Annotated in this window: 58 protein-coding genes, 3 tRNA genes and 1 pseudogene (1 of these 62 running past the window's edge); 53 read left to right on the top strand and 9 right to left on the bottom strand. The window is 38.5% G+C overall.

What is annotated here, in order from left to right; all coding sequences use genetic code 11:
- Nucleotides 1-110, bottom strand: partial view of a gluconate 5-dehydrogenase gene (locus Q0K35_RS07705; RefSeq protein ID WP_294562072.1) — the 5' end (the start) only. It extends 685 nt beyond the left edge of the window; the window shows 110 of its 795 coding nt (coding positions 1-110); its start codon is at nt 108-110; its stop codon lies beyond the left edge, outside the window.
- 170 nt (nt 111-280) lie between these two features.
- Between Q0K35_RS07705 and epsC the strand changes: the two genes are divergently transcribed.
- From epsC to Q0K35_RS07660, 9 genes are all read left to right on the top strand, one after another.
- The gene (epsC, locus tag Q0K35_RS07700; protein ID WP_294562071.1) at nt 281-847 is read left to right on the top strand and encodes a serine O-acetyltransferase EpsC; all 567 of its coding nucleotides are present in this window, start codon (nt 281-283) and stop codon (nt 845-847) included.
- Between the two features lie 53 nt (nt 848-900).
- Nucleotides 901-2193 carry a M18 family aminopeptidase gene (locus tag Q0K35_RS07695; protein ID WP_294562070.1) on the top strand — a complete coding sequence of 431 codons (1293 nt, stop codon included), beginning with the start codon at nt 901-903 and terminating at the stop codon, nt 2191-2193.
- Between the two features lie 2 nt (nt 2194-2195).
- Nucleotides 2196-3203 (top strand): aspartate--ammonia ligase, encoded by a 1008-nt coding sequence (asnA, locus tag Q0K35_RS07690; RefSeq protein WP_294562069.1) that lies wholly within the window; start codon nt 2196-2198, stop codon nt 3201-3203.
- A 13-nt stretch (nt 3204-3216) separates the two neighbouring features.
- Nucleotides 3217-4374, top strand: a complete 1158-nt coding sequence (locus Q0K35_RS07685) for an NADP-dependent malic enzyme (RefSeq protein WP_294562068.1) — start codon at nt 3217-3219, stop codon at nt 4372-4374.
- Nucleotides 4371-5219, top strand: coding sequence for a fumarate hydratase (locus tag Q0K35_RS07680; protein ID WP_294562067.1), 849 nt, complete (start codon nt 4371-4373; stop codon nt 5217-5219). Before Q0K35_RS07685 ends, Q0K35_RS07680 begins: the two co-directional genes overlap by 4 nt.
- The gene (locus tag Q0K35_RS07675; protein WP_294562066.1) at nt 5216-5731 is read left to right on the top strand and encodes a FumA C-terminus/TtdB family hydratase beta subunit; all 516 of its coding nucleotides are present in this window, start codon (nt 5216-5218) and stop codon (nt 5729-5731) included. The genes Q0K35_RS07680 and Q0K35_RS07675 overlap by 4 nt, the downstream gene beginning before the upstream one ends.
- Before the next feature lie 78 nt (nt 5732-5809).
- Nucleotides 5810-6496 carry a biosynthetic peptidoglycan transglycosylase gene (locus Q0K35_RS07670; protein WP_294562065.1) on the top strand — a complete coding sequence of 229 codons (687 nt, stop codon included), beginning with the start codon at nt 5810-5812 and terminating at the stop codon, nt 6494-6496.
- Between the two features lie 76 nt (nt 6497-6572).
- Entirely contained in the window at nt 6573-7454 is an 882-nt protein-coding gene (locus tag Q0K35_RS07665) for a phosphatase PAP2 family protein (RefSeq protein WP_294562064.1), read from the top strand.
- Between the two features lie 13 nt (nt 7455-7467).
- On the top strand, nt 7468-8133 hold the full coding sequence (locus Q0K35_RS07660; protein WP_294562063.1) for an N-acetylmuramoyl-L-alanine amidase: 666 nt from the start codon (nt 7468-7470) through the stop codon (nt 8131-8133).
- Nucleotides 8134-8508: 375 nt separating this feature from the next.
- Here the strand turns inward: Q0K35_RS07660 and Q0K35_RS07655 are convergent, their stop codons facing one another.
- The 4 genes from Q0K35_RS07655 to Q0K35_RS07640 form a co-directional block, all read right to left on the bottom strand.
- On the bottom strand, nt 8509-8991 hold the full coding sequence (locus Q0K35_RS07655) for a hypothetical protein (protein ID WP_294562062.1): 483 nt from the start codon (nt 8989-8991) through the stop codon (nt 8509-8511).
- A gap of 167 nt (nt 8992-9158) precedes the next feature.
- Nucleotides 9159-9234: transfer RNA gene (locus tag Q0K35_RS07650), tRNA-Ala, on the bottom strand.
- Nucleotides 9235-9252: 18 nt separating this feature from the next.
- A tRNA-Ile gene (locus Q0K35_RS07645) sits at nt 9253-9329 on the bottom strand.
- 74 nt (nt 9330-9403) lie between these two features.
- Entirely contained in the window at nt 9404-9943 is a 540-nt protein-coding gene (locus Q0K35_RS07640; RefSeq protein WP_294562061.1) for an NUDIX hydrolase, read from the bottom strand.
- 88 nt (nt 9944-10031) lie between these two features.
- On the opposite strand from Q0K35_RS07640, the gene Q0K35_RS07635 reads away from it, so the two are divergent.
- The 11 genes from Q0K35_RS07635 to Q0K35_RS07585 all read left to right on the top strand — a co-directional run bounded on the left by Q0K35_RS07635 (nt 10032) and on the right by Q0K35_RS07585 (nt 20850).
- Nucleotides 10032-11387: an MATE family efflux transporter gene (locus Q0K35_RS07635; protein WP_294562060.1), complete on the top strand. Its 1356-nt coding sequence runs from the start codon at nt 10032-10034 to the stop codon at nt 11385-11387.
- A gap of 168 nt (nt 11388-11555) precedes the next feature.
- Nucleotides 11556-12998, top strand: coding sequence for a 4-alpha-glucanotransferase (malQ, locus tag Q0K35_RS07630; protein WP_294562059.1), 1443 nt, complete (start codon nt 11556-11558; stop codon nt 12996-12998).
- A 58-nt stretch (nt 12999-13056) separates the two neighbouring features.
- The gene (locus Q0K35_RS07625) at nt 13057-13701 is read left to right on the top strand and encodes a lysoplasmalogenase family protein (protein WP_294562058.1); all 645 of its coding nucleotides are present in this window, start codon (nt 13057-13059) and stop codon (nt 13699-13701) included.
- Between the two features lie 101 nt (nt 13702-13802).
- The gene (gene cls / locus Q0K35_RS07620) at nt 13803-15329 is read left to right on the top strand and encodes a cardiolipin synthase (protein WP_294562057.1); all 1527 of its coding nucleotides are present in this window, start codon (nt 13803-13805) and stop codon (nt 15327-15329) included.
- Nucleotides 15330-15339: 10 nt separating this feature from the next.
- Nucleotides 15340-16200, top strand: a complete 861-nt coding sequence (locus tag Q0K35_RS07615; protein ID WP_294562056.1) for a patatin family protein — start codon at nt 15340-15342, stop codon at nt 16198-16200.
- A 150-nt stretch (nt 16201-16350) separates the two neighbouring features.
- The gene (locus tag Q0K35_RS07610) at nt 16351-17208 is read left to right on the top strand and encodes a substrate-binding domain-containing protein (RefSeq protein ID WP_294562055.1); all 858 of its coding nucleotides are present in this window, start codon (nt 16351-16353) and stop codon (nt 17206-17208) included.
- Nucleotide 17209: 1 nt separating this feature from the next.
- Nucleotides 17210-18058, top strand: a complete 849-nt coding sequence (gene pstC / locus Q0K35_RS07605) for a phosphate ABC transporter permease subunit PstC (RefSeq protein ID WP_294562054.1) — start codon at nt 17210-17212, stop codon at nt 18056-18058.
- Complete coding sequence (gene pstA / locus Q0K35_RS07600; protein ID WP_294562053.1) at nt 18058-18942, top strand: phosphate ABC transporter permease PstA; 885 nt, start codon at nt 18058-18060, stop codon at nt 18940-18942. The genes pstC and pstA overlap by 1 nt, the downstream gene beginning before the upstream one ends.
- The gene (pstB, locus tag Q0K35_RS07595; protein WP_294562052.1) at nt 18929-19678 is read left to right on the top strand and encodes a phosphate ABC transporter ATP-binding protein PstB; all 750 of its coding nucleotides are present in this window, start codon (nt 18929-18931) and stop codon (nt 19676-19678) included. The genes pstA and pstB overlap by 14 nt, the downstream gene beginning before the upstream one ends.
- 1 nt (nt 19679) lies before the next feature.
- Nucleotides 19680-20342 carry a phosphate signaling complex protein PhoU gene (gene phoU / locus Q0K35_RS07590; RefSeq protein WP_294562051.1) on the top strand — a complete coding sequence of 221 codons (663 nt, stop codon included), beginning with the start codon at nt 19680-19682 and terminating at the stop codon, nt 20340-20342.
- Nucleotides 20343-20436: 94 nt separating this feature from the next.
- A complete protein-coding gene (locus Q0K35_RS07585) occupies nt 20437-20850 on the top strand; it encodes a helix-turn-helix transcriptional regulator (RefSeq protein ID WP_294562050.1) in 414 nt (137 codons plus the stop codon).
- Nucleotides 20851-20910: 60 nt separating this feature from the next.
- On the opposite strand, the gene Q0K35_RS07580 is transcribed toward Q0K35_RS07585, so the two are convergent.
- The gene (locus tag Q0K35_RS07580) at nt 20911-21786 is read right to left on the bottom strand and encodes a class I SAM-dependent methyltransferase (protein ID WP_294562049.1); all 876 of its coding nucleotides are present in this window, start codon (nt 21784-21786) and stop codon (nt 20911-20913) included.
- A gap of 113 nt (nt 21787-21899) precedes the next feature.
- Here Q0K35_RS07580 and Q0K35_RS07575 point away from each other — a divergent pair, with 113 nt between their 5' ends.
- The 25 genes and pseudogenes from Q0K35_RS07575 to Q0K35_RS07455 all read left to right on the top strand — a co-directional run bounded on the left by Q0K35_RS07575 (nt 21900) and on the right by Q0K35_RS07455 (nt 47776).
- The gene (locus tag Q0K35_RS07575) at nt 21900-22652 is read left to right on the top strand and encodes a hypothetical protein (RefSeq protein WP_294562048.1); all 753 of its coding nucleotides are present in this window, start codon (nt 21900-21902) and stop codon (nt 22650-22652) included.
- A gap of 46 nt (nt 22653-22698) precedes the next feature.
- Nucleotides 22699-23289 (top strand): hypothetical protein, encoded by a 591-nt coding sequence (locus tag Q0K35_RS07570; RefSeq protein ID WP_294562047.1) that lies wholly within the window; start codon nt 22699-22701, stop codon nt 23287-23289.
- Between the two features lies 1 nt (nt 23290).
- Nucleotides 23291-24238: a carbohydrate kinase family protein gene (locus Q0K35_RS07565; protein WP_294562046.1), complete on the top strand. Its 948-nt coding sequence runs from the start codon at nt 23291-23293 to the stop codon at nt 24236-24238.
- Nucleotides 24229-25131: a pseudouridine-5'-phosphate glycosidase gene (locus Q0K35_RS07560; protein WP_294562045.1), complete on the top strand. Its 903-nt coding sequence runs from the start codon at nt 24229-24231 to the stop codon at nt 25129-25131. Before Q0K35_RS07565 ends, Q0K35_RS07560 begins: the two co-directional genes overlap by 10 nt.
- Before the next feature lie 131 nt (nt 25132-25262).
- Complete coding sequence (locus tag Q0K35_RS07555; protein WP_294562044.1) at nt 25263-25760, top strand: helix-turn-helix transcriptional regulator; 498 nt, start codon at nt 25263-25265, stop codon at nt 25758-25760.
- A gap of 388 nt (nt 25761-26148) precedes the next feature.
- Nucleotides 26149-26237 (top strand) — tRNA-Ser (locus Q0K35_RS07550).
- Nucleotides 26238-26424: 187 nt separating this feature from the next.
- On the top strand, nt 26425-26844 hold the full coding sequence (locus tag Q0K35_RS07545; RefSeq protein WP_294562043.1) for an NUDIX domain-containing protein: 420 nt from the start codon (nt 26425-26427) through the stop codon (nt 26842-26844).
- A 47-nt stretch (nt 26845-26891) separates the two neighbouring features.
- Nucleotides 26892-27326: a hypothetical protein gene (locus Q0K35_RS07540; protein ID WP_294562042.1), complete on the top strand. Its 435-nt coding sequence runs from the start codon at nt 26892-26894 to the stop codon at nt 27324-27326.
- A 131-nt stretch (nt 27327-27457) separates the two neighbouring features.
- A complete protein-coding gene (locus Q0K35_RS07535) occupies nt 27458-28612 on the top strand; it encodes an FMN-binding protein (protein ID WP_294562041.1) in 1155 nt (384 codons plus the stop codon).
- A 144-nt stretch (nt 28613-28756) separates the two neighbouring features.
- Nucleotides 28757-30901, top strand: coding sequence for a UvrD-helicase domain-containing protein (locus tag Q0K35_RS07530; RefSeq protein ID WP_294562040.1), 2145 nt, complete (start codon nt 28757-28759; stop codon nt 30899-30901).
- Between the two features lie 8 nt (nt 30902-30909).
- Nucleotides 30910-32904, top strand: coding sequence for an NAD-dependent DNA ligase LigA (gene ligA / locus Q0K35_RS07525; RefSeq protein ID WP_294562039.1), 1995 nt, complete (start codon nt 30910-30912; stop codon nt 32902-32904).
- Nucleotides 32891-34060, top strand: coding sequence for a CamS family sex pheromone protein (locus Q0K35_RS07520; RefSeq protein ID WP_294562038.1), 1170 nt, complete (start codon nt 32891-32893; stop codon nt 34058-34060). Before ligA ends, Q0K35_RS07520 begins: the two co-directional genes overlap by 14 nt.
- Nucleotides 34061-34069: 9 nt before the next feature.
- Entirely contained in the window at nt 34070-34363 is a 294-nt protein-coding gene (gene gatC / locus Q0K35_RS07515; protein WP_294562037.1) for an Asp-tRNA(Asn)/Glu-tRNA(Gln) amidotransferase subunit GatC, read from the top strand.
- On the top strand, nt 34363-35787 hold the full coding sequence (locus Q0K35_RS07510) for an amidase family protein (protein ID WP_294562036.1): 1425 nt from the start codon (nt 34363-34365) through the stop codon (nt 35785-35787). The genes gatC and Q0K35_RS07510 overlap by 1 nt, the downstream gene beginning before the upstream one ends.
- Nucleotides 35777-37201: an Asp-tRNA(Asn)/Glu-tRNA(Gln) amidotransferase subunit GatB gene (gene gatB, locus Q0K35_RS07505; protein ID WP_294562035.1), complete on the top strand. Its 1425-nt coding sequence runs from the start codon at nt 35777-35779 to the stop codon at nt 37199-37201. Before Q0K35_RS07510 ends, gatB begins: the two co-directional genes overlap by 11 nt.
- 34 nt (nt 37202-37235) lie before the next feature.
- Nucleotides 37236-37829 carry a hypothetical protein gene (locus tag Q0K35_RS07500; RefSeq protein WP_294562034.1) on the top strand — a complete coding sequence of 198 codons (594 nt, stop codon included), beginning with the start codon at nt 37236-37238 and terminating at the stop codon, nt 37827-37829.
- Between the two features lie 28 nt (nt 37830-37857).
- Nucleotides 37858-39180, top strand: coding sequence for a 23S rRNA (uracil(1939)-C(5))-methyltransferase RlmD (gene rlmD / locus Q0K35_RS07495; RefSeq protein WP_294562033.1), 1323 nt, complete (start codon nt 37858-37860; stop codon nt 39178-39180).
- 409 nt (nt 39181-39589) lie between these two features.
- Nucleotides 39590-40207, top strand: coding sequence for an Abi family protein (locus tag Q0K35_RS07490; protein ID WP_365936218.1), 618 nt, complete (start codon nt 39590-39592; stop codon nt 40205-40207).
- A 694-nt stretch (nt 40208-40901) separates the two neighbouring features.
- Nucleotides 40902-41672, top strand: a complete 771-nt coding sequence (locus tag Q0K35_RS07485; RefSeq protein ID WP_294562032.1) for a macro domain-containing protein — start codon at nt 40902-40904, stop codon at nt 41670-41672.
- 588 nt (nt 41673-42260) lie between these two features.
- Nucleotides 42261-43520 (top strand): extracellular solute-binding protein, encoded by a 1260-nt coding sequence (locus Q0K35_RS07480; RefSeq protein WP_294562031.1) that lies wholly within the window; start codon nt 42261-42263, stop codon nt 43518-43520.
- A gap of 468 nt (nt 43521-43988) precedes the next feature.
- On the top strand, nt 43989-44276 hold the full coding sequence (locus Q0K35_RS07475) for a metalloregulator ArsR/SmtB family transcription factor (protein WP_294562030.1): 288 nt from the start codon (nt 43989-43991) through the stop codon (nt 44274-44276).
- A gap of 74 nt (nt 44277-44350) precedes the next feature.
- A pseudogene (locus Q0K35_RS07470) lies at nt 44351-45378 on the top strand (permease).
- A gap of 17 nt (nt 45379-45395) precedes the next feature.
- Nucleotides 45396-45731 carry a thioredoxin family protein gene (locus Q0K35_RS07465; protein WP_294562029.1) on the top strand — a complete coding sequence of 112 codons (336 nt, stop codon included), beginning with the start codon at nt 45396-45398 and terminating at the stop codon, nt 45729-45731.
- A gap of 253 nt (nt 45732-45984) precedes the next feature.
- The gene (locus Q0K35_RS07460) at nt 45985-46368 is read left to right on the top strand and encodes a desulfoferrodoxin family protein (protein ID WP_294562028.1); all 384 of its coding nucleotides are present in this window, start codon (nt 45985-45987) and stop codon (nt 46366-46368) included.
- Between the two features lie 997 nt (nt 46369-47365).
- Entirely contained in the window at nt 47366-47776 is a 411-nt protein-coding gene (locus tag Q0K35_RS07455; protein ID WP_294562027.1) for a TIGR04076 family protein, read from the top strand.
- Nucleotides 47777-47876: 100 nt separating this feature from the next.
- Here Q0K35_RS07455 and Q0K35_RS07450 read toward each other — a convergent pair whose 3' ends face one another.
- Genes Q0K35_RS07450 through Q0K35_RS07440 form a run of 3 tightly spaced genes read right to left on the bottom strand, consistent with a single transcriptional unit; the run spans nt 47877 to nt 50145 of the window.
- Entirely contained in the window at nt 47877-48431 is a 555-nt protein-coding gene (locus Q0K35_RS07450) for a chromate transporter (protein ID WP_294562026.1), read from the bottom strand.
- A complete protein-coding gene (locus tag Q0K35_RS07445) occupies nt 48424-48969 on the bottom strand; it encodes a chromate transporter (RefSeq protein ID WP_294562025.1) in 546 nt (181 codons plus the stop codon). The genes Q0K35_RS07450 and Q0K35_RS07445 overlap by 8 nt, the downstream gene beginning before the upstream one ends.
- Nucleotides 48970-48981: 12 nt before the next feature.
- Nucleotides 48982-50145, bottom strand: coding sequence for an NADP-dependent malic enzyme (locus tag Q0K35_RS07440; RefSeq protein ID WP_294562024.1), 1164 nt, complete (start codon nt 50143-50145; stop codon nt 48982-48984).
- 237 nt (nt 50146-50382) lie between these two features.
- On the opposite strand from Q0K35_RS07440, the gene Q0K35_RS07435 reads away from it, so the two are divergent.
- The 8 genes from Q0K35_RS07435 to Q0K35_RS07400 all read left to right on the top strand — a co-directional run.
- Complete coding sequence (locus tag Q0K35_RS07435; protein ID WP_294562023.1) at nt 50383-51126, top strand: MurR/RpiR family transcriptional regulator; 744 nt, start codon at nt 50383-50385, stop codon at nt 51124-51126.
- Nucleotides 51127-51277: 151 nt separating this feature from the next.
- Entirely contained in the window at nt 51278-52834 is a 1557-nt protein-coding gene (locus Q0K35_RS07430) for a PTS transporter subunit EIIC (RefSeq protein WP_294562022.1), read from the top strand.
- Nucleotides 52835-52836: 2 nt separating this feature from the next.
- A complete protein-coding gene (locus Q0K35_RS07425) occupies nt 52837-54171 on the top strand; it encodes a 6-phospho-alpha-glucosidase (RefSeq protein WP_294562021.1) in 1335 nt (444 codons plus the stop codon).
- Nucleotides 54171-55373 carry an N-acetylglucosamine-6-phosphate deacetylase gene (nagA, locus tag Q0K35_RS07420; protein ID WP_294562020.1) on the top strand — a complete coding sequence of 401 codons (1203 nt, stop codon included), beginning with the start codon at nt 54171-54173 and terminating at the stop codon, nt 55371-55373. The genes Q0K35_RS07425 and nagA overlap by 1 nt, the downstream gene beginning before the upstream one ends.
- Before the next feature lie 3 nt (nt 55374-55376).
- A complete protein-coding gene (locus tag Q0K35_RS07415) occupies nt 55377-55853 on the top strand; it encodes a PTS glucose transporter subunit IIA (RefSeq protein WP_294562019.1) in 477 nt (158 codons plus the stop codon).
- Nucleotides 55854-55863: 10 nt separating this feature from the next.
- On the top strand, nt 55864-56646 hold the full coding sequence (locus Q0K35_RS07410) for a hypothetical protein (RefSeq protein ID WP_294562018.1): 783 nt from the start codon (nt 55864-55866) through the stop codon (nt 56644-56646).
- 139 nt (nt 56647-56785) lie between these two features.
- A complete protein-coding gene (locus Q0K35_RS07405) occupies nt 56786-57379 on the top strand; it encodes a helix-turn-helix transcriptional regulator (RefSeq protein WP_294562017.1) in 594 nt (197 codons plus the stop codon).
- Between the two features lie 103 nt (nt 57380-57482).
- Nucleotides 57483-57671 (top strand): hypothetical protein (locus Q0K35_RS07400; protein ID WP_294562016.1); only part of this gene is annotated, 189 nt, incomplete at its 3' end.

The following is a 57671-nucleotide window of genomic DNA, read 5'->3' as shown; positions in this document are numbered from 1 at the left end:
CCTGATTTCGCAAAACCACTGGCAATCGCAAAACCAATTCCATAAGAAGCGCCCGTAACTAAAGCGACCTTGCCGTCTAAACGGAAGCTTTCCGGAGTAAATTCTTTCATTTTATGTACCTTCTTTCTTTATTCCCTTTAAGTATACTTTTGTTTGATTTGAATTTCAACTCTCTTGTTGGGCAGAATAAAAGGGAATTTTTTTATTTTGATGGTTCATAAGTCACACCATTTGCATCTTTTTCTCATATCATATAATATAAATAAAAGGATGTGAGAGTATGAATTGGTTTTCATTATTAAATTACAATTTAAACCGGGTCATGGAAGTTGATCCTGCCGCTAAAAGCAAGCTTGAAGTATTGCTTTTATATCCGCATATCAATGCGTTGATTCATTATCGGATCGGTCATTTCTTCTATACGCATAAATGGTATTTCGTAGCTCGCTTATTCGGACAGATGGGACGGTTTTGGACAAATATCGAAATTCATCCCGGAGCCACGATTGGCAAAGGGTTGATCATTGACCATGGAACCGGTTGTGTGATCGGTGAAACAACAGTGATCGGTGATGACTGCCTCTTGTATCACGGAGTCACCTTGGGTGGTAATGGGAAAGAAAGGGCCAAGCGTCATCCTACCTTGAAAAATCATGTCATGGTCGGCTGCAACGCCAGCGTATTGGGAAATATCACGATCGGAAATAATGTCCAGATCGGAGCAAATAGCGTTGTGGTAAAGGATATCGGGGACGATGAGGTGGCTTATGGATTAGCTGCAAGCATCAAAGAAGTAAAAAAGCAGGAGCATGAAAAATGCCCGATCATAGAAAATGTAAATGAGTGATTTCTTCGCTCATTTTCTTTTGAATTATGATACAATGTTGAGGAGGTGATTTGATGAAACATATAGAAGAATGCTTGACATTTATTCATGACTCATCAAGCATGTTTCATGCGGTAGAGAATGTGAAGAAAAAATGTGTTAATTTTATTGAATTGAGCGAAGGGGAAAGATGGCAGCTTGAAAAAGGGAAAAGCTATATCGTTACACGTAATCATTCATCCGTGATTGCATTTACGATCGGAAAATATATGGATGATCTGGCATTTAATATCTGTGCCTCACATACGGATTCACCGACCTTTAAATTAAAGGTTAATGGAGAAGTAGAGGCCAATCATGTCTTAAAGGGCAATGTTGAAGGCTATGGAGGCATGATCATGAATACGTGGCTTGATCGTCCGTTGCGTCTGGCAGGCAGGGTCTGTATCCGTCGTAATGGAAAGGTTGAAGAGGTTTTATATGATTCTAAAACAGCGGTTTGTACTATTCCTAATGTTGCGATCCATATGAATCGTAAGCTTAATGACGGCTATGTCTATAATCCGCAAAATGATATGATGCCTCTTTTTAGTTCGACCTTAAAAAAGGGTGCGTTGAAGAAGAGGATCTGTGAAGATCTAAATATACGTGAAGAGGATTATATCAGCAGTGATCTTTATTTGGTCATTGATGAAAAGGGAAAGGTATTCGGATTGCAGAATGAATTTTTCTCAAGTCCTAAAATTGATAATCTGGAAAGTGTTTATGCAACTTTAATTGCTTTTTTAAATTCAACGAATGAGCGTCGTGTCAATATCTTTGCGGCTTTTGATAATGAAGAGGTAGGAAGCAATACGAAGCAGGGAGCTGATTCTTCCTTTTTGGAGGATGTAATGAGAAGGATTCAAAAGAGCCTGAATTATACGTATGAAGAATATCTGATGTCCCTTGTTCATTCGATGATGTTAAGTGTCGATAATGCCCATGCTTTGCATTATAATCATCCTGAATTTTATGATGCAAATAATGCAGTGTATATGAATGAGGGCGTGGTGATCAAATCAAATGCCAATCAGCAATATACCAGTGATGCGGTTTCAGTGGCTTTGTTTACAGAAATATGCCGGAAGCATGAAATTCCTTATCAATTTTTCGTCAACCGCAGTGATGTACGTGGGGGATCTACTTTAGGGAATATCTCGACTTCCCATGTATCGATCAAAAGCGTGGATATCGGTTGTGCACAGTTAGCGATGCATTCCAGTGTGGAGTGTGCGGGTGTTGAGGATATTGAACATATGATCCATGCCTGTACGGCTTTCTATGATTCAAATCTGCATGAAAAAGATCATCAGTGGGAGCTTTGATTATGAGTAAACTGATCTTGCCTGAAAATTATGATAATCCGCTTTCTTATTTAGATAGTGAGATTGCGATAAAAATCGTAAAGGACCAGTTTGAAAAACGATTGGCGGACTGCTTGAACCTGGTTCGTGTTTCGGCGCCGCTTTATGTTTCTAAGAAAAGCGGGTTGAATGATGATCTTAATGGTGTTGAGCGGCCGGTCAGCTTTGAGATCAAGGATCTGGATGAGCAGGTAGAGGTGGTACATTCATTGGCCAAATGGAAAAGGGCTGCTTTGAATCGTTATGATCTGAGAGGCTTTCAAGGCCTTTATACGGATATGAATGCGATTCGTCGTGATGAAGAATTAGATAATCTGCATTCGGTATATGTCGATCAGTGGGACTGGGAGAAGGTTATTTCCAGAGAAGACCGTAATCTTGATACATTAAAGGAAACGGTCTTGAAGATCGTGAAGGCGATCGTTCAGACACAGACGATCTTACGCTATGCTTATCCGCAATTAAAACCGATGGTCAGCAACAATGTTTTCTTTATTACCACCCAGCAGTTAGAGGATCTTTATCCGGATCTGGCGCCAAAGGAAAGAGAGGATGCAATCTGCCGCAAACATTCTACCGTCTTTTTGATGAAGATTGGTGATCGTTTGAAAAGCGGTCAAAGACATGATGGGCGTGCTCCTGACTATGATGACTGGCAGCTGAATGGAGATTTGCTCGTTTATTATCCGCTATTGGATCGCTCGTTCGAGCTGAGCAGCATGGGAATTCGTGTTGATGAGAAAAGCCTCGTCAGTCAATGTGAAAAAGCTCATGCCAGTGAGCGATTGCATTATCCGTTTCACCAACAGATTCTTGAAGGAAAATTGCCTTTAACGATCGGCGGCGGCATCGGACAGTCACGTTTATGTATGCTTTTATTGAACAAGGCTCATATCGGTGAGGTCCAGGTATCGATGTGGAGCGAAGAAATGCGTAAAAAATGTAAAGAAAATAAGATCAATTTATTATAAGGAGTGTTTTTTTATGAGCAGCGTGTATGAAGAATCATTAAAGTTACATGAAGAACATAAAGGAAAGCTGGAAGTGGTCAGCAAGGTCAAAGTCAAGAATATGCATGACCTCAGTCTTGCTTATACACCGGGGGTTGCCGAGGCTTGTCGCAAGATCCATGAAAATCGTGAGGATGTTTATAAATATACGACCAAGGGCAATACGGTAGCGGTCGTGAGCGATGGTTCAGCGGTCTTGGGATTAGGAAATATCGGTCCTTGGGCTGCAATGCCGGTCATGGAAGGAAAATCTATCTTATTCAAGGAATTTGCAGGCATCGATGCTTTTCCGATCTGTTTGGATACACAGGATAGCGAAGAGATCATTCGTATCGTAAAAGCCTTGTCGCCGACATTTGGCGGTATTAATCTGGAGGATATTTCTGCACCTCGCTGTTTTGAGATCGAACGACGTTTAAAAGAAGAATGTGATATTCCGGTTTTTCATGATGATCAGCATGGTACGGCCATTGTTGTCAGTGCCGGAATCATCAATGCGTTGAAGCTGGTGAAAAAAGATATAGAAACCGCCCGCTTCGTCATTAATGGTGCCGGTAGTGCGGGAATCAGCATTGCCCGTCTTTTACTGCAGCTAGGTATGAAAAACTGTGTGCTCGTAGATAAGAACGGTGCCTTGTGTGAAGGAGAGCCATGGATGAATGATGCGCAAAAGGAAATGGCTCAGCTTACCAATCAAGAGAAAATACAGGGAGATTTAAAGAAGGTGATCGCCGGTCGTGATGTTTTCATCGGGGTCAGCGCACCGCATGTACTGACAGCAGAGATGGTAAGTACGATGAATCAAGATGCCATTATTTTCGCAATGGCCAACCCGACACCGGAGATCATGCCGGATGAGGCGAAAAAGGGCGGTGCCAGAGTGATTGCGACAGGAAGAAGTGATTTCCCAAATCAGATCAATAATGTGCTCGTATTCCCGGGCATCTTCCGCGGTGCTTTGGATGCACGTGCCAAGGATATCACAGAAGCGATGAAATTAGCGGCCGCAAAAGCCATTGCCGGCATTGTCAGCGATGATGAATTGAATGAAGAGTATATCATTCCTGATGCCTTTAATCCGAAAGTGGCTCAGGTCGTAGCTGAGGCTGTAAAAAAAGAGGCCTTAAAATGAAAGAGATCAGCGTTTTGAAACTTCAAGACAAGATCAGGGAAATGGTCCAGCAGGTTAATTTTCATTATCCACAGGATATTGAAGAACTCTTAAGAGAAGCCGGACAAAAGGAAACGAATCCTTTGGGAAAAGAAATTTTAGAGTTATTAGAAAGAAACAGTCAGATTGCCGCGGAAAAAAGAATCCCGATCTGTCAGGATACAGGGATGGTCATCGTTTTTATTGAGATCGGACAGGAAGTACATCTGGTCGATGGTTCTTTAAATGAAGCCATTCAAAAAGGAGTAGCCTTAGGATATGAAGAAGGCTATTTACGCAAAAGCATCGTTGCCGATCCTCTTTTTCACCGTATCAATACACAAGACAATACCCCTTGTATCATCTATCCGGTGATCGTTGACGGTGATGCTGTGAAACTAACGGTTAGCTGTAAAGGTTTTGGCAGTGAAAATATGTCGGTCATAAGGATGTTGAAACCGGCAGAGGGTGTTGAAGGGGTCAAGAGAACGATCCTTGATGCCATTAAAAATGCCGGACCGAATGCCTGCCCGCCGATGGTCGTAGGTGTCGGTATCGGTGGCAGCTTTGATTATGCGGCTGTTCTTGCGAAAAAAGCAACTTTACGTGACTGCTCGCTTGAAAATCCCGATCCTGAATATGCTCAATTGGAAAGGGAGCTTCTTGAAGAAGCTAATCAGCTGAACATCGGACCTCAGGGACTTGGAGGAAAGACAAGCGTTTTAAAGATCAATATCGAGCAGGCACCGACCCATATTGCCGGCCTGCCGGTAGCTGTCAATATCTCATGTCATATCACACGACATATCAGTGAGGTGATCATATGAAAATAACCTTACCCCTGACCAAAGAAATTTGTGATAAGCTTCATGCAGGTGATTCCTTGCAGCTAAGCGGAGTCATCTATACGGCTCGTGATGCGGCGCATAAGCGTCTTGTCGAGATGATCCATAATAATGAGAAGCTTCCTTTTGAATTGGAAAATGCCTGTATTTATTATGTAGGGCCGACACCTGCACCTCCACATGCAATCGTAGGCAGTGCCGGACCGACAACGAGCATGCGTATGGATGCCTATGCACCCCTTCTTTATGATTTAGGGGTCCGTGCTACGATTGGAAAAGGATATCGTACGCAACAGGTCAAGGATGCTATTGTGCGCAACCATGCCTGCTATCTCATCTGTATCGGCGGTGCAGGTGCTCTTTTGAGCCAATGCATCAAAAAAGCGGAATGTATTGCTTTTGAAGATTTAAAAGCAGAAGCGATCTATCGCTATGAAGTAGAAGACTTTCCTTGCATCGTAGCGATCGATTCTCATGGCAACAGTGTCTATTAACCTTACATTTTGCTTACACTTATGCAAGAAAGCCCCTTTTTAAGTGAAATTTGTGTATAATGAAATCGGGTGATCAAGATGAAGAGGTTAATCAAATGGACACTTTCAATCATTTTACTTATTTTTATCATATTGACGTCCTTAGGATTTGTGGAATATAAAAAGGCACTTAGTGAAATATCGCTGAAGGATAAAATCGCTCAGATTCAGGCGAAAGATGATTATGTCGAGATCGAAGATATCAGTGATTATGTCATCAAGGCAACGATCTCAACCGAGGATCAGCGCTTCTATTCGCATTGCGGTGTAGATTTCATTGCTTATGGAAGGATTGCCTATGTCCTTTTGACAACAGGACAGCTGAGCGGTGGTGGAAGCACGATCACACAGCAATTGGCAAAAAATCTTTATTTTGGTTATGAGCCTTCGATCATAAGAAAATTTGCGGAATTTTTCATGGTTCATGATATCGAAAGTCAATATGACAAAGATACGATATTGGAGATTTATCTAAATATCATTAATTATGGTGATAATCATATCGGTATCTATCAGGCAAGTGAGGGCTATTTCGGGAAAGAACCAAAGGATCTGACCTTTAATGAAGCAACCCTTGTCGTCGGTATCCCGCAGTCACCCAGCAATTACCAGCTCAGTGATCATGCTGAAAATGCCTATAAACGGCAGCAGGCGGTCATTCAGACACTGATTGATACCCAGACCTTTACTGAAGATGAAATACAAGAACTGATGGACTCAAATTGAGTCCTTTTTACTTACAGAATTGAAATAAAAAATGAAATGATTTATGTTAAGATAAATAAAGATAGGAGGATTTGTTTTGAAGTTATATTCCCATAGACAATTATTTATATTCTTGTTTGTGATCATAAGCCTGATGCTTTTAGGATCTTTCTTTGATTATCAGATATCTTTAAAACTTTATGATGCCAAGCATATGTTCGGTATCCTTTTATCGGCGTATGGGCAGCTTCCTGCCATGTTATGTCTGATTGGCGGGGGCGGACTGCTGATGAAAGATGTCTTTGACCGACAAACAAGAAAAGAAACATTTATCATAACGTTCATCTTTGTTTTTATATTAAATCTTTTTGTTTTTGTCATGCTTTCCTTTGATACGCTTAAATATATTCCGCAGATGCCTCTTTCTATCGCTGTCATCATTTCGCTTTTCATCATCATAACTGTAAATATCATCATCTTTCGGTTATGTGAAAATAAGGATCATGATATGCTCCAGAAAATTGCATGGTTTCTTATCTTGACACCGATACTTACTTTACTTGTTGTCAATATCATCAAAATATTCTGGCAGCGTCCACGCATGCGTTTTATTTCAACACATCCGGAAATTTCTTTTCAGCCATGGTGGATGATCGGTAATTCATTGAAAGAACCGTTAAGCATGCAGGGGATACCTGCAGATGAATTTAAATCATTTCCTTCAGCACATACGGCCTGTGCTGCCTGCTGCTTTACGACAGGTGTGCTTTTATTGTTAAATAAACGTTTTGAAGGTAAAGGATATCTTTTATTTTCTATAAGCTTCATCTTTACATTGATGGTCGGATTGTCAAGGATCGTTGCCGGCGCTCATTTTTTAAGCGATATTACATGTGGAATGGCGATTTCTTTTTTCATACAGGCATTGTTGGCTAAAAAAATCTTTCATATAAAAAGTGTCAAGATGAAGGAGCGATGACATATAATGAAATATGAAAAAATTACGATGGGTCTTTATTTTGTTTTTGGCGCTTCTTCTTTTTATTCCTTCTTATGTGAAAACGATCCAGCAGGGGAAGCTTTTAAGTGGTGTGACCGTTGTTTTGGACAGCGGACACGGAGGAAAGGATCTGGGGGCGAGTGATGGAGGGGTCGATGAAGCTCCTTTAAATCTGGCAATTACCAAAAAGCTTGAAGCAAAATTAAAAACCTTAGGATGTCAGGTGATCCTGACACGAAAGGATGAGAATGATCTGGCTTCAATAACTGCCGTTAATCGTAAAAAAGAAGATATGAATAAACGAATCTCAATCATCAATGATGAAAAGAATGATTTATTTATCAGCATTCATATGAATAAATATCAAAGTGAGGATGTCAAAGGGTTTCATGTCTTTTATAAAGATGATGCTTCTAAGATGCTTGCTAGTTATATTCAAGAGAAGGGAAATGTTGTGTTAGAACAGGATAAAACGATTACAAAAGGTAATTTCTTTATTCTAAATGAAAGCAGGATACAGGGTGTTTTGATCGAATGTGGCTTCTTAAGCAATCCTGATGATCGTAAAAAGCTGACATCTGAAAGTTATCAGAATAAGATCGTGGATTGTATTGCTGACAGTCTTGTTGATTATTTTGAAAGCAAGGGAATGAGCTAGCAAACATCATCTATTTTATCTAAAAGAAAGAAACAATTATATAATTATATTTAATAATTTGAATGACTCTCAATATTGATTAATGTGTATCCTTTGGCATAATAAGGTATCTGATAGTGAGTGTTTTGAGGGAATCTTGGAGATATATTGTATTAATCATTGGATTGAAAAAAGAATGATCGAAGCAGTGAAGAAGACAGTAAGCTCATATTTTTGTTGGTTTTTTTCACTGTTTTGGAGTAAACATATTAGGTGAATTTGTAAATGATTATCCAAAATTATTGATTCTTTATTTTTAAGTATTTTATCTGAGTACCTTCATGGGTATTCTTTTCTTTTAATCTAATGTCAAACAATATAAAAAGGGCATCCGCCCTAGTATTTAAATTCTTCTTTCAAAGCATTCTTTACCTGATCCAAAGTTAATCCTTTGCCACTTAAATAATTTTCCATATCTTCTTTCATGGATTCATTGGTAGCATCAGAAAAAGTAACTAATACAGTATCATTATCTACGATATAGGTTTCTGAATCATCACCGTTGACACAATAGATAAGAGTACCGACACCGACACCAAAGGCTTCTACAACCGATGCTTCCTGATCCCCCAGGGTGATATATACTTTGAATTTCACACCGTCATCGTTTTTAGCCAATCCTAAGGTGGAGCCATATGAATTAGTTTCCGTTTCTAATGTAAAGACTTCCTTAACGGCTTCTAAATCACTTTTTTCATTTACTTCTTCCTGCTGTTCGTTTTCGTTGTTTGGCTTATCGGCATTACTGTTATCATTGCCGCAAGCTGTAAGACCTGAACAGAGTCCTAATACAAGTAACATACTTAATAGTTTTTTCATTTTATTTTCCTCCCTGTAATGAAATATGTTTTAATGATTTCTATTGTTTTTCAATAGTTTTTTGTTATTTTTATTATATCATATAAAATATGAATTGAAATTCATTTGTTGATTATAAAAAAACGAGTTATAAGCATTTATGCTTCTAACTCGTTTGTCTGCTTACATGGTGGAGCTTAAGGGACTCGAACCCTTGACCCCCTGCGTGCAAAGCAGGTGCTCTCCCAGCTGAGCTAAAACCCCATGTATATTTTAAATCGATGGTGGGCCTGAATGGACTTGAACCAACGACCTCACCCTTATCAGGGGTGCGCTCTAACCACCTGAGCTACAGGCCCATATCACCGATTGCTTGTATATAATACCATCAACAAATACACTTGTCAACAAAAAATTTAAAAAAATTAAATCTTTAATCAGATATTTTATTATAAGCTTGAATGGCATATTGAATCGCAATGATCGTCTTGCTGTCACGAATCGTTCCGTTCATCACTTGCTGGTATGCTTCATCCAGGTCAAGGAAATAACTGTTGATGCATTCATCTTCATCCATTGCTTTTGGGTGTTCAACTTTCGTTAAGTTTTTTGCTTCATAGATGTGAAGAACCTCACCGCAAAAACCCGGTGTCGGATAGAAAGTGAAACGTCTGATCATTTCTTCTGCTTTATAACCGGTTTCTTCTTCTAGCTCACGGCTGGCACATACGGCCAGATCTTCATTTGGTTCGATCTTACCTGCCGGTATTTCGATCGTTTCTTCAGAAACGACATAACGATATTGTCGGACAAGCAGAATCGCATGATCTTTGATTGCAAGGATAGCAACACCTCCCGGTGCCTTTACACATTCGCGGTAACTGGTCGTTCCATTTTCACATAAGACTTCATCTTTGGTTACTTTAATGACGCGCCCATCATAAATAAGCTGGCTGTTCAGCTGTTTTTCCATATAATCACCCTTTTCTATTATAAACGATTCTTACTGTCTTGACTATCAAAAAAAGAATATGCTATTCTTGATTCATTGGGGGTCACATATGAATAAATATATAGGAAACAGAAAATTTAATCTGCTGGTAATTTCTATTGCCATTCCGATCATGCTTCAAAATCTGGTGACTACTTCAGTTAATTTAGTCGATTCACTGATGGTCGGTCAGTTGGGAGATGCCGCAATAGGAGGGGTGGCAGCTGTCAATCGCTATTTTATGATCATGAACTATGGGGCATTAGGTGTTATCAATGCCGTGGGAATTTTCATCGCACAGTATTTTGGTGCCGAAAATGAACAGAAAATGAAGGAATCTTTCCGTTTTTCTGTCAGTGCTTCCTATCTTATCATATTACCTTTTTTCTTTGCGGCTTTATTTTTTCCTCGGCAGATCCTGCATTTCTTTACAGATGATGTGCTATTGATCAATGTGGGGGTTGAATATCTGCAAGTCGTCTGCCTTACGTATTTGCCGCTGGGGGCTTCTTTGGCGATCAGCAGTGCCATGAGATGTATTGGTGAAACAAAGATTCCTTTGGCGGTCAGTGTGCTGAGCGTATTGACAAATACTTTTTTTAATTATTGTCTGATTTTTGGTAATTTTGGTTTTCCGCGTCTTGGCGTCAGCGGTGCGGCAATTGCCACGTTGATTGCTCGAATCGTCGAACTGACAGTTTTGCTTTATATCATGAAAAGACGTCATTTTCCGTTTGCAAGCAAAGTCAGTGAGCTTCATCATATTCCTTTTTCGCTTATCAAGATCATCGCTTTTAAGGCGGCTCCTTTATGCCTCAATGAGCTTTTATGGTCAGGGGGCAATGCGATGATGCTGAAGCTGTATGGAACACGTGGCAGTCATGTTCTCAGCGGCTATGCGATCACGACAACGATGACAGATATCTTTTATACTCTTTTTGCGGGCATGGCGGTTGCGACAACGGTCATGGTATCTCAGCAGCTGGGGGCGAATCATCTAAAGGAAGCTAAAGAAAACGGCTATCATATGGTCGGCTTTTCCTTCTTTGTTTCGCTGCTCTTTGCAGGGTTCATGTATCTGATCAGCTTTACGGTGCCATTCTTATACGGCTCAGCCAGCACTGAGGTGATCAGCACCGCCCAAAATATGATCCATGTACAATCGATCTGCTTTATTTTATATACTTTGAATACACAAAATTATTTTATCGTCCGTGCCGGTGGTGATACGAAATCGACATTGATCATGGACAGCGGCTTCATGTGGCTGTTTACGATTCCTCTTCTGTCCTTGATCGCTTATCTGACATCGATCGATATCTATATCATGTATCTGGTGGGACAGACCAGCGAACTTCTCAAACTGATGCTTTCCACAAGGCTATTGCATAAAGAAAAATGGGTGGTGAACCTGACCAAGGCCTGAAATATGCATAAGCTTCAAGGAGCAGTTATGTGATGAAAAATGCAGACAGACAAATGCATATGCCTGAGAATGATTTACAAAGGTATTTTCGTGAAGTCAGCCTTGAAAGAATGGATTTCTGGTGATATATTTTAATTATAAAGTGAGTCATATCAAATAGGAGAAAATATGAGAAAAGCAGGTATTTTATTGGCTGTTTCATCACTGCCTTCATCGTATGGCATTGGTGATTTTGGCGAGAATTGTCTACATTTTATTGACGACCTGAAGAAGAGCGGCTGTCGCAGCTGGCAAATTTTGCCGCTGAATCCTTTAGGTTATGGCAATAGTCCCTATCAAGCCTATTCATCGAAGGCAATGGATGAATTGTATATTTCTTTGGATGAATTGAAGCGGATGGGATTGATCAGGAAAACAAAGAAGTTTCATGCACAGAAAAAAAGTGTCAGTTATGATGAAGTGCGGCATTTTAAAAGCGTCTATTATCAGGAGGCTTATCATAATTTCAAGCAGGATAAGGCTTTTAAAGAGTTTGCTTCGCAAAAATGGGTGATCGAGTATGCTGTGTTTATCGTGTTTAAAAAACAAAATGACATGAAGATCTGGCATGAGTGGCCGCAAGAACAGCAGGATTGGATCAAAGACCATGCTTATGATCTCACACCTCTTACTGAGGCCATCAATTATGAAATCTTTCTTCAATATATTCTTTATCAGCAATGGATGAGGGTAAAGGCTTATGCGAATGAAAATGATATTGAAATCATAGGTGATCTGCCGATTTATGTAGGAATTGACAGTGTTGATGTCTGGGCCAATCAGAATTATTTCTTGCTTGATGATCACTCCCATCCGACTTTTATTGCCGGTGTACCCCCTGATTATTTCAGCGTTACCGGACAGCGCTGGGGGAATCCGCTTTACGATTGGGATTATATGAAACAGCATGATTTTGATTTCTGGTGTGATCGACTGGCTTATAATACAAAGCTTTTTGATGTGATCCGAATCGATCATTTCCGTGCCTTTGATACTTATTGGAAGATTCCTGTCAGCTGTCCTACGGCTGTTGAAGGAGAATGGGTAGAGGCTCCGGGTTATGAATTATTCGATGTGTTGTTTGCAAGGATAGAAAATTTGAAGATCATAGCTGAAGATTTAGGTAATCTTCGTCCGGAGGTGCTCAAACTGAGAGATCATTTCCATCTGCCGGGCATGAAGGTGCTGCAGTTTACCTTTAATCCGCAAACACCGTATGCGAATGATGTTGAAAATGTGGTGGCATATACAGGGACTCATGATAATCAGCCGCTGGTAAGCTGGCTGAACTCACAGACCTCTTCTTTCAAAAGAAGGACCAGAGTCTTTTTGGATACGGCCGGCTATCATTATGAAAGTGTGATTGACAACCTGATGGCTTTTTTGATGAACAGCAAAGCCGATAGGGTTATCCTTCCGATGCAGGATATCTTACATTTAAATGCGAAAAGCCGTATGAATATTCCGGGAACGCTGTTGGATACAAACTGGACATGGAAATTGGCTGATTTCAAAGATTTTGAGAAAAAATTGGAGATGCTTTCAGATATGATTCGCTCATCGCAAAGATAGTCATATTTTTCATTGTGATAAGAGGTAAGATATGTCATAATGAAAGAGGGAAGCGATTATGGAAGAAATGTTGCTGATGATCTATATCATTTGCTTTGGACTATTGATGCTGGCAGTCTATGGGAAGGGTTATGCCAAATATTATCTTATGTTTAAATCAATGACAAGTGTTATTTTTGTCATGCTTGCTTGCTGGGTGATGAGAGAAAAGCTGTTTTGGCTATGGCTGATGGCTTTTCTTTTTTGTTTTCTGGGGGATGTGCTGTTAGGGATGGATGAGCGGAAGGAGAAAAACCGTTTCTTTGTGTGGGGGCTTGTAAGCTTTGTGACAGGCCATGTGTTTTTCATCATAAGGATGAGCGGGCTGACTTCTTTTGAATTGTGGGATCTGGTCTTGCCTGCCGGTATTGCTCTTGTGACATTTTTTTTGATCCGTCATCCGAAATTTCATGTAGGGGTTCATAAGCGCGCTGTCATTCTTTATTCATTGATCGTTACGCTGCTTTGTGTCAAAGGATATGATATGTTGCTGCTGGATAGATATTATTGGAATGTTTTTGTTGGCAGCGTGTTGTTTTTCATTTCTGATTTTCTTTTGCTTTTTATTTATTTTTATGAGGATAAGCTGAAGATCATGCGTTTTTTTAACTTGCTGACATATTATGGCGCAGTTTTTTTGCTTGCATGTACGGTATTCAGATAAATGAAATATTAAATTTTTAAGGGATAAATTTTCACATGTGGAAAAGTATCTCTTTTTTTTAAGGTATAATTAGGTTATAATACTCAGTAAAAGGAGAGATTATGAAGAAAAGATTGATCAATATTTTATTTAGTAAAATGATGATTACGGCTTATATCATCTTATTCGAGCTTTTTTTGATCTTTTTGTTCGTATCTTTTCTTTCATCGATATCAAAGCTGATTTCATTGATTCTAAAAGTATTCAGTGTGCTTATGGTAATCTATGTCTATAACCGTAATGACAATCCTTCATATAAGCTGGCATGGACTTCGGTGATCTTGGCACTGCCAACGGTCGGTGGCGTGCTGTATTTGCTTTTCGGGGGTAAAAAGGTATCTAAAGAATTGCGGCGGATCATTGCCCGTTCCAATGATGATACCAAGGGAATCATGCTTCAGGAGGAAAGGCTTCTTGAGAAATTAAGAAGAGAAAATATTGAGGCGGCCAAGCAGGCGAATTATCTGATGAAGTATGCGGGCTATCCTTGTCTGAGTCAAACGGAAACGACTTTTATTGCCAGTGGTCAACAATATTATGAATTGATGATGGAGGAGATCAAGAAGGCCGAGAAATTTATCTTTCTTGAATATTTCATTCTTGAAGAAGGAAAGATGTGGAATGATATTCTTGAGGTTCTTTGTGAGAAGGCAAAAAAGGGTGTGGATGTACGTCTGATCTATGATGATGTTGGCTGTATCGTCAAGCTGGAAGACGGGTATGATGCAAAGATCAACCAGATGGGGATCCGTTGCAAGGTGTTTAATCCGATCAGGGCCCGTTTGGCGATTCAGATGAATAATCGTGATCATCGTAAGATTACGGTCATTGATAACAAAGTGGGCTTTACCGGTGGAATCAATCTGGCTGACGAATATATGAATATCAAAGAGGTTTATGGTCATTGGCGTGATCAGGGAATCATGCTGAAGGGTGATGCGGTCGCTTCTTTAACGTTCATGTTCCTTCAATTCTGGGATTACGGTGAAAGCGTCAAGAGTAATTTTGCTTCGTATATGACGCCTTATCCAGGCAGGGACGACGGCTATGTGATTCCTTTTAGCGATGCTCCGACCGATGATGAGAGCGTGGGTCAGAATGTTCATTTGAATATCATCCATGCAGCAAAAGAATATATCTTCATTCAGACACCTTATCTGATATTGGATAATGTCGTACGGGATGGTTTGGCTCTTGCCAGCAAAAATGGTGTAGATGTTCGTATCATGGTTCCTTATATCCCGGATAAAAAGCTGGTCAATCAGGTAACGAAGTCGAATTATGAATATCTTTTGGAAAGCGGTGTACGTATTTATGAATATACGCCCGGCTTTGTTCATGCGAAGACACTGATCAGCGATGATGAATTTGGTGTGATCGGGAGCATTAATTTTGATTATCGAAGCTATTTTCTGCATTTTGAATGTGGTGTGTGGATGTATAAATCTAAAGCGATCCTGGATTGTCGGGATGATTTTTTGAGGACGCTGGATGAATGTCATGAGATCACTTATCAGGAATATATGAAAACAAATGCTTTGGTACGTATCTTGCGTTCGATTTTGAATTTGTTTTCACCGTTATTATAAGGGGGTACATATGAGTAAGATTGGTTTGATATGTGAAGGAGGAGGAACAAAAGCGGCTTATACAGCAGGTGTTCTGGAATGTTTTTTGGATCAGGATATTGAATTTCCGTATGCTGCGGGAATCAGTGCGGGGGCATTTTGTCTGCTGTCGTATGTTTCCAAGCAGAAGGATCGCTTGCGTGTTACCGGTGTCGATTCGACTGCCCGCAAGGAAGCGGTAGGCTTATATCCGATCCTTCATGAAAGGGCTGTTTTTGGTATCAATTCAACCTATGATTTTGTGGAAGAGAAGGTTCCGCTGGATATCAAGACCTTTCGTGAAAATCCATGCGAATTGGAAATGGGTCTTTATAATATAGAAACAGGAAAGGTCGAATACTTTAATAAGCAGCAGTATTCTGAAGACGGACTGATCGTTAAGGCGGCTTGTGCTCTTTTGATGCTGACCCATCCTGTCAAGATCAATGGCAAAAGATATATGGATGGCGGTTTGGTCGACATGATCCCGATCGAACAGGCTTTGCGGAATGACTGCAAGGGTGTGGTCTTTATTTCGACGAAGGAAGAAAATTATGTGCGTAAGCCGGCACCTAAGTGGCAGATGTGTCTGGCAAGGATCTTGTTTCGTAAGGAGCCTTATATCGCAAAGGATCTGAGCATTCGTCATGAAAATTATCATAAACAATGGAATAAGGTAAAAGAGCTTGAAAAGGAAAACCGGGCACTGATCTTACGTCCGAGCATGGATATGGGGATTACTCGTTATACGACCGATGGTGAGAAGCTGGGCAAGTGGTATGATTTAGGATATAAGGATACGCTGAAAAGAATTGATGAGATTCGCTCTTTTATGAATGAAATAAAGGAATGATGATCAAGCTGTCAAGTGTAAAGAAATGTAAAGAGAGTGGTTAATCACTTTCTTTTCTTTTTACGGTGAATTTACATACGAATGCTGATTCTTTTACATACTATGACTATAATAAAGGACGTAGTTAAAAAAAGGAGAGATTGTAAAACTATGAAAAAACTTTTAAAAGGTATCGTTGCAGCTTTTATGGTCATGAGCGTTGCTGCATGTTCAAATAATGCTTCTGACGATACGATTCATGTATTGACAAGAGAACAGGGAAGTGGAACAAGAGGTGCTTTCATTGAACTGTTTGGAATTGAACAGGAAGATGAAAATGGCGAAAAGGTGGACCATACGACAGAAACAGCAGAAGAAACGAATTCTACTTCGGTCATGCTGACAACTGTACAGGGTGATCCAAATGCGATCGGTTATGTATCACTGGGTTCTTTAAATGATAAAGTGAAGGCAGTAAAGATCGATGGTGCCGTTGCAAGTGTTGATACAGTAAAGGATGGTTCTTATAAGGTATCTCGTCCATTCAATATCGTTACAGGTGAAAATTTAAGCGATTTGGCTTCTGATTTCATTACTTATATCATGAGTGCCCAGGGTCAGGAAGTCATTGAAGAAGAAGGATATATTTCTGAAGGTAATCAGGGTGATTATACTGCTCCACAAGGTTTAAGCGGAACGATCACGGTAGCCGGTTCAAGCTCTGTAACACCGGTAATGGAAAAATTGGCTGAAGCTTATAAGGTTTTAAATCCGGATGTTCAGATTGATGTCCAGCAGTCAGATTCAACAACAGGTGTGAACAATGCGATCGAAGGTTTATGTGATATCGGTATGGCTAGCCGTGAATTAAAGGACAGCGAGCTTGCCAGCGGTGTAAAAGGCACAAAGATCTGTATCGATGGTATTGCTGTTATCGTTAATAATGATAACTCATTGGAAAATTTAACATCTGACCAGGTAATGAAGATCTTTACAGGTGAAATCACTTCCTTCTCAGAAGTGAAGTAAAATGAATTCAATAAAAGAAAAAGGGATGAAGTGGCTGTTTACAGCCGCTGCATCCGCTTCTATTTTATGCGTTTTCCTCATTTGTGCCTTTTTGTTTGTCAATGGTTTTAGCACAATGGGAAAGATCGGCTTTACAGAATTTATCTTTGGTACGGTCTGGAAACCGTTAAACAATATTTTTGGGATACTTCCGATGATATTGGGAAGTGTGGAAGTAACCTTGCTGGCCTTTGTATTCGGTGTTCCGATCGGCCTTCTGTGTGCAATTTTTTTAGTGTATTTCTGTCCTAAGAAGATCTATTCGAAAATGAAAAGCGTGATCGATCTTTTGGCAGGTATTCCTTCCATCGTTTATGGTTTTTTTGGATTGGTATGTATCGTGCCGATTTTTAGAAATTTGTTTGGCGGCAGCGGAAAAAGTATCTTTACCGCTGGTTTTTTACTGGGGATCATGATCTTGCCGACGATCGTCAGCGTATCGGAATCTTCCCTGAAGGCAGTAGATAAGAATTATTATGAAGGTGCCTTGGCTTTAGGAGCTACCCATGAGAGAAGCGTCTTTTTTGCGAGCGTACCGGCAGCCAAATCTGGAATCATTGCAGGGATCATTCTTGGAATGGGCAGGGCGATCGGTGAAACGATGGCGGTCAATTATGTCATTGGGAATCAGGCACTGATGCCATTTGATATTTTTATGGGTGGCCGGACATTGACGACTAATATTGTCTTGGAAATGGGTTATGCGACCGATTTGCATCGTGATGCCTTGATTGCGACAGCTGTGGTATTATTCATTTTCATTTTGATCATCAATCTGTCGTTCGCCTTCTTAAAAAGGAGGATTCGATAATGGTTAAAAAAATAAGTGAGCATCAGCAGGATGCCAATGATCTGCGTATCATTCATAAGGATAAGTTATCGGTCGTGTTAAACGTCTTGGTGAAGATCAGTGCTTTTATAACGATGGCGGTACTGATTATCATGATTGCTTATATTTTGATTACGGGTATTCCAAATATTACCCTTGATCAGTTCTCGCTGGAATACAATACAGAAAATGTATCCATGATGCCGGCCATCATCAATACGCTTTTATATACCGTATTATCTTTGCTGATTGCCCTTCCTTTAGGCATCGGCAGTGCAATCTATCTGGTGGAATATGCGAAAAAAGGAAGTAAATTCGTGGAGATCGTCCGTCTGACAACAGAAACGCTTTCGGGAATTCCTTCCATCATCTTTGGCTTATTCGGATATTTATTCTTGTGTATCTTCTGTGGCTTGGGCTATTCTTTGCTTTCAGGTGTCATTACGCTGTCAATCATCATCCTGCCATTGATCATGAGAACGACTGAAGAGGCGCTTAAGGCAGTGCCTGACAGTTATCGTGAAGGCAGCTATGGTTTGGGTGCCGGAAAGGTAAGAACGATTTTCAAGATCATTTTACCAAGTGCCGTAGGCGGTATCTTAAATGGCATCATCTTAAGTATCGGACGAATCGTCGGGGAAAGTGCAGCATTGATCTATACTGCCGGAACCTTGCCGAATATTGCTTTGAATGTGATGAAATCCGGACGCAGCTTGTCTGTGCATATGTATGCCTTATTAAGTGAAGGGCTTTATACCAATCAGGCTTATGCAACGGCAGTCGTGCTTCTTTTGATGGTGATGCTGATTAATTTCGCATCCAATAAAATCGTAAAGCATATGGGAGGAAAGAATGAGCAAAATTAGTGTTAAGAATCTGGATCTCTGGTATGGGGATTTTCAGGCGTTAAAAAATATCAATATGGATATTGAAGCCAATCAGGTAACAGCATTCATTGGTCCTAGCGGCTGCGGTAAATCTACTTTTTTAAAGTGTTTGAATCGTATGAATGATCTGGTAGAGGGTTGCCGCATCACAGGTGAGATCACTCTGGATGGCGTTGATATCAATTCAAAAATAGATGTGAATCAGTTGCGTAAACGTGTTGGGATGGTTTTCCAAAAACCAAATCCATTCCCGATGAGCGTTTATGATAATATTGCTTTCGGGCCTAAGACACATGGTGTCAAAGATAAGAAGGAATTAGATAAGATCGTTGAAAGAGCTTTGAAGGGTGCTGCCTTATGGGATGAGGTCAAGGATCGCCTGCACAAAAGTGCGTTGGGTCTTTCAGGAGGTCAGCAGCAGCGTTTATGTATTGCCAGAGCGCTGGCCGTTGATCCTGAAGTATTGCTGATGGATGAGCCTACCAGTGCGCTGGATCCGATATCTACTTCAAAGATCGAAGATCTTGTCTTAGAATTGAAAAAGAAATATACGATCATCATCGTGACGCATAACATGCAGCAGGCAGCCCGTATTTCAGATATGACCGCTTTCTTCTTATTGGGTGATCTTATCGAGTACAATAAGACGGATAAGCTGTTCTCGATGCCGGACAACAAGAAAACAGAAGATTACATTACAGGAAGGTTTGGTTAATATGAGAAATCGATATAATGAACAGTTAAAAGAACTCAATGATGAACTGATTTTGATGGGGGATCTATGTAAAGGCGGGATCACCTATGCTGTCAGCTCCCTAAAAAATCCAAGTGATGAAATAAAAGAAAAGGTCACAGAAATTGAAAATGAGATCAATCAGAAAGAACGTACGATCGAACAGTTGTGCATGAAACTGTTGCTTCGTCAGCAGCCGGTTGCCAGTGATTTAAGACAGGTATCAAGTGCCCTGAAGATGATCAGTGATATGGAGAGGATCGGTGATCAGGCATATGATATCTCATTGATGTCACCGGTGGACATTACAAAAGATGAAAAAGTAGAAAAGCATATTATTGCGATGGCTAAGAATACGATCAGCATGGTATCCAAAAGTGTTGAATCATTTGTCAATTCAGATTTAGAGATGGCACTTTCCGTCATGAAAGATGATGATGAAGTCGATAACTATTTTGAAAAAGTAAAAGATGACCTGATCGATGCAGTCAGAGAAGATCCGAAATCAGGAAGAGATTATCTGGATATTCTGATGATCGCCAAGTATCTGGAAAGAATCGGTGATCATGCGACCAATATTGCGGAATGGGTCGAATATTCTATCACCGGGAAACATAAAAAGATTGATATCAAATCTGCAGAATAACTTCGTGGAAACATGAAGTTTTTTTATGTTTATCTGCGTTGCTTGTGCAACGCTCATATTTTGTGTAAAATCACTTCGAAAAGGAGGAAGATTTATGCTGAGTGAAAATTTAAAGACGATCCGTAAACAAAAAGGATTATCTCAAGAGGAATTAGCCATTCGTTTACATGTTGTCCGACAGACGATATCGAAATGGGAGAAAGGACTTTCGGTACCGGATTCGGATATGCTTATTCGATTGGCAGAAATATTCGAAGTAAATGTCAGTGATTTATTAGGTGAAAAAATAGAAGATGAAGAAAAGGGGGATGCATTAACTGAACAGCTTGTACGTATCAATGAACAGATGGCAGTTAGAAACAGACGTTCAAAAATGATTCTTAAAGCTGTTGCAGGTGTTATTGCGGTATTCATCGTTTTGAATTTATTGCTTATTTTGATGAATATGGTTTCTTTTGACAGTTATCATGATAGCCTTGATCAGCAAATCGAAGAAATAATGGAATAAATGAATGAGGGTCAGTTGGAAAACTGGCTTTTTATATAAAAAAATAAGCAGATGTCCTGCTTATTTGGAAACCCATCTTCCATAAATACCACAAGGGAGGATCGTTTGGGTACGGGTGATCGGTAATCCGTTTTCACCTGCTTCGATGAATCCTTTTGGGTATTTCTTTAATAAAGTGGAATGAAGGATATTGTATAACACGGTTGAAGAGAAACCGGTCGTATAAGAATTGACAAGGAAAAAGAGAGGGTCATCATCGAGAATATCCATACATTTGATGATCAAGGGATAGAGCTGGTCTTCAATTTTCCATATCTCACCATTCGGCCCTCTTCCATAGCTTGGCGGGTCCATGATGATGGCATGATATTTCCGTCCTCTTCGCTTTTCTCTTTCCACAAACTTGATCACATCATCAACGATGAAACGGATCTTTTTGTTTTCCAGATGAGATAGGACCATGTTTTCCTTGGCCCAGCTGACCATTCCTTTTGAGGCGTCGACATGGACGACTTCGCATGCATTGGCGCTGGCACAGGCCATTGTGGCTCCCCCTGTATAGGCAAAAAGATTTAAGACACGGATATCGCGGCTGGCATGCCGGATCTTATCCATCATGAAATCCCAGTTTGCGGCCTGTTCCGGGAAAAGCCCTGTATGCTTGAAGCCGGTAGGCGAAACCTTGAAGGTCAGATGTTTATAGCTGATTTTCCATTCATTTTTTAAAGGTTTGAGGAATTCCCAGCTTCCTCCTCCGGATTTTGAGCGATGATAATGGGCATGGGGATGAAGCCAAAGCTCATCTTCATTTTCAATCGGCCAGATTGCTTGAGGATCCGGCCGGCGCAGGATGACATCTTTCCATCTTTCCAGTTTTTCGCCGTTTCCGGTATCGATACATTCATAATCCTTCCACTGTGATGCTTGCTGATTCATATATTCACTTCCAATCCTGATTATCATAACATATTTTTAAAGCTTTGAAACCCATACTTTCACAAATTTTTGTCTTTGAAATATGGTATAATAGAGAAAAGCGAGGTGTTTTGATGAAAAATAAGTATTATGATGATTTTAGGTGTTGTGAATTAAAAACAAATGTAAAAGAAGTGATCGAGGAGAAGGGTTTTTTCTGGCATTCGTTTGACAATACGATTTTTTATGTTGATGAGCACCATCCTGACCATGGCTTTATCAATCAGTGCGAAGTGTTGAAGCTGAAAGAAGAAAAGGGCATCGTTTACCATCTTTTAAATGAGAAGCTGGAAGGGGAAGCTGTCATGGTCGTTAATCCGGGAAGAAGATATATTCATGCCCAGAATGAAACATTGTCACTGTTGATGAATCAGATGATCCAGGGTGTTTATCATAGTGAATGTATCGATCATTATATAAATGATTTTTTTATGATCAGCCGTTTTAAGGGAAAATGTCTGACACCCCAGCAGAAAAATGAATTGCAGGTTTCCTTGAATGGGATGATCCGTGATGATTATGAGGTCAAGATCGTGTATGAAAAGATCACGGAAGACAGATATGTCAGCATTGGGGTATTCCCTGCACAGAAGAATAATCAGATCCATGTACCGAGCTTAAAATTTATTCAGATGATGAAGATCCTTGAAGTGGTAGACCGCGGAAATGATGAATTTGCGATCATCACGACCTGCGGTGATCAGATGTTGTTTACGCTTGAAAAATATTATGACATCATCAAGGAAGCAAGTAAAATATTGAATTGTGAACCGATGTTCATCAATACCAGCATCCATCAGCTGTTAAATAAAGTAAAAAGCAATTGAAAATGATGGAGCACGTTGTTATAATCTAAGAGTTGAGGAGATTATTATGAAGCGATTGTTAAAAGTATTGTGCTGTTCAGCCTTATTGCTATGTGGCTGCCGGCAGCAGGAAGAGCCGGAGCCGGTCGAAGAAGAAAAAATCAGCATCGTCAGCAATGACATCTATGCGGATCCGAAAAATCCTTCTAATGCCTATGCCAAGGTATTTAACCGGCTTGCTGAGGACATCCGGGCCAATGATATGGATCAGCTCAGCGAGGATGTTGCTGTCTGCTTTGTCTATGATTTTTTCACATTGAAAAATAAGGAAGATAGTACGGATATCGGCGGATTGGCTTATCTGCCGCAAAATCGTGTTGAAGAATTTACTTCTTTTGCACAGCAGCATTTTTATCGAAATTATGATTCTATCGTAACAGAGCAGGGGGAAGATGCTTTGCCGGAGGTCGTCAATGTTATTGTTGACAGTAAAACGGCCAAAGAAGTCAGCTATCTTGATGAAACCTATGATGGTTATGAGTATGAGATGAGCGTGGAATATGCGGATACAAGCATCAGCAGTGATGAGCTGAAGACAAAGCTGACGATGACCTGTCTTGTTTACAATGGGAAGGCCATGGTCATTGCGGTAAGCTAGTATGCGGGAAGCTTATGTGATTGGCGGTGCCAATATTGATATCATCGGAAGAAGCGATCATGCTCTCATTCCTTTTGATTCCAATATCGGAAAGGTTGTTCAAAGCTATGGAGGTGTTGGCCGCAATATTGCGGAAAATGCAGCACGCTTGGGCGTCAAGGTTCATTTTGTCAGTGTCTTTGGCAATGATTATAACGGATTGAACTGTATTCGTTACTGCGAAGCATGCGGGATGGATCTGAGCGATTGCAGGATCGTTGAAAATGAAAGGACCTCTACCTATCTTGCTGTTTTGGATGAAACGGGCGATATGAGCGTGGCAATCAATGATATGGATATTTTGCGTTATCTGGATCAGCAGCATATCGATAAGGTTTTTAAGAAAATCAAGAAAGACGATATTTTGGTTGTTGATACGAATCTGGATAAAGAATTGATTGCGTATATGATGAAAAACGCTCCTTGTGATATCTTTGTAGATCCGATATCCAGTGAAAAGGTGCAAAAGCTGGAGGGCCTGTTGGGATATATCCATACGTTCAAGCCAAATGTTTATGAGGCCGAGAAGCTTAGCGGCATTAAATATACAGGCGAGGAATCCGTGAATGAGATGGGAAAATATTTTCTTTCTTGTGGAATTGATGAGATCTATATATCGCTTGGAAAAGCTGGCGTGATGGGATTTACAAAAGATCAGGCAGTTTTATGCTCGACTGAGGATATTGCCGTTGCGAATGCGACGGGTGCGGGCGATTCTTTTATGGGTGGTATCATAGCGGCGACCCTTATGAATTATAGTTTTATTGATAAGATGATGTTTGCGCAGAGCTGCAGCGTTGTAACGATCGAATCTGATCAAAGCGTGTGCAGAAGATTGAGTGTGGATGTTGTTGATCAGCGTAAGAAAAAGCTGACATTTAATGTAAAGGAGAAGAAGTTATGTATTTAAAAGTGAATCCTGAGGTTCAAAAAGCATTGGATAACAATCAGCCGGTAGTGGCATTGGAGTCAACGATCATTTCTCATGGAATGCCTTATCCACAGAATGTGGAAACGGCTTTGAACGTGGAAAAGATCATTCGTGAGCATGGTGCCGTTCCGGCAACGATCGGTATCATCGATGGTGTTTGTGTGGCCGGTATGACGCCGGAAGAAATCGAAGAATTTGGTAAGCGCAAAGGAATTGCGAAAGTCAGTCGTCGTGATTTACCGGTAATCGTTGCCAAGAAGCAGTGGGGTGCGACAACCGTAGCAACAACGATGATCGTTGCGGCAATGGCAGGCATCAAGGTCTTTGTGACCGGCGGCATTGGTGGTGTCCACCGCGGTGCCCAGCAGACATTTGATATTTCTGCGGATCTTCAGGAATTGGCTCATACAGATGTCGCAGTCGTATGTGCAGGTGCAAAAGCTATCTTAGATTTGCCTTTGACCCTGGAATATCTGGAAACACAGGGCGTACCGGTATTAGGCTATCAGACAAAAGAATTGCCTAGTTTCTATTCGATCCATTCAGGACTTGAGCTGGATTATGAAATGGATTCTCCGAAGGAAATTGCGGATGCGATCAAGGCAAAATGGGAAATGGGTCTGGATGGCGGTGTGATTATCGCAAATCCTATTCCAAAGGAATATGCCTTGGAAGAATCTTTCATCAATGGTGTCATTGATGAAGCCTTAGCTGATGCGAAGGAAAAGGGTATTCATGGAAAAGATGTGACGCCGTTCCTATTGGCTGCAGTTAAGGATAAGACAGAAGGCAAGAGCCTTGACAGCAACATTCAGCTTGTTTACAACAATGCCCGTTTGGGTGCGCAGATTGCTGTTGAGTTCTGTAAATAAGATTTAATGAGAAACGCTTTGGCGTTTCTTTCTTTTTTTGGACATTTTTTGTCTATTTTGTCAATGCTCGTTTTATGTCCTGTAAATCTGGGAGCATTTACGCTAAGCTGAAAGCGAAAGGAGAAAGAAAGATGAATCAAATGAAAATAGGAGGCTTCATCAAAAAGCTGCGTAAAGAAAAAAAATTGACCCAGGAGCAGCTGTCTGAGGTATTTGGGGTATCTCGCAGAACGGTTTCAAGATGGGAAACGGGCAGCAATCTGCCTGACTTGGATATCCTTATCGAAATGGCAGATTATTTTCATGTTGATCTTCGCGAATTATTCGATGGTGAAAGGAAGGATGACAAAATGGATAAAGAATTGGAAGAAGTTGTATTAAAGGTTGCTGATTACAGTAATGAGGAAAAAAAGAAATTGACCGGGCGTATGCATATGCTATTTATCGCAGGTTTTATTTCAGCTATGATTTATATGATCCTCCTTTTTAATGATAGGGGAGATCATTTTATTGGCAGTGTATGTCAGGGATTTTCCATTGGCACACTGTTTGTCGGGGTCATGATGACAAGCAAATATGCCACAAAAATACAGGCCTTGAAGATAAAGGCTTTACGAAGACAAAAATAAGATAAGAATGTATAAGAAGCGCAAAGGCGTTTCTTTTCTTTTGAATTTCATGATATAATGAAGTTGTTTGGGGTGGTGACCTGACAGCGATGGTGGAAAATCAGGTAAGGAGATTTTTAAAAGTGGTGCATATGGTAGAAAGACTTTTGAGTTATGTGTTAAATGATAAAAAGATTGATGCCAATGTGGCTTTGAGAAGCTTTTTTGTGAAAAAGGTGAGATTGGTTCAGAGCGATAGATAAAAAAACTATTTACATCTTTTTGTAAATCTAGTAAAATCAGTAATGGTCAAATAGTGTTATTAAGAAAATCAGATATGATTTGTTTAAAAACTGATTTTAATAACAAAGTATCCTTATTTAAGCGTTTTTGTCTTAAATTTATATGTGGAGCGGTATCGAAGTGGTCATAACGGGGCTGATTCGAAATCAGTTTGGGTGCAAGCCCACGTGGGTTCGAATCCCACCCGCTCCGCCAAATATTAAAAATACGCCTATATTTAGGCGTTTTTTTTAATGTCAAAAGGGTATGTCCTAAATTAAATGATTGAATACATCAGAGTATGTAATTGTTTCTAAATTCGTTCAGTATTCAAATCTGGTACATTTGAAAATCTGTTATGATATTGAGATATGTCAGATGTTTTTTGTGTTATACTTTAAATATGGAAAAATCTTGTGGGATTATTTTATATACAAATATAAATGGAAAACGCCATTATTTACTGATTCAGGATAAAAAAGGACGAATTGGGTTTCCTAAAGGTCATATTGAAGAAGGTGAAACAGAAAAAGAATGTGCGTTACGGGAAACATGGGAAGAAACTTCGCTGGTTCCAAGCATCATTCCTCATTTTTATAAAAGCGTTCAGTATCGCTTGCCTAATGGCACCATGAAAAGAGTTGCTTATTATCTGGGATACTTTGAAGATCATCTGCCTGCGCATCAGGATGGTTTTGAGCATTTTGACTATCTTTTATTGACGTATAAGGAAGCTTTGGCTGTTTTAAAATATAAAAATAATAAAGATGTATTGATAGAAGCTGAAAGTTTTTTAAATCAGGGATGGAGCTTTTCTTTATGATAATTTGGCTGAAGCACACATACTAATCCCATAAAGGAGAAAAACTAATGATCGAAAAAGATACTGTAAGACTTTTAAGAGAATGTGATGCAGGGATTAAGATGGGCGTTGCTTCTATTGATGAGGTACTGGATAATGTGTCAGATGAGAAATTTAAAAAGTATCTCATGAACTGTAAAGAAGAGCATATAAAACTTGAAAATGAAGTGGAACTGTCTTTAGATAGATATCAGGATGAAGGAAAAGAAGCAGGGGTCATGGCAAAAACGATGTCGTGGATGAAAACCAATGCCCGACTGGTCATGGATGAGTCAGATCATACGATTGCGGATATCATGATTGATGGCTGTCATATGGGAATCAAATCGCTGAACCGTTATTTGAACCAGTATGAGGCTGCGGATGAAGATTCTAAGGAGATTGCTAAAAAATTGATTCATATCGAAGAAGAGTTAGCGAGTGAAATGTTTCAATATTTATAAGAATTTGTGAAAAAAATGATTAATTGTACAAATTAATTAAAAAAACCTTACCTTGATGATAAAAAATGCAAAGATAAAATTGACATTGTAATGATACTGTGTTATTTTTTTCATGGAGGTATATAAAACATATGAAAAAGTTATTTTCTTTATTAATGGCCGGTACGCTTGTATTTGCATTGGGCGCATGCAGTACGAAAAGTGAACCGGAAGTGAAGGAATTCGCTGCTGAATATGAGATGGAAGGAACGACATCAGCAGGTCTTCCAAAAAATGATACGTTTATCTTTGAAGGGGAAACAACAGACGGTATCATTACAAAGCTGAACTTTGATATCATTCGTAACAAAGGAATGGAAGGCGAATATTCAAAGAAAAACCTGTATGGATATGAAATGAACGTTTCTGATGGCGCTATTGAAGAGGTTGATGGCGTGCTTAATTTAACGAATTTATCGGCAAGCGGATATGTCGTATATCCGGGTACAGATACGGGTGCTCAGTTTATGGTAAGAGCTTCTTTGGACAATTTGACACCTGAATCTACTTTTGCGGATCTGGTTGTTTTTGACTTATCAACACAGAGTACGATGGAACTTGACAGAGCAATCGCCGCTTATTCTTATTTGGCTGCAGAGTCGGGTGTAGAAGAACTGACAGGTGATACATTGGTCATTGATTTAATGGCTGCATTTGATAAGCTGGTTGTTGATGGTGCTTTTGTGGCCGGCGAACAGCGTGTGTCTTATGCAGGATACAATGGCGGAAGAAGCTATGGTGAACAGATCGATGCGATCGTTGACTATATCCTTGCGAACAATATGACATTGGAAGATGTTTATGACATGTTTAGAACGGTGAATCAGCAGAGCACACCGATTGAAGACAGAGATGTTATTTCGGGTGCTACGATTGCGTTTGTGGGTGACTTCCAGAGAATGGTATATCTTGCGATTCATGGTGAATTATTTGAAGGTGTAACGAATGCGACAGAAGCTGATGGCAACACGACGGTTGAAGTTGTTACGCAGGGTTATGGTGGAGAAATTGAAACTCATGTAACATTTGACGCTGATAAGAAGATCACTGCTATTTCTGTTCGTGATGATCAGGAATCTGAAGGTGTAGGTGCTGTCTTGACAGCAGATGGTTCTGATTTCCTGAACTCTTTGATCGAAGGTCAGAGCGATATCGACAGTGTTGAGGTATCCAGTGGTGCCACGGTTACTTCAGAAGCATTGAAGAAAGCTGTTCAGTTAGCAATTGATTACATGAATGATAAATAAAAATTAAAGATATGACAGTCCTTGAAAAACAGGACTGTTTTCTTTTACTGATTTTGAAGAATATTTAATGATTTTCACTTAATTTTCAAAATAATATGAAGAATAATGGCTCGTTTTATTGTATAATATACCAGAGGTGGTTGAGTGTTTTCTTATCAGGATCTAAATGAAGCACAAAAGCAGGCGGTAACAGAAACAAATACGCATGTCCGTATCATTGCCGGTGCAGGCAGCGGAAAAACGAGGGTTATCATTAGCCGTATTGCTTATCTGATAGATGAAATAGGTATCTTGCCGTATCGTATTCTCGGCATTACCTTTACGAATAAGGCTGCAAATGAGATGAAGGAGCGTTTATTGAATAGCTTGGGTGACCGTGCAGGAGGAGTTTTTCTTTCCACGATTCACTCTTTTTGTGTTCGCTTTCTTCGCGAGGAAATCCATCATGTAAATTATCCCCGCAATTTTACGATCGTTGACAGTGATGATCAGAAAAGCATCTTAAAAGAAGCTTATAAAATGTATGGGCTGGATGTGAAAAGTTATAGCTATGCGGGAACCCTGGATTATATTGCCGGCTGTAAATGTAGTGATGTAACACCGCAGCAGGCATTAAAGATTGCTTCTCCTTATACAAGTGAATATGTACGAGCACAGGTGTATGGCTATTATGAGAGCCGTTTAAATGCGATGTATGCCTTGGATTTTGATGATTTATTGCTTTTCACAAGAAAAGTTTTACGGATGTATCCGGAAATTCGTGTGAAATGGCAAAAAAAGTTTGACTATATCCATGTGGATGAATTTCAGGATGTTGATAAGATACAATATGATATCATTCGTTTTATGGTGGGTGAGCAGACACGCTTATGTGTGGTTGGTGATCCGGACCAGACGATTTATACGTGGCGTGGGGCCGATGTGAATCTGATCATGAATTTTGAAAAGGATTTTTCACCTTGTACGACGATCATCTTAAATGAAAATTATCGTTCCACCCCATCGATCCTCAAGGGAGCCAATAGCGTGATTGCGAATAATCGCAATCGTATCGAAAAAGATTTGTTTACGAATCTTCCGGATGAACAGAAAATTATTCATTATTCGGCATTTGAAGATGAACTGGAACCTGTCTGGGTAGCCGACCGTATCAGCAAATTAAAGATGGAGGGATATAGCTATCGTGATATTGCGGTGCTTTATCGCAGCAACTATCTTTCAAGAAGTCTTGAAAAGAGGCTGTTGGAAAAGAAGATCCCTTATCGTATCTATGGAGGCGTACGTTTCTATGATCGCGCGGAAATCAAAGATTCTTTGTCTTATCTGAGAATGCTGATTCATAATAATAGTGCGATTGATCTGGCATTGAAGCGTATCATCAATGTTCCGAAAAGAAGCATTGGCAATAAGACGGTTGAAAAGATCGAAGAGTTGTCGAGAAGTGAAAATATCAATATGTATGAGGTCATTAAAAGTCATGAGGTGTGCAAGGGAAAGAGTCTTGCGGCGATGAATGCTTTTATTGAACTTATAGAGAAATATCGCAATCTTGTCAACAGCATGTCGATTTCGATGCTGTTGGAGGCCTTGATGGAGGAGAGCGGCTATATTGCCATGCTTGAGGAAGAAAAGGAAACGGAACGTATTGAAAATATCAAGGAATTGATCAATGATATTGAAGATTTTGAAGAAATGTATCCGGATGGAACATTGGATGAATATCTCCAGCAGATTGCTTTATATACAGATAAGCAGCAGGAGGATAGCGGTGAGTTTGTCCAGCTGATGACGATTCATGCCGCAAAAGGATTGGAATTTGATATCGTGTTTGTTTATAGTATGTCTGACGGTATCTTTCCGAGTGAGCGAAGCGTCAGTGAAGGTGGCAGGGAAGCCATGGAAGAGGAACGACGTCTGGCTTATGTAGCTTTTACCCGTGCCCGTAAGCAGCTTTATATCAGTGATGCGCGTGGTTACAGCTATGTGCTGGATCGGACGAAGCTTCCTTCTCGTTTTATTCGGGAAATTGATGAAGACTGTATCCTTCATTACGGCATGCAGCAGGAAAGCGAAGCTCTTCCAAAACAAATCGTTGTGGAAGATGACGGACGTGGACATGCGGTAAGAGAGAATGTCATCCGTTTGCGTAAGGGTGATTTGGTTACGCATAAAAGCTTTGGTGATGGGGTCGTCATTGATACTTCCAGAGGGATCTGGACCATTGCTTTTCAGAATAAGTTTGGTATCCGTAAGATCACGGCGAATCATCCGTCGATCACAAAGAAATAGGAGAGAATATGAGCAGAGAAAGAATATTGGAATTAAGAGAGATCCTGCGAAGACTTTCAAGAGAGTATTATGAATTGGATTCGCCAAGTGTCAGTGATCAGGAATATGATCGTTATATGCAGGAACTGATCGATCTGGAGAATGAATATCCGGATATGGCCGATCCGTCCTCTCCTACCCAAAAGGTTGGCGGAGAAGTATTAGAAGGTTTTGTGAAGGTGGCCCATAAGACAAGGATGATTTCTTTGGCCAACGCCTTTAATTATGAAGATCTGGTTGCTTTTGATGAGAGAGTGCGCAAGGTAGTGCCGGATGCGACATATCAGGTTGAATTGAAGATGGATGGGCTGGCGATGAGCCTGCATTATGCAAATGGTCAATTCAGACAGGCTGTAACACGCGGGGATGGCAATGTAGGAGAAGATGTGACAAGCAATGTCAGAACGATTGCCTCGATTCCGATGACCATTCCATATCAGGATGATCTGGAAGTACGTGGTGAGGTCATCATGCCGAAAGCTGTTTTTGAAAAGCTGAATGAGGAAAGAAAAGAAAAGGGTGAAGAGCCTTTTGCCAATCCGCGTAATGCGGCGGCAGGAAGCATTCGTCAATTAGATTCTTCGATTGCCAGGAAAAGGAAATTAGATGCTTATTGGTATTTTTTAATGGATGCGCAGGCATTGGGATGTCATACGCAAAGTGAAGCCCTGGCTTTTTTAGATCAAAACGGCATCAAGACGAATCCTTTGCGTCGCGTTTGTAAAGATATTGATGAGGCATGGGTGTTTATTCAGGAAATGACCCGGAAAAGAAATGATCTTCCATATGATATCGATGGTATGGTCCTTAAGGTCAATGAGCTTGACCGGTGGGAAGAAATCGGGGAAACGGTCAAATCACCAAAATGGGCGATTGCCTATAAATTTCCGGCAGAAGAAGTCATCACTCGTTTGAAGGATATCAAGATTACCGTAGGACGCACCGGTAAGATCACACCTAATGCGGTCTTGGAGCCGGTACGTGTGGCAGGAAGCCTGGTCAGTGCGGCTACGTTACATAACGAAGATATGATCAAAGCCAAGGATGTGCGGATCAATGATTTTGTGGTGATCCATAAAGCGGGGGACATCATTCCAGAGGTTGTGCGTTCATTACCGGAACGTAGGGATGAGCATTCTCAAAAATATGTTTTTCCTACGCATTGTCCGATCTGCCATTCACCGTTGGTACGCTATCCGGATGAGGCGGCCCATTACTGCATCAATCAGGACTGCCCGGCGAGGGTGAGTGAATCGATCATTCATTTTGCGTCAAGAGAAGCGATGAATATTGATACGTTGGGAAGCAAGCGCGTGGAACTGTTTTGCGCAAAAGGGATCCTGAAAAGCGTTGAAGATATTTATACGCTGAAGGATAAGCGAGATGAGCTGTTAGGGCTGGATGGCTTTAAGGAAAAAAGTGTGGATAAGCTTTTGAATGCGATTGAAAAGAGCAAGAAGAATCCTTTGGAGGATCTTGTTTTTGGTTTAGGTATCCGTCAGGTTGGCAAAAAAGCAGCTCGTATCTTAGCACAGCATTTTAAGACGATGGATGCTTTGATGCAGGCGGATAAAGAAGAATTGACGAATATTCGTGATATTGGTGAAATTACGGCTATCAGCATTCTGGATTTCTTTGGCCTGGAAAGCAACCGTCAGATGATCGAAAAATTGCGTTTGGCAGGTTGTCGCATGGACAGTGATGAGGTGCAGACCAATGAAAGCATGTTCACAGGTAAAACGGTCGTATTGACAGGCAGCTTGCATTTATTTACACGTGATGAAGCACGCGGCTTGCTGGAAAGGCTGGGGGCGAATGTTGCTTCGAGCGTATCGAAAAAGACAGATCTTGTCATTTATGGTGAAAATGCTGGAAGCAAGCTGGAAAAAGCGTTACAATTAAATGTATCTGTCATGGATGAAGCGACTTTTATGGAAGAGGTGAACAAGTATGAAAATCAGTAAACTGTTTTCACTTTTGCTGCTGGGCTCGCTTTTATTAAGCGGTTGTCGTCAGGATGATACTGATGAGGACCGGGTTACCGTTGAGCCGTTAAGAGAAGGTGATTATGGTTATTCTATGCCGTATGTGAATTCATCTACCAGTGTGATTCATTCGAAATATGGTTCCAATAAATTAGATAAATATTTTATGGGGCAGCAGGGATTGGAGCTTGCGAAAAGCTATTTTGATCCGAATACGACTTATGCTTCAGAAGGTAATATCCTTGATGCGAGTGAGCTGGAACGTTTTGATTCCAGCTTAAGAGGATTGGGATTATTGAAATATAAGACAGATTACAATCCGGAAGGGCTGAATCCGGAAAAGGGAACTTATGTCGAAAGCGGTACAGGCATCGATATGTATGATGCGATCATTGTCAGTGATGTCTATGAAGTAGATTTTGTTGATCAGAATGGTGATTATGTGGGTTTTCAGTTTACGATCGTCATGAATCAGAATATCACTTATTCAGTGGCTCAGACCAATGAAGATGGCAGTGCTGCGATTGATGAGAATGGAAATGTGATCCTGCAAAGCGGTACGCAGACAGGTCAGATGAGCGATGAACAGTTATTCAATTACGGCAGCTTAGAGGCCGGTCAGCGACTGGTCAACTATTTGCGTAATAACCATCCGGAGGTAGGGAATCTTCCGATTCATGTCCTCTTATATAAGACGGTAAGCTCAGACAGCATGACAAGCGGCGGATTTATCGGTCAGAGCTATGTTACGACGCGTTCATCGACTTCATATGAGCGTTTGACACAGGAATGGGCGTTTGCGCCAAGTGCCCGTTTATCTGAGCTGGACAGCGTATTGGCAAATCAGATATCAACGGTGAAGAGCACGTTGTTTGAGAATTTTCCAAATGAAGTAGGATTCTATGGAAGAGTATTTTTTATAGATAATATGGCTGATGAAGTGGAGATTGAAATTAATATGCGTGGTAAGACATATGTGGAAATTCAAAGCCTGATTCAGTATATGGTTACACTGGCACCGGATATTAATGAAAATAACTGTGAATTAAATGTTCATATAAAGAGTGATGGTGATACGGTGGCATTGATACATCGTGATAAGAATAGTGAAACGATCACGACTAGCTTGATATAAGGAGGAGCCATGGAGAAATTTAGTAAGGAAATGCTGAGAAAGCTGGCAAACCAGGTCATGTTTGACCTGAATGATCAGGAATGTGAAGAATTGCAGGAGGAGTTTGAAACTTATCTGAAGCAGCTGGAGCTTCTTAATAAGATTGATACGGAACATGTAGAAGAGATGGTTTATCCGTTTGAAGCACCGACTTCTTTTATCCGTAATGATGATGAGGTATATGCGATCTCGCAGGAAGATGCGATGAAAAATGTGCCGCAGGCCAGTGAGAATTATGTTGTGGTACCAAAGGTGGTGAAATAATGAAGATACAGGAATTTACGAAGGATGTTGAAAAGAATGTAGGAAGATGTGCTGCTTTAAGTGAAAAAGCACAGAAGAAGCTGAATGCGATCGTTACCTTTATTGACCACAGCGAACAGATCGAAGCAGTGAAAAAGATGGATCCATCTCTTCCTTTATACGGTGTGCCGATTGCCATCAAGGATAACTTTAATACGAAGGGAATCCGTACAACGGCCAGCTCACGTATCTTAGATAACTATGTTCCGATTTATGATGCAACGGTGATCAAAAAGCTGAAGGATGCCGGTGCCATCTTGTTTGCGAAGACAAGCATGGATGAATTGGGCATGGGTGGTACGAATTTAAATGCTTATACGGGAAAGGTCAACAATCCTTATGATGTAAGCCGTATATCAGGAGGAAGCAGTGGCGGCAGTGCCGCTTTGGTAGCAGAAGGCGTCGTTCCGGTAGCGATGGGAACCGATACGGGAGATTCAATCCGTAAACCGGCTGCCTATTGTGGTGTCGTAGGTTTTAAACCGACCTATGGACGGATTTCACGCTATGGTGTCATTCCTTATGCTTCAAGCCTGGATCATGTGGGCTTTTTTACGACTTGCATTGAGGATGCCGCAAGGATGCTTGAGGTGTGTGCCGGCAGAGATGATCATGATATGACTTCCTCTTATGAGAAAGTAGAAGAATATGAGAAAAATTTAAACAGTGATATCCGAGGAAAGAAAATTGCTATTCTGGAGAATGTCATGAATTCGATCGAGGATCAGCGTATCGTTGATAATTTCAATGAGGTGATCCTAAAGCTTGAGAAACGGGGAGCGATCGTGGAAAGGGTCAGCATGGATGAAACCCTGCTTCAGACTTTGCTGCCGGTTTATCTGATCATTGCCAATGCGGAAGCCTGTGCCAATCATTCTAATTTAGATGGTGTCCGTTTTGGTATGCGTGAAGACGGAAATGACCTGGAAGAAATCATGATCAATTCCAGAACGAAGGGCTTCTCAAGTGCAGTCAGAAAAAGATTTGTTTTAGGAAGCTATTCGCTGTTTGTGGAAAATCAGGAAAAGCTGTTTAGAAAAGCACAAAAGGTTCGCCGGGTAATCGTGGATGAATATAGAAAGATTTTGGAGAAGTATGACTGTGTGATTGCCAGTGCGGCACCAACGATCGCACCTCATCCTGAAGACAGCGTGGGTGAAAAGATGAGTGATACCTATCTGGTTGCGGAAAACTTCATGATCTTGGGAAATATGTCAGGATATCCGTCATTGACTCTTCCTAGTGGTTTTGTGGAAGGCTTGCCGATCGGTATCAATGTGACAGCAAAAGCATTCGATGAACAAAATCTTTTGAATATCTGTAAAGCAATCGAAGAGGAAACAGGGCTTGAAAATCATACGGCAGGAGGTAGCTATGAACTTTGAAACGATAATCGGAATTGAGATCCATTGTGAATTAAAGACGCATACGAAAATGTTCTCACAGGGACCGGTCAGTTTTGGCGAAAGTGCAAACAGCTGTGTCAATGAGATCGATTTAGGTATGCCGGGAACCTTGCCGTGTTTAAATAAGCATGCGGTAGAATTAGCTTTGAGAGCTTGTATGGGCACTCATTGTGATATCGATCCATTAGTGAAATTTGATCGTAAAAATTATTATTATTCCGATCTTCCGAAAGGTTTTCAGATCACACAGCAGTTTCATCCGATCGGAAAAAACGGATATATCGAAATTTCAACGGAAACAGGTACCAAGAAGATCCGTTTAAATCGTATTCATATGGAAGAAGATACGGCTAAACAATTTCATACGAATTTTGGTACGCTGATTGATTTTAACCGTGCCGGAACACCGCTGATCGAAATTGTATCCGAGCCGGATATCCGCAGCGGTAAAGAGGCGGCTGCCTATGTGGAAGAATTAAGAAATATGCTTTATTATCTTGGGGTGAGCGACTGCCGTATGGAAGAGGGAAGCATGCGTTGTGATGTGAATATCTCCCTTCGTCCGGAAGGTTCAGAAATCTTTGGTACCAAGACGGAAATCAAGAATTTGAATTCGATCAGCAATGTCCAAAAAGCAGTTGATTATGAGGTAGAACGTCAGACCCGGTTGCTTTTATCGGGTGAAAAGGTGGAACAGGAAACCAGACGCTTTGATGAAGCAACCAAAACGACGGTGCTGATGCGTAAGAAGGAAGGAAACGTTGATTATAAATTTTTCCCGGAACCAAATATTTTTCCGATTCAATTGGATGAAGCATGGATCGAACAGATTCGTGCCACTCAGCCGCAGCTGCCATCACAGCGTAAAGAAAAATATATGCAGGAATATGGTTTAAGTGAGTATGATGCCAATACATTGACACAAACCAAAGAGCTCAGCGATTTCTATGATGAGGTCGTAAAACATACGAAAGAATATAAGCTTGCCAGCAATTGGTGCATGGTAGAATTGATGGCAGTATTGAATAAAGAAAATATCAGCTTTGATGATAACCCATGTTCTCCTGTTTATCTTGCGGAAATGATCGAGATGGTCAGCAAGGGTGAGATTTCATCAAAACAGGCCAAAGTTGTATTTGAAGAAATCATGAAGGGCAAGGATCCGAAGAAGGTCGTTGAAGAGAAGGGAATGAAACAGATTTCTGATCCAAATGAAATTCTTAAGCTTGTCACTCAAGTATTAGATGCCAATGCACAGGCCATTCTTGACTTTAAAAATGGTAAGGGCCGTGCTGCCGGTGCTTTGGTCGGACAGGTAATGAAGCTGAGCAAGGGACAGGCAAATCCAAAGCTTGCTAATCAAATTTTAAATGAGGAATTGAAGAAACGTTAAAAATCAAGTACAATAGAAGCAAGGAGCTGATTTTATGCCAAAAGAAAAAAGAAACGTGAATGAAAAAACTAGCGTTAAGAAAAAACCGCATATTGTACTGGGGTTAGTTATAGTTATACTTTTCATTCCTATTGTGATTCTGGCAGCCATCCTGGTAAGTTCACTTGAGGATTCATCGCAGCCGGTCGTAGGAAGCCGTTATCAGAATGAATTAGATCCGGCCATTACGGAAGAGAATATTACATCGTTAGAGAATGCCTTGGTTTTTGATGGAACAGATTCTGTTCAGGTAAATTTTAAGACGGCCCGTGTGGCGATTCTGATTGATACGAATGATGATATGTCTGCTGACAGTATCAACAATCTTATCCAGCAGGCTTATGCGAAAGTAAATGAGGTACTTCCGATTGAAACATATTTTACGAATCGCAGTGATGGTGAGAATTATGTCAAGATGTATGATTTACAGATTGATGCCTACAATGTCATCAGTGGAGATAATCAAATCCATTATGTTTTGACAAAGACGGGCGCTCAGGATGAGCCGCTGTTAGAGCTTGTCAGTTCGCCAAAAAATGAAGAAGTGGCGAATGATGTTCAGAATCAAAATGCAAATGAAGGAGAATAAAAAGGGCGATGCCCTTTTTTAACACATTATGAAAAAGAATGAAAAATTTATAGGAAAATGTGAAAGCTATACTTATGATGGTTTGGGAGTCGTTAAATATGAAAAGATACCTGTTTTTGTGAAAGATATGTTAGCTGGAGAAACAGGTGAGATCATTATTACGAAAGTATTGAAGAATTTTTCTTATGGGCGCTGTTTACAGCTTTTAGAATGCAGTCAAGAGCGTGTGCGGCCGCTATGCCCGGTCTATAAAGCGTGTGGCGGATGTCAGCTTTCACATCTCTCAGCAACTGCTCAGAAGGCTTTTAAAAGACAAAGGGTACAGGATTGTATCACCCGTATCGGTAAGATAGATCTTGAAGTTGAAGATGTCTTGTCCATGGAGCATCCTTTTTACTATAGAAACAAGGGACAGATTCCTGTAGGTGTAAAAGAGGGGCAGGTCATCTGCGGCTTTTACCGTATCCATTCAAATGATATCATCGATATGGATGAGTGTCTTATCCAGCATCCCCTCATCAATGAAATGGTAGAGATCATCAAGGCACAGCTTCAAAAATTTCAGATTGGCAGTTATTTCCGTCATCTTTTGATCAAGGTTGGCTTTGAAAGCAAGGAAATGATGGTTGTGCTGATCGTCAGAGAAGAAAAGATTCCTCATTTAAAGGAATTAGTGGAAGCTATAAGTCAGAATAAATATGTGAAATCGGTGATCATGAACCTGAATCAGAGAAATGACAATGTCATTTTAGGTGATAAAGAAACAATTTTATATGGAAAGCCAACCATTCAGGATACTTTGATGGATCTTACATTTAATATATCCTCAAAATCCTTTTATCAGATCAATCCTCTGCAAACATGTGTTTTATATGAAAAAGCTGTGGAATTTGCGAATCTTACAGGAAAAGAAACAGTATTGGATTTATATTGCGGTATTGGTACGATTTCTTTGTTTATGGCAAAGAAAGCAAAGCATGTGATCGGGATTGAGATTGTGGAAGATGCGATCAAAGACGCAAAGAAAAATGCTGAGCTTAATCAAATCAGCAATGTTGAATTTATATGCAGTGATGCCGGCACCTTTGCTTCTGAAATAGCTAAAAATGGTCAGCATTTAGATGTGATCTGTGTCGATCCGCCCCGCAAGGGATGTGATCAAAAAACATTGGAAAGCATCTTAAAAATGAGTCCACAACGCATTGTTTATGTTTCCTGTGATCCTGCAACATTGGCCCGAGATCTTTCTTTCTTATCTCAAAACGGTTATGAAGTAAAGAAAGTACAACCGGTTGACATGTTTCCGCAAACGACAAGTATTGAAAACGTCTGTTTGATAGTAAGAAAATAAAATTACAAATAAGCCTATGAATGAAGGATATTTTGACGATAGAATGATGAAAATTGTAGATCCTCCAAAAATGAGCATCAACTGATACTAAATGGATAATTGCCTGGTTTTCAAGAAACCGGGCATTTTTATATGGAATATTGGTAGAAAAAGTGTTCCTAAAAAATTGAGCAACTTGTTTAATCTGAATTGAATACAATTTAATGAAAAACTATTGATAAGTTTTTTATTACTCATTTTTCTCGGTGAATAGAATGCAAAATACCGACATAAAATTTTAAAATGATTGACAAAACATGGTTGTTATTGTAGAATGGCAGCAGTGATAGTGCTACTGAAACTTTCGAAGCCTGTAGCCGGAGGAGATTCTATGCGTAGGCTCCTCTTTTTTATTTTTACATAATTTGATATACTATCAATTTTATATCATTCAAATTTTGATACTAAAGGCAATTATTCGAGAAAGCTTCCAAGGCTTATTTCAATGCTGAATAAAATGGCAACGGTATCAGATCATGATTATGCGTATATTCATCATTATCAGAAAAAATATTCAAATGTGCCTTTATGGGTGTTGATCAATGTACTGACAATGGGAACAAAAAGTGTTATGTTTAATGTTTTAACGCAGGATTTAAAAGCTAGTATTGCTAAAGAATTTCATGTTAATCCAAAAGAATTGTCCCAAATGAACCATGTCGCTACTAAATTTAGAAATACATGTGCACATGGAGAAAGGCTCTATAATAAAAGAGTTAATGAAAGTATACCAGATTTGCCAATACATAGGAAATTAGACATTTCAAAAGTTAATGGTCAATACATCAAGGGAAAATCAGATTTATTTTCTGTAGTCATTTTATTAAAATATCTTTTATCAAAAGAAGATTTTAAAATGTTGAAAAAAGAAATTATCAAGAAAATTAATTTATATTTGAAAAGTACATCTTTTATCACAAAGAATGATTTGTTTGACATGATGGGATTTCCATATAACTGGGAAAGAATTACTCGGTATAAAAATTAAATATATACTGTTTAACACCAGAAGGAAATATCAAACAACTCATGATCCGTTTTATCCAGATAGGATAAATTTGAATCTGATCTGCAATCATATTGCTTATAATAAGCGAATGACCAAAGAGATATACTAAGAAGATCGGTTTACTGAACAGTATTATCAGGGTCTTTCACTTGAAATAGATCCAGACTATATCGCAAAACAGTCAACGCAGTATAATATTATGAGTCATGTGTTTCCATTGATGGATAGAATCAAATACCTTAATAGCACTGTTATACTTGTCAGGCATAAGCTGGGAGGAAGTAGCCAGAAATCTTGATCGGCGGGGAATCAAGACAGTGACTGGAAAAGATCACTGGTGTGTCAGTACGAAATGGTAAAAATGAGCATCAACTGATACTAAATGGATAATTGCCTGGTTTTTTAAGAAAATCAGGTTTTTAATTTTGATTCATTAAAAATTATGTAGAAACAAGAATTGTTTTATAGAAATATATAGAAGTGATTCAAAATCAATATTAGTTCGAAAGTAAACTGGAATTAAAAACTCGTTCGTTTCAATTTAAGCCGTAATAATTGGATAAAGAGATATTCGAATCAGTTTCTTATATTTATTGAATGCAGGTGCTCTTATCATTTTTTGGACTATGATAATGGAATTATGATATAATATCAAAAACAGGAGGTAGATATAATGATTAAATATATTAAAGGAGATTTATTTTCCTCTCCTGCACAAGTATTAGTTAATACAGTTAATTTAGATGGAGTTATGGGAAAAGGAATTGCTTTAAAATTTAAACAATTATATCCGGATATGTTTAAAAGATATCAATGGTTTTGTGATAATAAAATACTCGAAATTGGAAAGCTTTGGCTATATAAAAGTGAAAATAAATGGATTCTCAATTTTCCGACAAAGGTTCATTGGCGAAATCCTTCTAAGATTGAGTATATAGAAAAGGGATTACAAAAGTTTGTTACCACTTATAAAGATAAAAATATTACATCAATCGCTTTTCCTAAATTAGGTTGTGGTAATGGCGGCTTAGATTGGAATGATGTTAAACCAATAATGGATCAATATTTAAAGAATTTACCTATAGATATTTATGTATATGAAGGTGAGTATATTACTGGGAAAGAATTTAAAAATATTAAAGAAATGAAAGCCTGGCTGGCACAATATCCCAAAGATTTAAGTTATCTTGAATTTAAAAATGATATTTATTCATTGGCAAATGATGAAAATATAGATATTCGTCATATTGATGAAGAGGAACTTTCTGAGTTTTGGTCAATATTAAAAAATTCGGGATTCATCTCTATGGATAATATTTCAATGGATGAACGAGTGATTTTTGAATTGGCGTCTAAGTTAGAATATGTAATTCCATGTCAAATTAGTAATGGTCTTAATGTCCAAAAATGGGCATCAACTGATACTAGATGGATAATTGCCTGATTTTCATGAAAATCAGGCATTTTTATATGGAATATTGGCAGAAAAGTGTTCCTAAAAAATTGAGAAATTTGCATAATCAGAATTTTATATAAATTTAGTTAAAATTAGAAAAAAGATATTTCCACCAAGCAATAACTGTACCCAAACATGGTAAACTTCAAGCATTAAAGGTCAATAGAAAAATATTTGTTTGATAGTACGAAAAGAGAGTGAGAATAAGCTTAAAATAATGGTTAATTTGAAGATTGAATAATGTGTTTATTTACTCTTCAAAATAGACATCAATTAATACTAAATAAAAAAATGCCTGATTTTTGTATCAGGCATTTTAAATGAAATCATGATGAAAAAGTGTTCTTAAAAGATATATTTTTTTATTATATTGATTTTTACGAATACGTGTTTCACCGATAATGAAATAATCAATGAACCAGGCTACATATATTGAAACGGTAATGAGTATAAAATGTGTGTAAAAATTAGTGAATGGTAAATGTAAAAAATAACAAAGCGAGCTTCCTTATATTGACATAAAAAAGACGGAGATTATAGAATACAAACGGTAATACCACAAGGAGGAAAAAGTTGATGAAAAAACTTTCGAAGCTGTTAGTTGCTTTTGCGATGACTATCGGTTTGGTTGCTTGTTCCAATGAGTCAGGAATAACTGATGAAGCGACAACTATCACGATTTGGCACACTTTCACTGAAAATCATGAAGCAATGTTGAAACAGATTGCTGCTGATTTTGAAAGTGAGCATGAAAACATTAATGTAGAAGTTATTGGAGGATACGATCCTAATACATATGAATCAGTAATTACTGATGCTGTCGCAAACGGTGTAGCACCTAATCTTGTATTCAATTTTTCTACTTTCGCAAATACTTTTGATGGTCAGGATGTTTTAATCCCATTTGATGATTACTGGGATTTTGATTATGCTGATCTCACTACACCAGCTGTCTATGCCGAAGCTACTAACTTCTCTGATGGAAAAGTGCATATTGTTCCGGTTTATACATCAGGACCTGTTTTATTTGTAAACAAGACGCTCTATGATCAGGTAGGAGCAGAAATTCCTACGACTTGGGATGAAGTAAAAGAAACTTCTAAGAAGATCTATGAGGAAACAGGTGTTGTAGGATTTGCGGTAGATTCATTGACTGATCTGGCACAGATTTTGATTTACCAATCTCATGAAGGACAGATCGTAGATCTTGAAAACAAAGAAGTTGCTTTCAATGATGATAAGACTCTTGAATGGGTTGAATGGTGGGCAGAAGGTGTACGTGAAGGATATTTCCAGGTTACTGCTCAGAGTGCTGACGGGTATAATTCAGGAGATCTGAACAGTGGTTTGGTTGCCTCTTATATTGGCTCCTGTGCTGGTATGCCTTATCTTGATCTTTCAAATATCAATGGAGATTTGCAGGTTGTAAGAGTTCCGATGATAGCTGATGCTGAATATGAAAATGCAGGTTCGATTTCAAATCGCGGTGCTATCGGATTCAAGGGTACTGAGGCTCAAAATCAGGCTGTGGCTGATTTTGTTGAATATTTTATTAGCCGCAATTCTGAATGGGTACAAGCAATTAGTGCTAATTCACCTTATACGGAAGTTTTAGAAGATGAAAGCTATCAAAAATTCATTCAATCGAATCCTGCTTTACAGGCATTAGAAGACCAGTTAGAGGTTTCATTTGTTGCTCCGGTGTTTAAAGGTTCTACTGAAATGCGTAACCAATTAAATGAGTTATTTAAAGGACCGGCTGATCCATCCTTCGATGCTGCAACGGCTTTACAAAATGCTGCTGATAGAACAAATGCAGCAATGCAAGCTGAATAAATACTTAAAATATAAAGGTTAATATATACTTATTTAGGCTGTTGACAAAGGTGTTGACAGCTTTTATTAACGTTAAGAAAGTCAAGATGAGATATGTATTTTCATGATCATAGATGGTTAACGGTCATATTGGAAGTCTTATTGAAAATGGCTATGTCATAGTGAGAAAAAAGAATAACATAAATCTAAAAAAATGAAGAATAAAATTTATACACTCTAAAAAACGGTATCAATCAATGCTAAAGAAATGCCTGATCGTTAGAAAATGAGGCTTTTTTAATTAAGTGTTTATGAAAAAGGATTGAAATACAACCAGCCAATTGATAAATTAATTATTTGTATAAAGGAAAGAAATCATCATAAAGGATATTCTTAAAAACATATCAAAAAAAATTGATATGTATGTTGACAATGATCTTTTTAAAGGGTATGATGAATACATCAAAATAATTTGATGTGAGGGATGGTATGGTAGATTATTCAAGAGATGTAAAAATATTTAAAGCGCTTTGTGATGAAAAAAGATTGAATATTTTAAATCATTTAAAAAGTGGAGAGAAATGTGCCTGTGTTTTGATTGATTGTATGAATATAGGGCAGTCAGCCTTATCTTATCATATGAAGATACTATGTGATTCTGGTATCGTGGTAAGCAGACAGGAGGGGAAATGGACGCATTACAGAATCAGTAAATCTGGTAGTGAGTATGCAGCAAAACGCTTGCTGGAATTAACTTCACAAACAGGCAGTAATTAATTGAATCTAGTTTATATGAGTCATCTGAAGATGGCTTTTATAAGTGTTATCACATCAAAAAAATTTGATATGAAATGAGGAGGGGTTTCTTGGAAACATTAAATTTGTTGTGGAATTTTTTTCAAGATCAGATATTGAAAATGAAATGGTTGAATGATCTCATTGGTTCTATCTTATCTGAAACAGGATTGGATATGGATCAACGTATCGGAGGAAGCATTCAGTTTTTTGTATTTGATATATTTAAAATTACGATTCTGCTGTGTATCTTAATATTTATCATTTCATATATACAATCTTATTTTCCACCAGAAAGAAGTAAGAAGATATTAGGAAGATTTCATGGTATAGGTGCAAATATCATGTCTGCTTTATTAGGAACAGTGACACCTTTTTGTTCATGTTCTTCTATTCCTTTGTTTATTGGATTTCCGGTGCAGGTCTTCCGCTGGGGGTAACCTTTTCATTTTTAATATCTTCGCCGATGGTTGATCTGGGAAGCCTGGTCTTGCTGATGAGTATTTTCGGTACAAAAATTGCTTTAGTTTACGTTGTGCTCGGACTCTTTATTGCAGTTGCCGGCGGGACATTGATAGAAAAAATGCATATGGATCAATATGTAGAAGAATTTGTGAAGAATGCAAGTAATATTGATATTCATTCTCCTTCCTTAACCAAAAAAGAGAGGGTTCAATTTGCAAGGGAACAGGTTCATGAAACTTTTAAGAAAGTTTTTCCATATATTCTAATCGGTGTTGGAATTGGCGCAATTATTCATAACTGGATTCCGGAAAGCTGGATCGAAAGCATATTAGGAAGCAAAAATCCATTTGGTGTTGTTTTGGCAACACTTGTAGGAATTCCTATGTATGCTGATATTTTTGGAACGATACCGATTGCTGAAGCTTTGCTTGCAAAGGGTAGTGAATTGGGAACGATTTTATCATTTATGATGGCAGTTACCACACTAAGTCTTCCATCCCTGATCATGTTGAAAAAAGCTGTAAAACCAAAGCTTCTAGCATTATTTATCGGAATATGTGCCATAGGGATCATCATAGTTGGTTATGTATTTAATATTTTTAGTGCATTATTTATATGAAAAGGAGATATCAGACGATGAAATTATTTAAAAGAAGCAATCGAGAAAACGCATGCTGTTGTGCTGGTCAGTGTAAAGAAGAAAATATGCAAAAGGCTGAAAGCCAAAAGGAGGGGGCAGGAATCAAGATTCTCGGATCAGGATGTATGAAATGTATCCAATTAGAAAAAGCAGCAAGGCAGGCAGTACAAGAATTAAATCTTGATCTTAAAATAGAACATATTACAGATTTTGCCCAAATTGCAAGTTTTGGTGTCATGTCTACTCCTGCTTTAGTGTTAAATGGCAAGGTAGTATCTTATGGTAAGGTTTTATCGGCAGACGAAATTAAGGACATTTTAAAGCATAATTAAATTATTTATTCAAAAGAATAGTTATGGATATCACTGGTATGTGAACATCGTTTTGATGACAGCATTTATAAGATGATTCAACGTGATTTGCATATCGTTAAGCCAAATGGAAGATGTCTGGAGGTGATGAATCATTGATGCATTAAGTTTTGTGTTTGATATTACAATGAGGTGATAATAAATTAAAAGTGCAATTCGCTTGTATAGACATAAAAATTATATATAATAGACTTGTGAGAAAGGAGAAAAACATATGAAAGATGTTAAGTTTTTTAGATGTAGTCATTGCGGTAATATCGTAGAGATGGTAAACAATGTAGGTGTGCCTATTTTTTGCTGTGGAGAAAAAATGGAGGAATTAGTACCAAATACAAGTGATGGAGCAGGAGAAAAGCATGTACCTGTGGTAAGCGTAGAGGGTGATAATGTTGTTGTGCGTGTAGGCAGTGTGGATCATCCAATGCTTCCTGAACACTTCATCCAGTGGATCTATGTACAGACCAACCAGGGTGGTATGAAAAAAGTCTTAAATCCAAATGAAGGACCTACTGCTTCATTTAAATTAGCAGAAGGTGAAAGTGTTGTTGCGGTTTATGAATACTGCAATCTGCATGGTCTTTGGAAAACAACTCTTTAAGTCATTGAATTAAGCAAGCAGACATATGTCTGCTTTTATAATGCATTGATTTATAAGAAGAAACGACATGAAATATCAATTTATTTATTATGGATAGAGTATTATAGAAAAAAAAGATTATAGAGGATCATGATGAAAGAGATATTCGATATATTCCTATATTATATTTGTAAATATTTATGAAACTAATTGCTTATATATGTTTTTTAATTCGACGCATATCAGAAAAAGGAAAGAGTTATAGCCCGATGCTTATCATTTTAGGTAGTGTTATCATTCTTACGATAAGTTTAAGTGCTGTGATTATGAGTTATTTTATAAATAATGCCAATTCAAATTTCTTACTTATGTTTTCGGGATTAAAGAGCATATATATTATGGGCTGGATTTTTTTATCATTAGGATGCCTTATATTGTTTTATCAGTTATTATTTGATGAATCATAGAATAAAAGCTCATGCAACTTTAGCTTGCATGAGCTTATTTTTATCACTCAGAATGTTCTTTGATAATTCTTTTTAATGATCAATCCAATTTTCTACATAGCCGCAGTTACAGCATACATAACGGATCACCGGTATCTTTTTAAACAACGTGATTGATGTGGTATAAATATTATTTTCGGATCATCAGGGATATGTATGATATCTGTGGATTGACATTTAGGACATGTTCCTGAAGTTTTCATCGTAAGCTCCTATTTTTATTGTGAATTTTTAAAGGTATCACAAATAAGTGGTTAGATCCATAGAATCATCTCTTTTAAATATAAAGATTTTAAAACTCTTTTCGTATAAGCATTTTGATTTGATCGATGATTTATCATAGATAGGAATCATTGAACTTGAATTGATAATGATCTTTATATATCTTTCCTCCTTGGATACAAACAGTAAATAACTGTTGTCGAGTGTTGTATAGTGTTTATTTACAAAAGCTAAAGAAACAGAGTAAAAAATATGGTAAAATAAATCCATCTTATAGTGGAGGTATAATAATGCAGTATGAATGTAAAATAACCGTATTAGAAACTAAAGTATTCCCTGAATACCAAGAAAAATATCTTGCTGATCCGCATTCAGGTCCATGTCCTTTTTTTAAAGCAGGTGATACATTTGTTTTAAAAAGAACACCGGAACAGGATGATTTTTATCATCTGATGAATGGAAGGTTTTGTGGTGAAGCATGGGATGCCATCAGCCGGTATGTATATGCTGCTCTACAGGGAGGCTCGATCATGCGTAAATGGACCAATGATGACAGGATGATGATTGCCTGTTGCAATGACGGAACAAGGCCTGTGATCTTTAAAATTGAAAGAATTGATATTCCGGAAACAGAAGAAGAAAGAGAGTGGCTTGAAAAACAAAATTTTAAGAATAGTGCCAGTGATGCTTATACTGGTTAATGATATCGTTATTTTATGTAAATGAAACCTGTGATCATGTTGATTCACAGGTTTATTGTATTATAAAAGAATTATTTTTAAATATAAGCTAACGAAAAATTTAAAATCTGAAAATGATTCCTATCATCAAAGAAATAATAATTAAAATAATTGGATGAAGATTCTTGTATTTAAGACTGACAAAATATAGAAAGCAAAATAAAGCAATACTTTTCCAATTGATAAATTCAAAAGCAAAGCTTTGTTCAATAAAAAAGACAGACATAAATAAACTGATGGTTGCGGATGCGATAAAAGCAACAACTGCAGGCTTAAGGCCATTAAAAATAGCCTGAACGATTTTTGCTTTTTTAAACTGTTGCAAATATACAGCAATGATACTGATGACAATGATGCTTGGAGCTACCAGACTTAAAGTAGCTGCTAAGGCTCCAACGATTCCGGCAATATCATATCCGACATAAGTCGCCATATTCACACCCATAGGACCGGGCGTAGACTCGGAAACAGCAATCATCATAGAAAGGGTATCAATGGTGAACCATCCATATTTTTCACCGATTTCATATAAGAAAGGAACAGTAGCAAGACCTCCACCTACGGCAAACAGCCCCGTTTTAAAAAATTCGATGATCAGATAAAATAGCTCATTCATTTTTTAACCACCCTGCCTTTGTCATGACGATACCAAGCACAGCAGCTAAGATCACAAGCCAGACGGTTGATAAATCAGTCAGGATAGACGCGAATAAAGCCGTGAAGAAAATAACGAATGACGCTATATTTTTAATGCTTTTATTCCACAGGTTCCTGATTGCATTGATCATTAGAACACAAACGGCTACATTGATGCCTTTCAAGGCACTTTGAATGATCGGGATATCAGAAAAATTTGAAATCAATGAAGCTATTAAAAGAATGATGATGATAGAAGGTGAGATTACTCCCAATGTCGCAACGATTCCTCCAATCACTCCTTTTTGATAAAAGCCTATGAAGGTTGCTGTATTTACTGCAATGATTCCCGGGGTACACTGACCAATGGCATAATAATCCATAATTTCGTCTTCGGTCGCCCAGTGATGTTTTTCGATGACTTCTCTTTGAATCATGGGAAGCATGGCATAACCGCCGCCAAAGGTAAAAAGTCCCATTTTGAACCAGGTGGTATATAATTCTATGAGTATCTTCATGATATTTCTCCATTATTGCCTGATCACATGGGAATCAATGGCTGCCTGTTTGACTGCTTCTGATACTTTTTCGACAACCCGCTTATCAAAAGGTGAAGCGATGATATAGTCCGTACGTAGCTCCTCTTCAGAAATCAAATGAGCCAGTGCATAAACAGCGGCGATTTTCATCGAATCGTTGATACGTGTGGCGCCGGCATCCAAGGCACCTTTAAAAATACCGGGAAAAGCCAGTAAATTATTAATTTGATTAGGATGATCGCTTCTTCCTGTACCGATTATATAAGCATTTGCCTCCTTTGCATCTTCAGGTTCGATTTCAGGAATAGGGTTTGCCATGGCAAAAACAATTGCTTTCTCATGCATGGAGGCAATCATATCTTTAGAAATGATATGACCTGTACTTACACCTATAAATACATCAGCATCCTTTAATGCAGCACGGATATCTCCTGATTTATGCTTATGGTTACATAGCTGGATGATAGAACGCTGACCTGTTGTCAACTCCATGCCATCATGTAAGATTCCCTGACGGTCCACTAAAATCACATCACCCAGCTTCAGCTTTAAAATAAGCGAGGCAATGGCACATCCTGCACTTCCGGCGCCATTGATCACTATCGCCGGTTCATCTTTTTTCACAAGCCTTAAGGCATTGACAAGGGCCGCACATACAACGATAGCCGTACCATGCTGATCGTCATGGAAAACAGGAATCTTCATTTTATCCTGCAGACGTTTTTCAATCTCAAAACAGCGAGGAGCAGCGATATCTTCTAAATTAATGCCACCAAAGCTAGCCTCTAAGCTTGCAATGATTTCAACGAGCTTATCCGTATCTTGAGTGTTGATACATAAAGGAATCGCATCAATTCCTCCTAATGCTTTAAATAAGGCACACTTTCCTTCCATGACCGGCATTGCAGCTTCTGCACCGATATTTCCAAGCCCTAAGACAGCCGAGCCATCACTGATGACAGCAATCGTATGTTTTCTTGCGGTGTAGATAAAGCTGTCATTTGGATGGTTCTTGATCTCTATACAAGGAGCTGCAACTCCCGGTGTATAAGCAATCGATAAGTCTTCTGCCGTTTCTAGCTTCATTTTAGGAACGACCTCTAATTTTCCATTCCATTTTTTGTGCATCTCAAGTGATTTCTTATTTAATTCCATGGTCCTGTCTCCTCATTTATTTTATCTAAATGTATTATATAAAATCTTTATGATCCTTTTAAATATGTTTAATTCTTTCTTTGGTCATTTATGATGAATATGTAAAATGAGTATGAATATAATCATCTATATGCCTATCTGCAAAGCCAAAATAATTGACACATTAACAATTGATTCATGCTTTGATTTGGTGCTAAAATATATTTATTGAAATTCAGAGAGGGGTGTCATCGAAACATGGATTTTTATTCTAACAATTATGATTTGCTTACCAACAGTGAACGAGTTTTGCTCCATTATATTTTGGATCATATTGATACGATAAAAAATATGACGTCGCAAAAATTAGCCACACAGTGTGGGGTGTCTAAGACGGTCGTTATCAATATGTGTCAAAAATTAGGCTTTGAAGGATATAATGACCTAAGATTCTTTCTTAAAAATCAGGATAAAGAAAAAGAACCTTTAGAAAGTACCGAAACTTTTGAATTCCGAATGATCGATATCGTTACTCAATCAATCCAGGTGAACAAACATGAAGTATTAGAGAAAATTGCGAAAATGATCATACGATCCAATTGCATCTATCTGATTGCAAGAGGTACATCTAAGCCGATTGCCAGTTATTTAAATCATATTCTTTTAACTTTGAATATCAAATGTATTAATATTCCTGATCTGAATCTCATGCAGCTGGTTGCCCAAAAAATGACCCATGATGAGGTTTTGATGGCTATATCGTTATCGGGAAGGACACCCCTTATCATTGAAACAGCAAAGGCAGTAAAAGCTTATGGGAATACATTGATTTCATTAACATCCTTTTCAGATAATCCGCTCAATCATTACAGCGATTTGCAGCTTTTCTGTTCTTCGGAGTCGAATGATACGAAAATAAATGATGTCAATATACGAATAGGTATGTTTGCCGTGATAGATTTGCTGGTTCACTATATTAAAATTGAACTTAGTAAAAAATGAAAAAATGTACTGGATGATTCCAATGCATTTTTTTAATAAAATGACCATGGAAATTTTTTGTGAATACTGAAATTACTACTGTCGTAAATAAGCTTCCTACATATTGTAATCGATTACATTTTGGGTTAACTTGTAATTAGGAGGAACAAGTATGAAAAAGTATAGTGAACAAATTCAAAGATTTGGTCGATCGCTCTTGCTCCCGATCGGTGTCATGGCACCTGTTGGTTTATTGCTTGGAGTATCTGGTGCTTTTACACAGTCCTATATGATCGACCTGCTGCCGTTTTTGGGGAACGACATCGTTCAGCTGATATTTACCAGTATCCGGCAGATTTCTGACCTTATCTTCAATAACATTCCAATTATGTTTGCGATGGGAGTTGCATATGGAATGGCAAAAAGAGATAAAGGTATTGCTGTATTTTCTTCAGTAATGGCTTATTTAATTCTGTTAGTTACGATGAATATCTGGTTAAGTGCTTCTGGCCAGCTTGTTACTGAAGGCAATATCGCATTGGAAGGACAGGCAGTGGTTTTAGGTATTCAAACCTTGAATGTCAATGTATTGGGTGGTATCATTGCCGGTTTAGTGGCTGCCTGGGCTGCTGACAAATTCTATAATCTTGAATTGCCGGTAGCTTTTGCTTTCTTTGCTGGTAAGAAATCCGTTCCATTGATCTCCATGGTCGTTACTTTGGTTATCGGTTTGATCTTACCATTCTTCTGGCAGTATTTTATCGCATTCTGTACAAGCTTATCAGGCTTATTGACACATAAGATCTTAGGACCGGTACTTTCAGGATTCGTCAATCGAATGATGATTCCATTTGGCTTACACCATGTATGGAATGCCATGCTGCGATTTACAGAAGCAGGCGGTACTTATGTCATCAATGGACAGACATATATCGGCTATTTAGATGCAATGAATGAAATTCTGTTTAATCTTGGCCCGGAAAGTGAATATTGGTCCATGATGCCTGAACTGACTCGTTTTGGTGCCCAGAACCAAATGGTAAGAACGATGTTCATCTTCCCGGCTATCGGTTTGGCAATGTATAATACAGCATATACTGAAAATAAAGCTCTGGCAAAATCATTGATCATGACTTCTGTCTTAACAGCAATCCTAGGTAATGTCACTGAACCGCTGGAATTTACTTTCCTATTTATTGCACCTGGATTATATGTTATTTATGCTCTGTTATGTACGGTTGGTTCATTGGCTCTCTATTTCATGGGAACAGCTGTCGGATATATCCGAGGTACTATTTTCGACTTCATAATTTTCGGTGTAATGTATAAAAATTCACACTGGATCAATATCGTCATTGTCGGAGTTGTCAGCTTTGTCGTATTCTACTTCTTATTTAAATGGTGGATCCTTCACTTTGATGTCAAGACACCTGGAAGAGAAGATGAACCTTCAGTAGATAATGTATTGATCCGTGAAAAGAGATATGGTGAAATCGCAAAGATCGTCGTTGAAGCACTGGGTGGTCCTTCAAATATCGGTACTGTAGAAAACTGTGTCACACGTTTAAGAGTAGATATCAATGATAATAAAAAGATTGATCGAGATCTATTGAAAAAATCAGGATGCTCAGGAGTCTTCTTCCCGACAACAAAACATATTCATATTGTATTTGGACCTTTGGTAGAATTTGTTCGTAATGCAGTAGATGATGAACTAGGAAGGCATTAATTATGAGAAAAACACATAAAATAACAGTTTCAGGAGCCGGTAGCTGCCGTACGCCGGCCCTGATCGGTACACTTATGAAAATGAAAGATCGTTTTCCTGTCAGCAAAGTTGTTTTCCTGGATAAAGATTTAAAAAGATTTCATAAGATCGAAGATTACTGCAAATTGCTGATCAAGGAATTCTCTCCGGAAACAGAAATCATCGTAACAGATGATTTAGATGTTGGTTATAGTGATTGTGATTTTGTTTTCTGTCAGATGCGTGTAGGCCAGAATGCCATGAGATCTCTGGATGAAAAAATTCCGTTAAAGTATGGTCTGGTCGGACAAGAAACTTGCGGTCCCGGAGGATTTGCCTATGGAATGCGTTCAATTGGCGGCATGAAGGAAATGGTAGACTGTGTTAGAAAATATTCAAAAGATACTTGGATTTTGAATTATACGAATCCTGCAGCTATCGTTGGATTAGCATTGGATATGCTGTATCCTGATGATAAGCGTATCATCAATATGTGTGACCAGCCATATTCAATGATGGTAAGTTTTGCGAAAATACTTGGTGTTGATCCTAAAACTTTAAGAGCACGTTATTTTGGTTTGAATCATTTTGGATGGTTTACAGATTTATATGATACAAATGGAAAAAATTATTTTGATCAATTGCGTAATTTCCTAAAAGATCATGATTTTAAACCATATAATGCAGAGCAGCGTACGAAATCATGGCTGGATACTTATCTGAGGGTCAATCGTATGATGAAATGCGTTCCGGAGTATATTCCAACGACATATCTGCAGTATTATTTCTATGCCGATGAAATCGTAAAAGAAAGTGATCCGAACTTTACAAGAGCAGATGAAACAATCTTAACGAGAGAAAAAGAGGTATGGGATGTTTGCGCAAAGGCAGTAGGCAGAGAAACGTTAGGAGATCTGGAAGTTTTAACTTCACCTGTATTTGGTTCTATGATGGTAGAGGTTGCGGAATCCATTGCTTATGATTTAAAGAATGAATTCATCGTCATTACAAAGAATAATGGAATGATCGATAATTTTCCAAGTGAGGCAATGGTTGAAGTCGCTGGTGTTTTAGGAAAAGATGGTGTTACAGGTTATCCATTTGGTAAGATCAAGACTTTTTATAAGGGTCTGATGGAAAATCAATTTGCATATGAAAAATTAACATGTGAAGCATGGATCGAGAAAGATTATACAAAAGCTTTAGAGGCTTTGGCACTCAATCGAACAGTTAATGATTTTGATAAGGCAAAAGCCGTATTGGATGATCTGATGGAAGCAAATAAGGATTATTGGTATTTAGAAAAGAGGGATGTTTGATGTATCTTAAATCAAAAAACATATATTTTCCTAATCAAATAAAAAGAAGCGGATACTTGAAAATCGAAGGAGAAAAAATAGCCGGCTTTTATGATGAAGTGGATCCAAGTGAAGATATTATTGATTATGGTGATCATCTGATCATTCCCGGATTTATTGATCAGCATATTCACGGATGGGGCACTGGAAGCTTCATGCATGATAAATCAGTACATTCTATCAATGAAATGAAAAAAAATCTTCCTTATGAAGGAGTTACCGGCTTCTTAGCTACATCCGGTGCTGAGCCTATCGAAGATATCGTTCAAGGAATCAAAAGTGCCAGCTATGTAGTTGAAAATCAAAAAGATGATGGAGCGACCTTATTAGGTGTTCATCTGGAAGGACCTTTCATTAATAAAGAATTTAAAGGCATGCAGAGAGAAGATTGCTGTATTGATCCGGATTTATCTGTCATGAATCAATTTATGGAAGCTCAGAGCGTTCCTCATGTCATAAAGTTAATGACAATGGCGCCTGAACTGCCTCATGCATTAGAGATGATCAAATTCTGTAAAGCAAATAAAATTCAGATCAATATCGGACATAGTGCAGCTACCTTTGACATCATTCGTGATCTCAAAGAATACGGTCTGGGCGGTGTCACTCATATGTACAGCGGCATGAGAGGGCTGCATCATCGTGAATTAGGTGTTGCAGGAGCTGCCCTATATTTTGATGATCTAAATTGTGAATTTGCGAAGCAGACAGGAATGACAGTAAAGCCGGAGGCCTTTGCACTTGCATGGCGGTTAAAGAGCAAGGATAAGATCATCATGACAACTGACTGTGGAGGTCTTGCATTAAGTAAAAAAGAGAAGTATCATTATGTCAGAAAACAGACATTTATCCCAGCTGGTAATTATTTGATCATTCGGAATGATGATGGTACAGAGGAAAAGGTGGATATACGGGAATATAAGAATGTAAGAAATCTGGAATTAAGCTATATCCGTTCCATTCAGAACTTAATTGATAACGTACATCCTTCCGTTCATGAAATCTTAAAGATAACTGCGGAAAATCCTGCGCGTTATATCGGTGTGGATGATCGTAAGGGAAGCTTGGAAGCAGGCAAGGATGCCGATCTGTTAGTGGTTGATAAAGATTTTAATCTTTTGGTAACTTATTGCATGGGAAAGAGATATATTTACGAGGAATAAGGTATGTTCAAATTTTTTAAACCAAAACCAACATCGTTCAGCTCTCCTTTTAAGGGAAGGCTGATGACGATAGAAGAAGTCCCGGATGAAGTCTTTTCCAGTAAGAGCATGGGAGATGGTTTTGCCATTGAAATGATGGATGGAAAAGTTTTGTCACCGGTAAACGGTACGATTACAGCTTTATTTCCAACAGGACATGCTGTCGGGATCAAGGCAGAAGACAGGAATGAGTATCTGATACATTTAGGTCTTGATACGGTTCATTATAAAGGTGAAGGCTTTAAAGCTCATGTTGAGTTGAATCAAACAGTAAAAAAAGGAGATCTGTTAGTAGAGGTTGATTTAGATTTTTTTAAACAACAGCATGTTAACATGATTTGTCCAATTATCGTTGTTAATTCAAATAATCGGAAAATTAAATTATTAAAGGAAGGAATTGTAGAGTCACAAGAAGATGGCTTTCTAGCAATAACGGTATGAGAGTATGTCAATGAATACGATGCAATTAGCAAAGCAAGAAATTACAAAGCACAGAATGAAATTATTGGCTTATTGCCTTATTGTGGCAATTGGCTGTTCCATTGTATCTTTATTATTTCAAAAATTGAATAATAACCTGATTCCGATGATTTTCGCATTTGTCATCAATTTGATCTTTCTGTTCGGAATGAATCTTCTGTATGCTAAAATTGTGAAACATGAGGAATATTCATATAAAAATTTCAGTGAAATTTTGAAATATAAAAATAAATTGATTCCATTGGTATTTATTTATATTTCTGTGATTGGTATTGGCATATTTTTGATCAAATTAGCTTTGGATCATCAAACGTTCATTCAATTTCTGCCGCTTGTTATATTCTTTTCTGTTATTTGCTTTAATTGCATCAATCATCTGACCTTATATGAAATACTACAAAATGATGAAAATATCTTTCAGGCCTTATTAAAAGGTGTGAAGCTGTTTGTTCATTCAAAAGGAATTATCTTTAATATTCTGGTTAAGACCATATTGATCATTTTTCTGGGCAGCTTAGTCATATATTTACTGAATATATTCGTATATGCACCGCAGATCAATCAGGCTATGCAACATGCTGCCGTTGTTGATGAACAATTATTAGAACCCTTCTTTTCAACTGATATCAGTTATCTGATACAAAGTATCGGCATGCAATTGGTGGTTAGTTATATGACCATCGTATCCGGTATGACTTATGGTGTTTATTTCTATCAACAATGTCGGATCCCTAAAAAAAGATTAAAAAAATAGAATAAAGCTCTCTTATCCAACAGAGAGCTTTTTTGATCATGGCAATGCTTAGAAAATATATGAGGTAACTGTCAAGTTGCCGCATAGTTGCTTGCAGGAACGGGCATTTGTATTATAATCTGTGTGTAGGAGGTTTTATATGACATTAGCTGAAAATATAAAAAACAGACGTATAAATCTAAAGCTCTCACAGGAGTATATTGCTGATCAATTAGGAATCAGCAGACAGGCAGTGGCAAAATGGGAAAGCGGCAAAAGCGAGCCCTCAGCGGCAAACTTAGCAGAGCTGGCTGTTTTATTGGAAACAAATGTATCAGATTTAGTTGATACAAGTGAAAAGGATGAAGAGATACGACAAAAAAATAAAGGAAAAGAACGCCAGCATAATTCTAAAATGCTTATAGGCCGATTTCTGGCCGTTGCTCTTGTCAATGCCGGATGGGATGGCTATTCATCCGGATTATATGTCGATCTGCCGTTTTATTGGCTTATATTATTTGGAATCGGTATAATTCTGATGTTTATTACTTCCAGAGATATGAGTCAAAGACATCGGATGGACAGATTTCAAATCATGGTAGGAATCATCATGATATTTTCGATATTTTTCTTACCAAAGATGCTTCCGTTTCATCAAACAGGAATCAATTATTTCTTGTCAGATCTTCTTACTGCAGTCTGTGTGATCATCTTAAATTTGAAATATTGGCGGTATATATGGAAGGTAAGATAAGAATATGATAAGGCCTGATACAGCTTGTATCAGGTTTTTATATATTAGGAAATTTCAATTTTGATGGACAGGAAGATAATGAAAGAGAATGAAGAGGATCAAAATGAAGATCAAAGAAAAGGAAACAAAATTAGAAAAGTTCATTTGTGAAAAGGAACAACTGATTCAAAAAACGAAACAGCATGAAACAACAGAAAAGGACTATCTGTATGAAGTAACTGTGATCGATCCTGAAATAAAGAAGCTGAAGAATCAGATCAAATTATTAAAATACCGATTAACAAGAGAAAAG

Origin of the sequence: uncultured Traorella sp., from assembly GCF_944327115.1 — a bacterium.
Taxonomy (GTDB): domain Bacteria; phylum Bacillota_I; class Bacilli_A; order Erysipelotrichales; family Erysipelotrichaceae; genus Traorella.
Note: the sequence above shows the minus strand (reverse complement) of the source record. Positions and strands in the feature narration are given on the sequence as shown.

Coding starts and splice junctions, on each gene's coding strand:
- epsC (WP_294562071.1), top strand. CDS start 281: ATGAATTGGTTTTCATTATTAAATTACAATTTAAACCGGGTCATGGAA.
- Q0K35_RS07695 (WP_294562070.1), top strand. CDS start 901: ATGAAACATATAGAAGAATGCTTGACATTTATTCATGACTCATCAAGC.
- asnA (WP_294562069.1), top strand. CDS start 2,196: ATGAGTAAACTGATCTTGCCTGAAAATTATGATAATCCGCTTTCTTAT.
- Q0K35_RS07685 (WP_294562068.1), top strand. CDS start 3,217: ATGAGCAGCGTGTATGAAGAATCATTAAAGTTACATGAAGAACATAAA.
- Q0K35_RS07680 (WP_294562067.1), top strand. CDS start 4,371: ATGAAAGAGATCAGCGTTTTGAAACTTCAAGACAAGATCAGGGAAATG.
- Q0K35_RS07675 (WP_294562066.1), top strand. CDS start 5,216: ATGAAAATAACCTTACCCCTGACCAAAGAAATTTGTGATAAGCTTCAT.
- Q0K35_RS07670 (WP_294562065.1), top strand. CDS start 5,810: ATGAAGAGGTTAATCAAATGGACACTTTCAATCATTTTACTTATTTTT.
- Q0K35_RS07660 (WP_294562063.1), top strand. CDS start 7,468: ATGAAAAAATTACGATGGGTCTTTATTTTGTTTTTGGCGCTTCTTCTT.
- Q0K35_RS07655 (WP_294562062.1), bottom strand. CDS start 8,991: ATGAAAAAACTATTAAGTATGTTACTTGTATTAGGACTCTGTTCAGGT.
- Q0K35_RS07640 (WP_294562061.1), bottom strand. CDS start 9,943: ATGGAAAAACAGCTGAACAGCCAGCTTATTTATGATGGGCGCGTCATT.
- Q0K35_RS07635 (WP_294562060.1), top strand. CDS start 10,032: ATGAATAAATATATAGGAAACAGAAAATTTAATCTGCTGGTAATTTCT.
- malQ (WP_294562059.1), top strand. CDS start 11,556: ATGAGAAAAGCAGGTATTTTATTGGCTGTTTCATCACTGCCTTCATCG.
- Q0K35_RS07625 (WP_294562058.1), top strand. CDS start 13,057: ATGGAAGAAATGTTGCTGATGATCTATATCATTTGCTTTGGACTATTG.
- cls (WP_294562057.1), top strand. CDS start 13,803: ATGAAGAAAAGATTGATCAATATTTTATTTAGTAAAATGATGATTACG.
- Q0K35_RS07615 (WP_294562056.1), top strand. CDS start 15,340: ATGAGTAAGATTGGTTTGATATGTGAAGGAGGAGGAACAAAAGCGGCT.
- Q0K35_RS07610 (WP_294562055.1), top strand. CDS start 16,351: ATGAAAAAACTTTTAAAAGGTATCGTTGCAGCTTTTATGGTCATGAGC.
- pstC (WP_294562054.1), top strand. CDS start 17,210: ATGAATTCAATAAAAGAAAAAGGGATGAAGTGGCTGTTTACAGCCGCT.
- pstA (WP_294562053.1), top strand. CDS start 18,058: ATGGTTAAAAAAATAAGTGAGCATCAGCAGGATGCCAATGATCTGCGT.
- pstB (WP_294562052.1), top strand. CDS start 18,929: ATGAGCAAAATTAGTGTTAAGAATCTGGATCTCTGGTATGGGGATTTT.
- phoU (WP_294562051.1), top strand. CDS start 19,680: ATGAGAAATCGATATAATGAACAGTTAAAAGAACTCAATGATGAACTG.
- Q0K35_RS07585 (WP_294562050.1), top strand. CDS start 20,437: ATGCTGAGTGAAAATTTAAAGACGATCCGTAAACAAAAAGGATTATCT.
- Q0K35_RS07580 (WP_294562049.1), bottom strand. CDS start 21,786: ATGAATCAGCAAGCATCACAGTGGAAGGATTATGAATGTATCGATACC.
- Q0K35_RS07575 (WP_294562048.1), top strand. CDS start 21,900: ATGAAAAATAAGTATTATGATGATTTTAGGTGTTGTGAATTAAAAACA.
- Q0K35_RS07570 (WP_294562047.1), top strand. CDS start 22,699: ATGAAGCGATTGTTAAAAGTATTGTGCTGTTCAGCCTTATTGCTATGT.
- Q0K35_RS07565 (WP_294562046.1), top strand. CDS start 23,291: ATGCGGGAAGCTTATGTGATTGGCGGTGCCAATATTGATATCATCGGA.
- Q0K35_RS07560 (WP_294562045.1), top strand. CDS start 24,229: ATGTATTTAAAAGTGAATCCTGAGGTTCAAAAAGCATTGGATAACAAT.
- Q0K35_RS07555 (WP_294562044.1), top strand. CDS start 25,263: ATGAATCAAATGAAAATAGGAGGCTTCATCAAAAAGCTGCGTAAAGAA.
- Q0K35_RS07545 (WP_294562043.1), top strand. CDS start 26,425: ATGGAAAAATCTTGTGGGATTATTTTATATACAAATATAAATGGAAAA.
- Q0K35_RS07540 (WP_294562042.1), top strand. CDS start 26,892: ATGATCGAAAAAGATACTGTAAGACTTTTAAGAGAATGTGATGCAGGG.
- Q0K35_RS07535 (WP_294562041.1), top strand. CDS start 27,458: ATGAAAAAGTTATTTTCTTTATTAATGGCCGGTACGCTTGTATTTGCA.
- ligA (WP_294562039.1), top strand. CDS start 30,910: ATGAGCAGAGAAAGAATATTGGAATTAAGAGAGATCCTGCGAAGACTT.
- Q0K35_RS07520 (WP_294562038.1), top strand. CDS start 32,891: ATGAAAATCAGTAAACTGTTTTCACTTTTGCTGCTGGGCTCGCTTTTA.
- gatC (WP_294562037.1), top strand. CDS start 34,070: ATGGAGAAATTTAGTAAGGAAATGCTGAGAAAGCTGGCAAACCAGGTC.
- Q0K35_RS07510 (WP_294562036.1), top strand. CDS start 34,363: ATGAAGATACAGGAATTTACGAAGGATGTTGAAAAGAATGTAGGAAGA.
- gatB (WP_294562035.1), top strand. CDS start 35,777: ATGAACTTTGAAACGATAATCGGAATTGAGATCCATTGTGAATTAAAG.
- Q0K35_RS07500 (WP_294562034.1), top strand. CDS start 37,236: ATGCCAAAAGAAAAAAGAAACGTGAATGAAAAAACTAGCGTTAAGAAA.
- rlmD (WP_294562033.1), top strand. CDS start 37,858: ATGAAAAAGAATGAAAAATTTATAGGAAAATGTGAAAGCTATACTTAT.
- Q0K35_RS07485 (WP_294562032.1), top strand. CDS start 40,902: ATGATTAAATATATTAAAGGAGATTTATTTTCCTCTCCTGCACAAGTA.
- Q0K35_RS07480 (WP_294562031.1), top strand. CDS start 42,261: ATGAAAAAACTTTCGAAGCTGTTAGTTGCTTTTGCGATGACTATCGGT.
- Q0K35_RS07475 (WP_294562030.1), top strand. CDS start 43,989: ATGGTAGATTATTCAAGAGATGTAAAAATATTTAAAGCGCTTTGTGAT.
- Q0K35_RS07465 (WP_294562029.1), top strand. CDS start 45,396: ATGAAATTATTTAAAAGAAGCAATCGAGAAAACGCATGCTGTTGTGCT.
- Q0K35_RS07460 (WP_294562028.1), top strand. CDS start 45,985: ATGAAAGATGTTAAGTTTTTTAGATGTAGTCATTGCGGTAATATCGTA.
- Q0K35_RS07455 (WP_294562027.1), top strand. CDS start 47,366: ATGCAGTATGAATGTAAAATAACCGTATTAGAAACTAAAGTATTCCCT.
- Q0K35_RS07450 (WP_294562026.1), bottom strand. CDS start 48,431: ATGAATGAGCTATTTTATCTGATCATCGAATTTTTTAAAACGGGGCTG.
- Q0K35_RS07445 (WP_294562025.1), bottom strand. CDS start 48,969: ATGAAGATACTCATAGAATTATATACCACCTGGTTCAAAATGGGACTT.
- Q0K35_RS07440 (WP_294562024.1), bottom strand. CDS start 50,145: ATGGAATTAAATAAGAAATCACTTGAGATGCACAAAAAATGGAATGGA.
- Q0K35_RS07435 (WP_294562023.1), top strand. CDS start 50,383: ATGGATTTTTATTCTAACAATTATGATTTGCTTACCAACAGTGAACGA.
- Q0K35_RS07430 (WP_294562022.1), top strand. CDS start 51,278: ATGAAAAAGTATAGTGAACAAATTCAAAGATTTGGTCGATCGCTCTTG.
- Q0K35_RS07425 (WP_294562021.1), top strand. CDS start 52,837: ATGAGAAAAACACATAAAATAACAGTTTCAGGAGCCGGTAGCTGCCGT.
- nagA (WP_294562020.1), top strand. CDS start 54,171: ATGTATCTTAAATCAAAAAACATATATTTTCCTAATCAAATAAAAAGA.
- Q0K35_RS07415 (WP_294562019.1), top strand. CDS start 55,377: ATGTTCAAATTTTTTAAACCAAAACCAACATCGTTCAGCTCTCCTTTT.
- Q0K35_RS07410 (WP_294562018.1), top strand. CDS start 55,864: ATGAATACGATGCAATTAGCAAAGCAAGAAATTACAAAGCACAGAATG.
- Q0K35_RS07405 (WP_294562017.1), top strand. CDS start 56,786: ATGACATTAGCTGAAAATATAAAAAACAGACGTATAAATCTAAAGCTC.